48 protein-coding genes, 1 tRNA gene and 2 pseudogenes (2 of these 51 running past the window's edge) are annotated in these 57,314 nt (G+C 71.1%); 33 read left to right on the plus strand and 18 right to left on the minus strand.

Annotated elements, in window-relative coordinates; translation table 11 throughout:
• Positions 1–86, plus strand: partial view of a TadE family type IV pilus minor pilin gene (locus PT931_RS06040; RefSeq protein WP_456244681.1) — the end only. 292 nt of this gene lie to the left of the window's left edge; the window shows 86 of its 378 coding nt (coding positions 293–378); the start codon falls outside the window, past its left edge; its stop codon occupies positions 84–86.
• Between the two features lie 41 nt (positions 87–127).
• Positions 128–619 (plus strand): annotated as a pseudogene (locus tag PT931_RS06045) (Rv3654c family TadE-like protein); the annotation flags it as partial.
• 56 nt (positions 620–675) lie between these two features.
• Here PT931_RS06045 and PT931_RS06050 read toward each other — a convergent pair.
• On the minus strand, positions 676–3,333 hold the full coding sequence (locus PT931_RS06050; protein ID WP_456244682.1) for a DEAD/DEAH box helicase: 2,658 nt from the start codon (positions 3,331–3,333) through the stop codon (positions 676–678).
• 41 nt (positions 3,334–3,374) lie between these two features.
• On the opposite strand from PT931_RS06050, the gene PT931_RS06055 reads away from it, so the two are divergent.
• The 7 genes from PT931_RS06055 to PT931_RS06085 all read left to right on the plus strand — a co-directional run bounded on the left by PT931_RS06055 (position 3,375) and on the right by PT931_RS06085 (position 10,873).
• Positions 3,375–3,716 (plus strand): STAS domain-containing protein, encoded by a 342-nt coding sequence (locus PT931_RS06055; RefSeq protein ID WP_363725016.1) that lies wholly within the window; start codon positions 3,375–3,377, stop codon positions 3,714–3,716.
• Between the two features lie 5 nt (positions 3,717–3,721).
• Positions 3,722–4,126 (plus strand): ATP-binding protein, encoded by a 405-nt coding sequence (locus tag PT931_RS06060; protein ID WP_456244683.1) that lies wholly within the window; start codon positions 3,722–3,724, stop codon positions 4,124–4,126.
• A 135-nt stretch (positions 4,127–4,261) separates the two neighbouring features.
• Positions 4,262–5,839: a carboxylesterase/lipase family protein gene (locus PT931_RS06065; RefSeq protein ID WP_456244684.1), complete on the plus strand. Its 1,578-nt coding sequence runs from the start codon at positions 4,262–4,264 to the stop codon at positions 5,837–5,839.
• A 273-nt stretch (positions 5,840–6,112) separates the two neighbouring features.
• Entirely contained in the window at positions 6,113–6,529 is a 417-nt protein-coding gene (locus PT931_RS06070) for an MmpS family transport accessory protein (protein ID WP_456244685.1), read from the plus strand.
• A 65-nt stretch (positions 6,530–6,594) separates the two neighbouring features.
• Positions 6,595–7,089 (plus strand): YfbM family protein, encoded by a 495-nt coding sequence (locus PT931_RS06075; RefSeq protein ID WP_456244686.1) that lies wholly within the window; start codon positions 6,595–6,597, stop codon positions 7,087–7,089.
• A gap of 513 nt (positions 7,090–7,602) precedes the next feature.
• Complete coding sequence (locus PT931_RS06080; protein ID WP_456244687.1) at positions 7,603–9,996, plus strand: sodium-translocating pyrophosphatase; 2,394 nt, start codon at positions 7,603–7,605, stop codon at positions 9,994–9,996.
• Positions 9,997–10,231: 235 nt separating this feature from the next.
• On the plus strand, positions 10,232–10,873 hold the full coding sequence (locus PT931_RS06085) for a class I SAM-dependent methyltransferase (protein WP_456244688.1): 642 nt from the start codon (positions 10,232–10,234) through the stop codon (positions 10,871–10,873).
• A 43-nt stretch (positions 10,874–10,916) separates the two neighbouring features.
• Here PT931_RS06085 and PT931_RS06090 read toward each other — a convergent pair whose 3' ends face one another.
• Complete coding sequence (locus PT931_RS06090; protein ID WP_456244689.1) at positions 10,917–11,462, minus strand: hypothetical protein; 546 nt, start codon at positions 11,460–11,462, stop codon at positions 10,917–10,919.
• Positions 11,463–11,518: 56 nt separating this feature from the next.
• Here PT931_RS06090 and PT931_RS06095 point away from each other — a divergent pair, with 56 nt between their 5' ends.
• Together PT931_RS06095 and topA are read left to right on the plus strand one after the other, a co-directional pair.
• Entirely contained in the window at positions 11,519–12,097 is a 579-nt protein-coding gene (locus PT931_RS06095; protein WP_456244690.1) for a hypothetical protein, read from the plus strand.
• 164 nt (positions 12,098–12,261) lie between these two features.
• Positions 12,262–15,108: a type I DNA topoisomerase gene (gene topA, locus PT931_RS06100; RefSeq protein ID WP_456244691.1), complete on the plus strand. Its 2,847-nt coding sequence runs from the start codon at positions 12,262–12,264 to the stop codon at positions 15,106–15,108.
• 99 nt (positions 15,109–15,207) lie between these two features.
• Here the strand turns inward: topA and PT931_RS06105 are convergent, their stop codons facing one another.
• Positions 15,208–16,482 (minus strand): D-arabinono-1,4-lactone oxidase, encoded by a 1,275-nt coding sequence (locus PT931_RS06105; protein ID WP_456244692.1) that lies wholly within the window; start codon positions 16,480–16,482, stop codon positions 15,208–15,210.
• A 202-nt stretch (positions 16,483–16,684) separates the two neighbouring features.
• Between PT931_RS06105 and PT931_RS06110 the strand changes: the two genes are divergently transcribed.
• On the plus strand, positions 16,685–17,221 hold the full coding sequence (locus tag PT931_RS06110; RefSeq protein ID WP_456244735.1) for a TetR/AcrR family transcriptional regulator: 537 nt from the start codon (positions 16,685–16,687) through the stop codon (positions 17,219–17,221).
• 93 nt (positions 17,222–17,314) lie between these two features.
• On the opposite strand, the gene PT931_RS06115 is transcribed toward PT931_RS06110, so the two are convergent.
• From PT931_RS06115 to PT931_RS06125, 3 genes are all read right to left on the minus strand, one after another.
• The gene (locus PT931_RS06115; protein ID WP_456244693.1) at positions 17,315–17,977 is read right to left on the minus strand and encodes a hypothetical protein; all 663 of its coding nucleotides are present in this window, start codon (positions 17,975–17,977) and stop codon (positions 17,315–17,317) included.
• A gap of 26 nt (positions 17,978–18,003) precedes the next feature.
• Positions 18,004–19,182: a trypsin-like serine protease gene (locus PT931_RS06120; RefSeq protein WP_456244694.1), complete on the minus strand. Its 1,179-nt coding sequence runs from the start codon at positions 19,180–19,182 to the stop codon at positions 18,004–18,006.
• Between the two features lie 284 nt (positions 19,183–19,466).
• Complete coding sequence (locus tag PT931_RS06125; protein ID WP_456244695.1) at positions 19,467–20,642, minus strand: helix-turn-helix domain-containing protein; 1,176 nt, start codon at positions 20,640–20,642, stop codon at positions 19,467–19,469.
• Positions 20,643–20,939: 297 nt separating this feature from the next.
• Between PT931_RS06125 and PT931_RS06130 the strand changes: the two genes are divergently transcribed.
• Positions 20,940–21,227, plus strand: a complete 288-nt coding sequence (locus tag PT931_RS06130; RefSeq protein WP_456244696.1) for a hypothetical protein — start codon at positions 20,940–20,942, stop codon at positions 21,225–21,227.
• Positions 21,224–21,394 carry a hypothetical protein gene (locus PT931_RS06135; protein WP_456244697.1) on the plus strand — a complete coding sequence of 57 codons (171 nt, stop codon included), beginning with the start codon at positions 21,224–21,226 and terminating at the stop codon, positions 21,392–21,394. Before PT931_RS06130 ends, PT931_RS06135 begins: the two co-directional genes overlap by 4 nt.
• Before the next feature lie 41 nt (positions 21,395–21,435).
• Here PT931_RS06135 and PT931_RS06140 read toward each other — a convergent pair whose 3' ends face one another.
• Entirely contained in the window at positions 21,436–21,999 is a 564-nt protein-coding gene (locus tag PT931_RS06140) for an RICIN domain-containing protein (protein ID WP_456244698.1), read from the minus strand.
• Between the two features lie 110 nt (positions 22,000–22,109).
• On the opposite strand from PT931_RS06140, the gene PT931_RS06145 reads away from it, so the two are divergent.
• Positions 22,110–25,190 carry a tetratricopeptide repeat protein gene (locus PT931_RS06145; protein WP_456244699.1) on the plus strand — a complete coding sequence of 1,027 codons (3,081 nt, stop codon included), beginning with the start codon at positions 22,110–22,112 and terminating at the stop codon, positions 25,188–25,190.
• Here PT931_RS06145 and PT931_RS06150 read toward each other — a convergent pair.
• Positions 25,187–26,359 (minus strand): amino acid deaminase/aldolase, encoded by a 1,173-nt coding sequence (locus PT931_RS06150; RefSeq protein ID WP_363725045.1) that lies wholly within the window; start codon positions 26,357–26,359, stop codon positions 25,187–25,189. The genes PT931_RS06145 and PT931_RS06150 overlap by 4 nt on opposite strands.
• Before the next feature lie 153 nt (positions 26,360–26,512).
• Between PT931_RS06150 and tmk the strand changes: the two genes are divergently transcribed.
• Complete coding sequence (gene tmk / locus PT931_RS06155) at positions 26,513–28,489, plus strand: dTMP kinase (RefSeq protein WP_456244736.1); 1,977 nt, start codon at positions 26,513–26,515, stop codon at positions 28,487–28,489.
• The gene (locus PT931_RS06160; RefSeq protein ID WP_456244700.1) at positions 28,482–29,669 is read left to right on the plus strand and encodes a DNA polymerase III subunit delta'; all 1,188 of its coding nucleotides are present in this window, start codon (positions 28,482–28,484) and stop codon (positions 29,667–29,669) included. Before tmk ends, PT931_RS06160 begins: the two co-directional genes overlap by 8 nt.
• Positions 29,670–29,760: 91 nt before the next feature.
• Here the strand turns inward: PT931_RS06160 and PT931_RS06165 are convergent, their stop codons facing one another.
• Both PT931_RS06165 and PT931_RS06170 read right to left on the minus strand, forming a co-directional pair.
• Complete coding sequence (locus PT931_RS06165) at positions 29,761–30,255, minus strand: MFS transporter (protein ID WP_456244701.1); 495 nt, start codon at positions 30,253–30,255, stop codon at positions 29,761–29,763.
• Positions 30,256–30,373: 118 nt separating this feature from the next.
• Positions 30,374–31,090 (minus strand): annotated as a pseudogene (locus PT931_RS06170) (MFS transporter); the annotation flags it as partial.
• A gap of 38 nt (positions 31,091–31,128) precedes the next feature.
• On the opposite strand from PT931_RS06170, the gene PT931_RS06175 reads away from it, so the two are divergent.
• The gene (locus tag PT931_RS06175) at positions 31,129–31,734 is read left to right on the plus strand and encodes a CGNR zinc finger domain-containing protein (RefSeq protein WP_456244702.1); all 606 of its coding nucleotides are present in this window, start codon (positions 31,129–31,131) and stop codon (positions 31,732–31,734) included.
• A gap of 57 nt (positions 31,735–31,791) precedes the next feature.
• Here PT931_RS06175 and PT931_RS06180 read toward each other — a convergent pair whose 3' ends face one another.
• Together PT931_RS06180 and PT931_RS06185 are read right to left on the minus strand one after the other, a co-directional pair.
• Entirely contained in the window at positions 31,792–33,357 is a 1,566-nt protein-coding gene (locus PT931_RS06180; RefSeq protein ID WP_456244703.1) for an MDR family MFS transporter, read from the minus strand.
• Positions 33,358–33,359: 2 nt separating this feature from the next.
• Positions 33,360–33,815, minus strand: a complete 456-nt coding sequence (locus tag PT931_RS06185; protein ID WP_456244704.1) for a MarR family winged helix-turn-helix transcriptional regulator — start codon at positions 33,813–33,815, stop codon at positions 33,360–33,362.
• A gap of 146 nt (positions 33,816–33,961) precedes the next feature.
• Here PT931_RS06185 and PT931_RS06190 point away from each other — a divergent pair, with 146 nt between their 5' ends.
• Positions 33,962–35,287: an MFS transporter gene (locus PT931_RS06190; RefSeq protein ID WP_456244705.1), complete on the plus strand. Its 1,326-nt coding sequence runs from the start codon at positions 33,962–33,964 to the stop codon at positions 35,285–35,287.
• A gap of 137 nt (positions 35,288–35,424) precedes the next feature.
• Entirely contained in the window at positions 35,425–36,249 is an 825-nt protein-coding gene (locus tag PT931_RS06195; protein WP_456244706.1) for a PSP1 domain-containing protein, read from the plus strand.
• An 84-nt stretch (positions 36,250–36,333) separates the two neighbouring features.
• Here the strand turns inward: PT931_RS06195 and PT931_RS06200 are convergent, their stop codons facing one another.
• Both PT931_RS06200 and PT931_RS06205 read right to left on the minus strand, forming a co-directional pair.
• Positions 36,334–38,406 carry a hypothetical protein gene (locus PT931_RS06200; protein ID WP_456244707.1) on the minus strand — a complete coding sequence of 691 codons (2,073 nt, stop codon included), beginning with the start codon at positions 38,404–38,406 and terminating at the stop codon, positions 36,334–36,336.
• Positions 38,407–38,579: 173 nt separating this feature from the next.
• Positions 38,580–40,289, minus strand: a complete 1,710-nt coding sequence (locus tag PT931_RS06205; protein WP_456244708.1) for a metallophosphoesterase family protein — start codon at positions 40,287–40,289, stop codon at positions 38,580–38,582.
• A 175-nt stretch (positions 40,290–40,464) separates the two neighbouring features.
• Between PT931_RS06205 and PT931_RS06210 the strand changes: the two genes are divergently transcribed.
• The 3 genes from PT931_RS06210 (at position 40,465) to PT931_RS06220 (ending at position 41,989) form a co-directional block, all read left to right on the plus strand.
• Positions 40,465–40,541 (plus strand) — tRNA-Thr (locus PT931_RS06210).
• A gap of 133 nt (positions 40,542–40,674) precedes the next feature.
• On the plus strand, positions 40,675–41,298 hold the full coding sequence (locus PT931_RS06215) for a class I SAM-dependent methyltransferase (RefSeq protein WP_456244709.1): 624 nt from the start codon (positions 40,675–40,677) through the stop codon (positions 41,296–41,298).
• Between the two features lie 244 nt (positions 41,299–41,542).
• Positions 41,543–41,989, plus strand: coding sequence for a hypothetical protein (locus tag PT931_RS06220; RefSeq protein WP_456244710.1), 447 nt, complete (start codon positions 41,543–41,545; stop codon positions 41,987–41,989).
• A 103-nt stretch (positions 41,990–42,092) separates the two neighbouring features.
• On the opposite strand, the gene PT931_RS06225 is transcribed toward PT931_RS06220, so the two are convergent.
• From PT931_RS06225 to PT931_RS06240, 4 genes are all read right to left on the minus strand, one after another.
• Complete coding sequence (locus PT931_RS06225) at positions 42,093–42,494, minus strand: hypothetical protein (RefSeq protein WP_456244711.1); 402 nt, start codon at positions 42,492–42,494, stop codon at positions 42,093–42,095.
• 526 nt (positions 42,495–43,020) lie between these two features.
• Positions 43,021–44,268, minus strand: coding sequence for a helix-turn-helix domain-containing protein (locus PT931_RS06230; protein ID WP_456244712.1), 1,248 nt, complete (start codon positions 44,266–44,268; stop codon positions 43,021–43,023).
• Positions 44,269–44,593: 325 nt separating this feature from the next.
• Positions 44,594–44,797 carry a hypothetical protein gene (locus PT931_RS06235; protein WP_363725077.1) on the minus strand — a complete coding sequence of 68 codons (204 nt, stop codon included), beginning with the start codon at positions 44,795–44,797 and terminating at the stop codon, positions 44,594–44,596.
• 219 nt (positions 44,798–45,016) lie between these two features.
• Positions 45,017–48,061, minus strand: a complete 3,045-nt coding sequence (locus tag PT931_RS06240; protein ID WP_456244713.1) for an AfsR/SARP family transcriptional regulator — start codon at positions 48,059–48,061, stop codon at positions 45,017–45,019.
• Positions 48,062–48,518: 457 nt separating this feature from the next.
• On the opposite strand from PT931_RS06240, the gene PT931_RS06245 reads away from it, so the two are divergent.
• From PT931_RS06245 to PT931_RS06290, 10 genes are all read left to right on the plus strand, one after another.
• The gene (locus PT931_RS06245) at positions 48,519–48,797 is read left to right on the plus strand and encodes a hypothetical protein (protein ID WP_456244714.1); all 279 of its coding nucleotides are present in this window, start codon (positions 48,519–48,521) and stop codon (positions 48,795–48,797) included.
• Between the two features lie 81 nt (positions 48,798–48,878).
• A complete protein-coding gene (locus PT931_RS06250; protein ID WP_456244715.1) occupies positions 48,879–50,135 on the plus strand; it encodes an aspartate kinase in 1,257 nt (418 codons plus the stop codon).
• A gap of 12 nt (positions 50,136–50,147) precedes the next feature.
• Positions 50,148–50,975 carry a 2-amino-3,7-dideoxy-D-threo-hept-6-ulosonate synthase gene (locus PT931_RS06255; protein WP_456244716.1) on the plus strand — a complete coding sequence of 276 codons (828 nt, stop codon included), beginning with the start codon at positions 50,148–50,150 and terminating at the stop codon, positions 50,973–50,975.
• A gap of 28 nt (positions 50,976–51,003) precedes the next feature.
• Positions 51,004–52,131 (plus strand): 3-dehydroquinate synthase II family protein, encoded by a 1,128-nt coding sequence (locus PT931_RS06260; protein WP_456244717.1) that lies wholly within the window; start codon positions 51,004–51,006, stop codon positions 52,129–52,131.
• Between the two features lie 2 nt (positions 52,132–52,133).
• Positions 52,134–52,889 carry an amidohydrolase family protein gene (locus PT931_RS06265; protein WP_456244718.1) on the plus strand — a complete coding sequence of 252 codons (756 nt, stop codon included), beginning with the start codon at positions 52,134–52,136 and terminating at the stop codon, positions 52,887–52,889.
• Complete coding sequence (locus PT931_RS06270; protein WP_456244719.1) at positions 52,886–54,175, plus strand: phenylacetate--CoA ligase family protein; 1,290 nt, start codon at positions 52,886–52,888, stop codon at positions 54,173–54,175. The genes PT931_RS06265 and PT931_RS06270 overlap by 4 nt, the downstream gene beginning before the upstream one ends.
• 11 nt (positions 54,176–54,186) lie before the next feature.
• A complete protein-coding gene (locus PT931_RS06275; protein WP_456244720.1) occupies positions 54,187–55,353 on the plus strand; it encodes an FAD-dependent monooxygenase in 1,167 nt (388 codons plus the stop codon).
• Positions 55,353–56,135, plus strand: a complete 783-nt coding sequence (locus PT931_RS06280) for a 2,3-dihydro-2,3-dihydroxybenzoate dehydrogenase (protein ID WP_456244721.1) — start codon at positions 55,353–55,355, stop codon at positions 56,133–56,135. The genes PT931_RS06275 and PT931_RS06280 overlap by 1 nt, the downstream gene beginning before the upstream one ends.
• 26 nt (positions 56,136–56,161) lie before the next feature.
• Positions 56,162–56,815: an isochorismatase family protein gene (locus PT931_RS06285; RefSeq protein WP_456244722.1), complete on the plus strand. Its 654-nt coding sequence runs from the start codon at positions 56,162–56,164 to the stop codon at positions 56,813–56,815.
• A protein-coding gene (locus PT931_RS06290) for a 3-deoxy-7-phosphoheptulonate synthase (protein WP_456244723.1) crosses the window boundary here: on the plus strand, positions 56,812–57,314 show its start. 661 nt of this gene lie beyond the right edge of the window; 503 of the gene's 1,164 nt are visible here — the first part of the coding sequence; its start codon is at positions 56,812–56,814; its stop codon lies beyond the right edge, outside the window. Before PT931_RS06285 ends, PT931_RS06290 begins: the two co-directional genes overlap by 4 nt.

Consider the following 57,314-nt stretch of genomic DNA (forward strand, 5'->3'; position numbering starts at 1 on the left):
TGGTGCGGCCCCTGGGGCTGCGGCTGCCAGGGGTCACTGTGAGCGCGGACGCGGTCGCCGCCCGGGAGCCGGGCGAGGCCCGATGACGCCCCGGGACCGCGGGGGTGCCGAGGGTCCGCGAAGCGCGATGACTGGCCCGGTCCGCGTGGGCTGCGGGGAGCGCCCCGAGCCACGCGGCCGCGATGGTCGCACGGGTCTCCGTGGTGCGGTGACCGCCCCGATCCGGCGGCGGGCTGGCGTGCACATTCCGGGCCGGCCGGCACACGTAGGGACCGTGCTTCGTGCGCGGTTCGGCGGAGGCGCTCGGGAACGCGGGTCCGCCTCCATGATCATGCTGGGGATCGGGCTGCTGCTCGCGGTGCTCGGCGGCCTGGGGGCCGTCGTCGGCGCGGCGGTGGTGGCCCGGCACCGGGCGGGCGTGGCGGCGGATCTCGGGGCGCTGGCCGGGGCGCAGCGGGCCGTCGAGGGTCCGGACGCGGCCTGTGCGGCGGCCGGGGCGATCGTCGCCGCCAACAACGCGCGGCTGGTCGGCTGCCGCCTGGACGACCTGGACCTGACGGTGACCACCGAGGTCACCCCGGCACTGGTCGTGCGCCACGGACCGGCCCGCGCCACCGCCCGGGCCGGTCCGCTCCGCGACGACGCGGACCCGTCCGCCGACAGTGTCGGGGCAGGTCAGGTGACGGTGGCGAGGGCGGACAGGACGGTGTCGAGTACCCGGAGAGCGCCCGGTTTGGAGAGCGGGTCGTTGCCGTTGCCGCACTTCGGGGACTGGACGCACGACGGGCACCCCGCCGGGCACTCGCAGGCCGCGATCGCCTTGCGGGTGGCGGTCAGCCAGTCGGTGGCCGCCGCGAACGCCCGCTCGGCGAAGCCCGCCCCGCCCTGGTGGCCGTCGTAGACGAACACGGTGGGCAGGTCCGTGTCCTGGTGGCGGGCCGTGGACAGGCCGCCGATGTCCCAGCGGTCGCAGGTCGCGATCAGGGGCAGCAGGCCGATCGCGGCGTGCTCGGCGGCGTGCAGGGCGCCGGGCAGGTCCGCCGGTTCGATGCCGGCAGGGGGATCGCCCGTGATCGTGTACCAGACGGCCACGGTCCTCAGCTGCCGCTCCGGCAGGTCCAGGGGCCGCTCGTCGATCACCTCGCCGCTGCTCAGCCGCCGGCGCTGGTACGCGACGACCTGGCTGGTCACGTCCACCTCGCCGAGGCTGAGCCGCACGGGGCCGGCGTCGATCGTGGCGTGCGTCTCCAGGATGCGCAGCTCGGTGACGTCGCGGGCGTGGGTGCTCCAGTCGGGCTCCTCGGCGCGGACGAGGGCCGCCCCGTCCTCCAGGTCCAGTTCGTCGACGACGTAGGAGGAGCCCTGGTGCAGGTACACGGCGCCGGGGTGCACCTGGGTGTGGGCCGAACCGGCGTCGACCGTGCCGAGGAGGCGGCCGGTTCCCGTCTCGATCACGGCCACCGGTTCGCCGCCCGTGCCGCGGAGGTCGACGGTCGGGCGGCGGTGACCGGTCCAGTACCAGCCGGTGGGGCGGCGGCGCAGCAGGCTGTCGCAGAACTCCTCGCTCGCCCCGAACAAGGGGAGGTCGTCCATGGTCAGGGGCAGCTCGGCGGCGGCGCAGCACAGGTGCGGCCCGAGGACGTACGGGTTGCCCGGGTCCAGCACGGTCGCCTCTACCGGCCGGCGGAACAGGGCGTCCGGGTGGTGCACGAGGTACGTGTCCAGCGGGTCGTCGCGGGCCACCATCACGCACAGCGCCTCCTGGCCCGAGCGCCCAGCCCGGCCGGCCTGCTGCCAGAGGGAGGCGAGCGTTCCCGGGTACCCGGTGAGCAGCACCGCGTCGAGGCCCGCGATGTCGACGCCGAGTTCGAGGGCGTTGGTGGCGGCGAGTCCGACGAGTTCACCGGAGCGGAGGGCCTTCTCCAGGGCGCGCCGCTCCTCGCGCAGGTACCCGGCCCGGTAGGCGGCCACCTGGTCGGTGAGGAAGTCGAGTTCGGCGTCGCGGAGGCCGCGCTTGGCCATGGTGGCGACCAGCTCGGCGCCGCGCCGGGACCGGACGAACGCGAGGGTGCGGACCCCGGCGGCGACCAGGTCGGCGAGGAGGGCGGCGGTCTCCCGGAGCGCGGTCTTGCGGATCGGGGCGCCGTGTTCGCCGATCGCGGGGCTCTCGTCCGTGGGGGAGGGGTCGTCGGTGTGCTCGGGGGGCTCGACGGACCACAGCTCCTCGGGATGCCCCTCCTCCGGCCCGGCCCCGGGCTCGGGGCGCCCGTCCGGCCACTGCTCGGCGTCCTCCGCCGGGACCCGGGGCGACACCGTGACAGCCTTCGTCACGATCCCCGCCCGGCCTCCCCCCAGAGCGACCGCCGCGTGCCCGGCCACATCCTCTCCGGCCCCGGCCGAGCCGTGCCCGACGTCGGCACGCCCGTCGGCGCCAGCCCCACCCCCGCCGCCGGCCCCGGCCTCAGCCCCGATCACCGACCCCAGAGCAGCTCCCGCCCCGGGCACATCACCCGGCCGGTCCGGGCTCGCGCTCTCCCACGGATCCCTCCGCCGCCGACTCAACACCGGCAACAACGGCGGCTCCCACAGCGCGAACGTCACCCCCGCCCGTGGCGAGGCGTCATCCGTCACCGCGATCACCGGCAACCCGGTGAGTCGGGAAGCCGACGCGGCCGGGTCGCTGACCGTGGCCGAGGCCAGTACGAAGACCGGCTCGGTGCCGTGCCGGGCGCACAGCCGCCGCAGCCGCCGGAGCACGTGCGCGACGTGCGAGCCGAACACGCCCCGGTACGTGTGGCACTCGTCGACCACCACGTACTGGAGCCGGCGCAGGAACCCCGCCCACCGGGCGTGCTGGGGCAGCATCCCGTGGTGCAGCATGTCCGGGTTGGTGAGCAGGAGCCGCCCGTGCCGGCGGAGCCAGTCGCGTTCGGCGCGCGGGGTGTCCCCGTCGTACACGGCCGCGGACACGTCGAAGCCGGTCAGGGAGCGCAGCTGGTCGGCGGCGAGGGCCTTGGTGGGGGACAGGTACAGCGCCGTGGCGTTCGTGGTGAGCAGCCGGGAGAGGACGGGCAGCTGGTACGCGAGGCTCTTGCCGGAGGCCGTGCCCGTGGCGATCACCACGTGCCTGCCCTCCCAGGCGGCGGTCGCGGCTTCGGCCTGGTGCGCCCAGGGCCGCTCGATCCCCCGGGCGGAGAGGGCCGAAAGCACCTCGTCGGGGACGAAATCGGGCCACTGAGCTGGGCGGCCGACCCGGGCGGGCACCCGTTCGACGTGGGTGACGAGGCCGGTGCGTCCGCGCACCAGGCGGGCCAATACGTCAATCGCCGTCACTCATGCACTCTGACACATCCAGAAGATGGTTAGATTCACCCATGGAGCTGTCGCTCGAAACCGAGGCTGTCGAGGACCGCACGCTGTTGCGGGTCGGCGGGGAGATCGACGTGTACACCGCCCCGAGCCTGCGGGAGCGGCTGGTCGAGCTCGCCGACGGCGGGGCCCGGCACATCGTCGTGGACCTGGAGATGGTGGAGTTTCTGGACTCGACCGGGCTCGGCGTGCTGGTGGGGGGCCTGAAACGGGCCCGGGCCAGCGACGGGACGTTCGTGCTCGTCTGTGACCAGCCCCGACTGCTCAAGATCTTTCGGATCACCGGGCTCGAGCGGGTCTTCGAGCTCTATCCATCGGTGACCGACGCGCTGGCTGGAGCGCGGTAACCGGGATGCCGACGGTTCGGCTGCGTTTCTCACCGTCGCCGGCGCACGTGCGTACGGCGCGCCTCGTTGCGGTCGCCTGCGGGCGTCGCGCGGGTGTCGCCGTGGACCGCCTGGAGGAGCTGAAGCTCGCGGTGGGCGAGGCGTGTGCCCGCGCGGTCGCCCGGCACCGGCGGGGCGGTCTCAGCGACATGGTCCTGTTGGAGCTGGTGGACGACGCCGGGTTCGAGGTCCGGGTCCTGGACTACGCGCCGGCCGACCCGGGCAATCCGGACGACCCGGAGGAGACGGTGGTCGCCGAGGCGGGTGTCGCGCTGCTCGCGGAGTCGGCCGACGTCCTGAAGGTCACCCCGGGCGCCGACGGCATCGGCAGCACCATCTCGCTCTGGTGGCCCACCGCGACCCACCGCTGAACCCCTTCGACGGGTACTGGCGCCCCGCACGACCCTCTCCATCCGGTACCCCTCTGACGGTGTCCGAAAGCCCCTGACCAGGTCGGTCAGCGTTCGGTGCCCGGCCGGTCAGCGCGGCCCAGCACCCTCTGCGGTATGAGAAAAACGACCGCAGCCCTCGCCGCGACCGCCACCCTCGCGGCCCTCCTCACCCTCGCCGCCCCCGCCTCCGCCGCCCCGGCCCAGCCCGCGACGGCCCCCGGGAGCACCGCGACCGCCGCCGACGTGGTCCGGACCAGATCGGGCCCGGTACGCGGCACGGTCACCCCCACGACCCGCACCTTCCAGAACATCCCGTTCGCCGCCCCGCCCACCGGCGACGCCCGCTACCGCCCGCCCGGCCCGGTCACCCCCTGGCGCGACACCCGCGACGCCACCCGCCCCGGCGCCGCCTGCGCCCAGCCCGCCGGCCTCCCGGTCGGCCGGCCGAGCGCCGAGGAGGACTGCCTGGTCCTGAACGTGACCACCCCGCGCACGGACCGGCGCGACCTGCCGGTGATCGTCTGGCTGCACGGCGGCGGCCTGGTCTACGGCGTCGGCGACGTGTACGACGCGGCGCGGCTCGCCCGGCAGGGGCAGGCCGTCGTCGTCACCGTGAACTACCGGCTCGGCGTGTTCGGCCTCCTGGCCCACCCGGCGCTCGGCCCGGACTCCGGCAACCTGGCGCTGGCCGACCAGCAGGCCGCGCTGCGCTGGGTACGCGACAACGCCCGGTCGTTCGGCGGCGACCCGGGGAACGTGACGGTGTCCGGGGAGTCCGGCGGCGGGTTCAGCGTGTGCGCGCACCTGGCGTCGCCGGCCTCGGCCGGGCTGTTCCACCGGGCGATCCTGCAGAGCGCGCCGTGCACCGGTTGGGGCAGCCGGCCCCGGGCGGAGTCCGAGCGGCTCGGGCTGGACCTGGCCGCGCGGATGGGTTGCCCCGATCCTGCCGTCGCCGCCGCCTGTCTGCGGGGCACCGACGCCGCCGCGATGATGGCGGCCACCCCGATGGTCACCGAGATGCAGTACGAGACCGGGGGCGCGCTGTTGCCGGTCAGCCCCGGGGAGGCGTTCGCGTCGGGCCGGTTCAACCGGGTGCCGGTGCTGTTCGGGATCAACCATGACGAGGAGCGGCTGATGGTGGCCGGCCAGGAGTTCTTCATGGGGCGCCCGCTGACCCGGGAGGAGTACGAGGCCCGGGTCCGGGCGATGTTCGGGGAGCGGGCCGGGCGGGTGCTCGCGGAGTACCCGGTCGGGGACCGGTCGCCCGGGCTCACCCTGGCCACCGTGCAGACCGACCACACGTGGGCGCGGCCGGCGGTGGACACGCTGCGGCTGCTGGCCCGGCGTACCCCGACGTTCGGCTACGAGCTGGCCGAGCAGCGCACCCCGGCCATGGTCGGGTTCCCGGAGATGAGTTTCCCGCTGGGCGCCCCGCACACCGGTGACCTGCCGTACCTGTTCGACATGCCCTTCATGGCCCGCCCCGACGCCGAACAGTCCCGCCTGGCCACCGAGATGATCGGGTACTGGACCCGCTTCGCCCGCACCGGCGACCCGAACGGCGGCGGCGCGCCGTGCTGGCCGGCCCAGACTCCGGGGCGGCCGTTCACGATGTCGCTGGACGTGGCCGGCAGTCACGGCACGGACCTCGCGGCGAACCACCGCTACGCCTTCTGGTCGCAGCTCGCCTGACCGCCGAGCCCGACCGCCGAGCCTGGCCGCCAAGCCCGACCGCCGAGCTCGACCGCCGAGCCGACCGTCCGACGGGGCGCCGCATCCACACCGGGTGCGGCGCCCCTGCGCGTCCCGGCGCCCACCGCGTCCCGACGCCCGCCCGCGGCCCACGTCGCGCCCTCGTGCCCCGAACCGCCGGGTGCCCGTCACGGTGCCGCCCCGGCTCGGCCGTTCGGCCCGTTCCCCGTGCCGGGAATGGTGATCACCGATGGCGGATGACACTCTGTTCCGGTGACGACTCCCGCCGCCCCGCCCCCGCCCGCCGCGCGCCCCGCCCGGGCCAGGTTGCCGAAGCCCGTGCTGGTCGGGCTCGCCGTGGTCGGGGCGGTGGCCCTGTTCGTCGGCTCGGCCGCGCTGGTCTACACGCTGAACGGCGGCGGAGCGGGCGGGCACGAGATCCGCTTCGAGATCACGTCGACCGGGACGGACCCGGCCACGGTCAACTGGTCCGGCAACGCCGACGCGGAGATCCTCACGAACGAGTCCCTGCCGTGGTCGAAGACGGTGACCCTGCGGGAGGGCATCGTCGGGGTGACGGCGTCCGCGCCGGCAGGGGTCCTCACCTGCCGGTTGCTGGTCGACGGCAAGCAGGTGGACAGGAACGAGGCGGACCTGGTCGTCAACTGCTCGACCACCGTGTCCAGGTAGGACGGCGGGGCCGCGACGGGCGGCCGACACCCCGCGATGTCGTACCGGCTGGCTAGCCTGCGCCGATGGGCATCAACGGGCAGTACCTCCGACTCACCCCCGACGAGCTGGCGGAGCTCCTGGCCATGGAGGGCGGGGCGGCGGTCGACCTGGCGTACGAGATCGCCGACCGCGAACCCGAGGACGCGCTCCCGGCGGAGGCCCGGTACCTGACCACCCACAAGGCGTGGCACGCCCTCGAGTTCTTCCTGAGGCGGGTCGACTTCCCCGTCGACATCGTCTACGGCGAGACGTCGTTCACCGAGGTCGACTGGGGCTACGGCCCGGCCCGCTACCTGAGCCCCGAACGGGTCCGCGAGGCGGTGGCGGCCATGGCCCGCACGGACTGGGCCGCGCTCGACGACGTCCGGGCCGCCGATCTGGCCGCCGCGGAGATCTACCCGGCGATCTGGGACAGCCAGGAGGCGGTCGCGTGGGTCCAGGGTTGGTTCGCGCCACTGGTGCCGTACTTCGGGGCGGCGGCGGAGGACGGGGACGCGGTCGTGATCTGGCTGTCCTGACCGGCCGGGCCCGGGCCCTACCGGCGGCTCGGAAGGAACAGGCAGAACCGACAAACGCGCCGCTCACAGACTTGTGGGCTATGTGCGGACAAGTACGCCCGGGGCGGCCCGAGGGTGCCGGGGCGGCGCAGCCGTACCCAAAGGATGATCCTGATCTGTCGATCTTTGGTGGCGCAAATCACTACGCGGCTTTTGGCGCCTCGCCCTGTCCCGGGTCAGACCAAGGGTGACCTGCGCAGACCACTCACAACTTCGACTCCGACCAAGATCCCTAGCATAGAGACGAAAGTCTTTCAAAAAGAGGTGGAGGCAGATGTGACTACGCCCACGATCTCGGGCTAGAGTACGCGGGTCGTGTCACAGCGTTCCCGAGCTGTGACACGTCGGCGTCGACCCGCCAGGGCCGACGGGGATCGCTACTCCACATGTGGAGCACGCCGCCCTCGGCGGGCCACGGAGCGGCCCGACCGCTTCCTGAAGCCGTTAGCTGGGCGCTCGTTATCAGGAGGACGGATGTCCGCAGTACCTCTCGCCGTCGGCGGGAACGGGGCGGCCCTGACTGGTTCGAACACCACCTACGTGATCATCGCCGCTGCCATCGCGCTCCTCGCGCTCGGCTTCGCGGCGGGTCTCGTCAAGGCGGTTCTCGCCACCGACAAGGGCACCCAGAAGATGCAAGACATCGCCGGGGCCGTACAGGAGGGCGCCAGCGCCTACCTGAACCGCCAGTTCAAGGCGTTGGCAGTACTCGTGGTCATCGCGGTGGGCCTGCTGTGGCTGCTGCCGGCGGATGGCGGAAACTCGATCCGGTTCGGCCGTTCGGCGTTCTTCATCGTCGGCGCGCTGTTCAGCGGCTTCATCGGCTGGGCCGGCATGTCGCTGGCCACCCGCGCGAACCTGCGGGTCGCCGCCGCCGCCCGGATCAGTGAGGGCGGCCGCGAGACCGCCATGCAGATCGCGTTCCGGACCGGTGGCGTCGTCGGCTTCCTCACCGTCGGCCTCGGCCTGTTCGGTGCGGCGCTGGTCGTGCTGCTGTACAAGGGCGACGCGCCCACCGTGCTGGAGGGCTTCGGCTTCGGCGCCGCGCTGCTCGCGATGTTCATGCGGGTCGGCGGCGGCATCTTCACGAAGGCCGCCGACGTCGGCGCCGACCTGGTCGGCAAGATCGAGAAGGGCATCCCGGAGGACGACCCGCGCAACGCCGCGACCATCGCGGACAACGTGGGCGACAACGTGGGTGACTGCGCCGGTATGGCCGCGGACCTGTTCGAGTCGTACGCGGTGACCCTCGTCGCCGCCCTGATCCTCGGCAGCGCGACCTTCGGCAGCGAGGGCCTCGTGTTCCCGCTGATCGTGCCGGCCCTCGGTGTGCTCACCGCCATCATCGGCGTGTTCATCACCCGGCTCCGCAAGAGCGACAAGAGCGGCATGACCGCGATCAACCGCGCGTTCTACATCTCGGCCGCGATCGCCGCGGTCCTGTGTGGCGTGGCCTCGTACGCGTACCTGCCGGCCACGTTCGCGGAGCTCGACACCACGGACAAGGCGATCCTCGCGCACGGCGGCGACCCGCGGCTGTTCGCGATCGGCGCCGTCGTCATCGGCATCGTGCTCGCGGCGATCATCCAGGCCCTCACCGGGTACTTCACGGAGACCTCCCGCAAGCCCGTCCGCGACATCGGCAAGTCGGCCCTGACCGGCCCGGCGACCGTCGTGCTCGCCGGCATCTCCGTCGGCCTCGAGTCGGCCGTCTACACCGCCCTGGTGATCGGCGCGGCCGTGTTCGGCGCGTACCTGCTCGGCGGTGGCGTGCTGCTGCTGTCGCTGTTCGCGGTGGCGCTGGCCGGTTGCGGTCTGCTCACCACGGTCGGCGTCATCGTGGCCATGGACACCTTCGGCCCGATCTCCGACAACGCGCAGGGCATCGCCGAGATGTCCGGTGACATCGACGAGAAGGGTGCCCGCACCCTGACCGACCTGGACGCGGTGGGCAACACCACCAAGGCCATCACCAAGGGCATCGCGATCGCCACGGCGGTCCTCGCGGCGACCGCCCTGTTCGGCGCGTTCACGGCGATCATGCGCACCGCGCTGGAGAAGAACGGCGCGGACGTACTCCTCAAGGCGCTCGGCGAGACCGACACCAACATCCCGGTGTCCAAGCTGATCGACGAGTACATCCTCAAGGTTCTCAACGTGTCCGACCCGCGCAACCTCGTCGGCCTGATCGTCGGCGCGGCGGTCGTGTTCCTCTTCTCGGGGCTCGCGATCAACGCGGTGTCGCGCTCGGCGATGGCCGTGGTGTTCGAGGTGCGTCGCCAGTTCCGCGACTTCCCCGGCATCATGGACGGCACCCAGCGTCCGGAGTACGGCAAGGTCGTGGACATCTGCACCCGGGACGCGCAGCGCGAGCTGATCACCCCGGGTCTGCTGGCCGTGATGGCCCCCGTGGCAGTGGGCTTCGGGCTGGGCGTGGGCGCGCTGGGCGCGTACCTGGCCGGCGCGATCGCCACCGGCACCCTGATGGCCGTGTTCCTCGCCAACTCCGGTGGCGCGTGGGACAACGCGAAGAAGATGGTCGAGGACGGCGCGTACGGCGGCAAGGGCTCGCCGGCGCACGAGGCGACCATCATCGGCGACACCGTCGGTGACCCGTTCAAGGACACCGCCGGCCCGGCCATCAACCCGCTGATCAAGGTCATGAACCTGGTCGCGCTGCTCATCGCCCCGGCGGTCGTGCTGCTCAGCCTCGGCGCCGACATGAACAACGGCGTCCGGATCGGGATCGCGGTCGCGGCCGCCGCCATCATCTTCGTCGCGGTGCTGATCAACAAGCGTCGCCCGAGCGCGATCGACGCGGCCGAGGAGACGAACGGCAGCGAGGCGCAGGAGAAGGTGAACGCGTAACACCGGTTCGATCGAGGGGGCCCGGCGCGTTCGGCGCCGGGCCCCTTTGCCTCGCGCACGGAAACACCGCCCGGAGGCCGACGGAAGCCTCCCGGGCAGGCTCGAAAAGAGCCAGATCCCTTTCCGGGTACCGGAAGAGCGGCGTCGGCGGGTGTCGGGTCTCTGCCACAGGCGCTGACGAGAGCCGGACGTTTCCGGGCACCCCTCGGGGCCCGGCCCCCGATAACCTGATCGGGTGACTGCGCCCAGCTATGACAAGGTCGCCGCCCGCTACCTCGACGAGATCGGTGACGAACTCGTCGGCAAACCGCTCGACCGGGGACTCCTCCTCGCCCTCCTCGAACTCGCCGGCCCCGGCCCGGTCGCCGACCTCGGCGCGGGCCCCGGGCACGTCGCGGACTTCCTGCGCGGCCACGGGGCCGACGTGTTCGGCCTGGACCTCTCGCAGGGCATGTGCGCCGCGGGCGCCGGGCGGTACGGGCTGCCGATGGTCGCCGGCGACCTCACCCGGCTCCCGCTCCGGTCGGGCTCCCTGAGCGCGCTGACGGCCCTGTACACCGTCATCCACCTCTACGCCGAGGACCGGGCCCGCGCGTACGGGGAGTTCGCGCGGGTGCTGCGCCCGGGCGGGTACGCGCTGGTGTCGTTCCACGTGTCCGACGCGGAGCACCTGGCCGGCGAGGCGCTGACGATGGACTCCTGGTGGGGCGAGAGCGTCGACCTGACGTTCCGGTTCCTGGACCCGACGGCCGAGCAGGGCAGCATGTCCCGGGCGGGGCTGGAGATCGTCAGCACGGTCGAGCGCGGCCCGCTCGACCCGGCCGAGCACCAGAGCAACCGGGCCTACCTGCTGGCCCGGAGGCCCTTCACGGCGTGACTCGCCAGGGGACCCGTCACGGCGTGACCGGCCCGGCGGCCCGTCACGGCGTGGACTGGCAGTTCTTCGCCGTCGTGAACGCCTTCTTCAGCTCCGGCGAGTCCAGCTTGGCCGGATCGGCGGAGTCCGGCTGGTACTCCTGCTTGAGGGTCTCCATCGCCGTGGTCACCCCGTCGTAGAACGGCTTGTCCACGTCCGTCGGCAGCCCCTCTATGGTCCGCCGGGCCTTCCCGTAGGCGTCCCGGGCGGCGGCGATGGCCTTGACCAGCTGGTCGGAGAACTGCGAGCCCTTGTCCACGTCGGGCACCCCCGCCCCGGACACGGTGATCCGGGCGGTCTCCGAGGCGCTCTCCGCCCCGCCGAGCAGCCCCAGGAGGCTCTGCTGGGCCTCGTGCGGGCTCTTGGCGGTCGCCATGCTGTCCTGGGCGTTCTTGGTGAGCTGGCCGACCTTGACCTGCCAGGTGCGGACGGACACGCACACCGAGTCGGCCCACCGCTCGGGGGCGACGGGGGACTCGCAGCCGGCGAGGAGCCCGCACCCGGCCAGCAGGAGGACGAGGGTCAGAGCTGCGCGGCTGCGTGAGGCCATGCCGGACAGTCTAGGAGCATGTCCCGGGAGCACCGAACAGTCGTACGATGCACTCGATGAATCAGCTGTCCCTCTTCGCCGCGGAGTCGACCGACCGGAGTCCTCTGGACCTGGCCGGTCTGCTGGCGGGCCCGGGTCAGCTGGTCCGGATGGGCGGCACGGCCCGGGTGTCGGTGGTGGTGGCCGACGAGTGGCGCGCCCTGGCCCTGGCGGGGGAGTACGCGGCCCGGGGCCTGGGCGGCGACCGCACCACGACCGCCGAGGAGCACATCTCGGTCCGGACGGTCTACTCCAAGGAGCTGGCCCCGCTGGGCAGCTGGCTGCGGGGCGCGGTGAAGATGCCCCCGGCCGACCTGGAGCTCGACGGGCACAAGTTGCGGCTCTGGGTGATCGCGGCGGGCTGTCCGGGGGACAACCGGAGCTACCACCTGCCGCTGGCCGCCACGGACGAGCGGTCCTGGCGCGCGGTGGGGTCGGCGATCGCCCGGGCGGGGCTCCCGGCGGAGCTGGTCGGGCCCCGGGCGGGCGGCCCGGCGTACCGGATCGTGGGGCGGCGGAGGATGAGCCGGCTGGCCGAGCTGGTGGGGCCGGCTCCGCGCGGGGCGCCGGCGGAGGAGTGGCCGGAGCGGCGCTGAGTACCCCGAAAAATTTTGAAATTACGGTCATATGAGCAGGTTCGAGGGCGAATGAGGGGCCAAATCGCCACCTGCGCAACTGGCCGTTCGGTCGGCGCGTTACGTTTAACTATTGATCGCCGCCTTAAGAAGGCTTGCCTACTGCACTAGGGGACTGGAGTACCGTGCCTCGTTCCACAAGCACCCGCCTGGTCATCGTCGAGTCCGCGGCGAAGGTCAAGATCATCGCGGGCTACCTCGGCTCGGGCTACGTCGTGGAGTCGAGTCTGGGACACGTCCGGGACCTGCCGCGCGGGACGAAGGACCTCCCCGAGGAGTACAAGAAGCAGCCCTGGGCGTATCTGGGCGTCAACGTCGACGACAACTTCACCCCGGTCTACGTGATCAGCGCGGACCGCAAGAAGCAGATCACCAAGCTGAAAGCCCTGATCAAGGACGCCGACGAGCTCTACCTCGCCACAGACGGCGACCGTGAGGGCGAGGCCATCGCCTGGCACCTGATCGAGACGCTCAAGCCCAAGATCCCCGTCCGGCGGATGGTCTTCAACGAGATCACCAAGCCGGCGATCCTCGCAGCGGTGGAGAACCTCCGCGACCTGGACAAGGACCTGGTCGACGCCCAGGAGGCGCGCCGGATCCTCGACCGCCTCTACGGGTACGACGTCTCGGCCGTCCTCTGGAAGAAGGTCCAGCGCGGCCTCTCCGCCGGCCGGGTCCAGTCGATCGCGACCCGGATCGTGGTGGAGCGCGAGCGGCAGCGGATGGCCTTCCACGCCGCCACCTACTGGGACATCCTGGCGGCGCTGGTCGGCGGCAAGGAGAAGGGCGCCTTCACGGCCACCCTCAACGCCCTCGACGGCGTGAAGACGGCGACCGGCAAGGACTTCGACCCGGCGACCGGCCAGGTCCGGGTCGGCACCCAGGTCGTGCACCTCGACGAGCAGGGCGCCCGGGGTCTGGCGGCGCGGCTCGAGGGCCGTGACTTCGTCGTGGACCGGGTCGAGGAGAAGCCGTACCGGCGGAAGCCGTACGCGCCGTTCATCACCTCCACCCTGCAGCAGGAGGCGTCGCGGAAGCTGCGCTACTCCTCGCAGCAGACGATGCGGGTGGCCCAGCGGCTGTACGAGAACGGTTACATCACCTACATGCGTACCGACTCGACGAACCTGTCGCAGACGGCGCTCAACGCGGCCCGCCAGCAGGTCCGCGAGCTGTACGGTGACCGGTTCGTGCCCCCGCAGCCCCGGTTGTACACGAAGAAGGCCAAGAACGCCCAGGAGGCCCACGAGGCCATCCGGCCGGCCGGTGACGCGTTCCGCACCCCGGGCGACGTGGCCAAGGAGATGCCGGTCGACGAGCTGAAGCTCTACGAGCTGATCTGGCGGCGCACGATCGCGTCCCAGATGACCGACGCGATCGGCAACTCGACCTCGGTCCGGATCAAGGCGAGCACGACGAGCGGCGAGGTCTGCGACTTCACCGCGTCCGGCAAGACGATCACGGACCCGGGCTTCCTCAAGGCGTACGTCGAGTCCACCGACGACGAGAACGAGGAGTCCGAGGACGCGGAGAGCCGGCTGCCGGTGCTCGTCAAGGGCGACCAGCTGCGGGCCGACGCGCTGACCCCGACCGGGCACACCACCCAGCCGCCGTCGCGCTACACGGAGGCCTCGCTGATCAAGGCGATGGAGGAGCTGGGCGTCGGCCGCCCGTCGACGTACACCCCGACGATCCAGACGATCCAGGACCGGGAGTACGTCTTCAAGAAGGGCCAGGCCCTCATCCCGTCCTTCACGGCGTTCGCGGTGATCCAGCTCCTGGAGCAGTACTACCCGCGCCTGGTGGACTACAACTTCACGGCCTCGATGGAGGACGAGCTCGACCAGATCGCCGGGGGCGAGTCCGCGTCCGTCGACTTCCTCCGCGGGTTCTACTTCGGCGGCGAGGACGGCCCCGAGGGTTCGGTGGCCCGCTCCGGCGGCCTGCAGAAGATGGTCACGGAGAACCTGACCGAGATCGACGCGCGCGCCGTCAACTCCATCCCGCTGTTCGACGACGTGGTCGTCCGGGTCGGCCGCTACGGTCCGTACCTGCAGAAGGGCGAGGACGCCGAGGCCCGCGCGGCCATCCCGGAGGGGGTGGCCCCCGACGAGCTGACCCGGGAGAAGGTCGAGGAGCTGTTCATCGGCGGTAACGGTGAGCGCGACCTCGGGCCGCACCCGGAGACCGGCGAGCCGATCCTGGTGAAGACGGGCCGCTACGGTCCGTACATCTCCAGTGGGGAGAAGTCGGCGTCGCTGTTCAAGACGCAGTCCCCGGAGACGGTCACCTTCGAGGAGGCGGTGCAGCTCCTGACGCTGCCGCGCGTGGTCGGCAAGGACCCGGAGGGCGAGGAGATCGTCGCCACCTCGGGTCGCTACGGGCCGTACATCAAGCGCGGCACGGACTCGCGGTCGATCGAGACCGAGGAGCAGATCTTCACGATCACCCTGGACGAGGCGCTGGCGATCCTGGCCCAGCCGAAGATGCGGGCCGCCCGGGGTGCCGCCAAGCCGCCGCTGCGCGAGATGGGTCCGGACCCGGTCACCCAGAACCCGCTGGTCATCAAGGACGGCCGGTTCGGGCCGTACGTCACGGACGGCGAGTACAACGCGTCGCTGCGCCGGGGTGACACGGTCGAGGAGCTGACGATCGAGAAGGCGTCGGAGATGCTCGCCGAGAAGCGGGCGGCCGGCCCGGCCAAGAAGAAGGCCACCAAGAAGGCGGCTACCAAGAAGGCCGACGCCCCGACGGCGAAGAAGGCGGCGGCGGCCAAGAAGACGACGGCGGCGAAGAAGACCACCGCCGCGAAGAAGGCCCCCGCGCCGAGTAAGAAGCCCGCCGCTGGCGCGGCGGCGAAGGCCGCGGCCCCGGTCAAGGAGCTGACCGAGACGCAGAAGGCCAACCTGGCGGTGAAGGCCGCGATGGCCGCCGCGAAGAAGGCCGCGAAGGCTGCGGCTTCGGCCGAGTAGACCCTTCGGGGAGGTGCCGCCGCCCGCGCCGGACGGCGGCACCTTTCCGAGGCCTCGCCGGGCGCCTCCCGAACCCCGGGCCCCGGATGCCTCCCGAACCTAGATCCCGAACACCTTCTCCGTGTACGCGTTCGCGAACCGCCGCCCCGGGTCCAGCTCCTCGCGCAGCCCCAGGAACTCGTCGAACCGGGGATAGGCCGGCCGCAGGTCCTCGGCGGTCCGGTAGTTCATCTTCCCCCAGTGCGGCCGCCCCCCGAGGTCCAGCGCCATCCGCTCGAACTCCCGGAAGTACTCCTCGTACGGCATCCCCAGGTACTGGTGGATCGCGATGTAGCACGAGTCGCGGCCATAGGACGGGGACAGCCACAGCTCGTCGGCCGCCGCGCACCGCACCTCGACCGGGAACACGATGTTGTAGGGCAGCCCCGCGATCACCCGTTGGAGCCCGGCGAACGCCTCCCGGAGCACGGCGCGCGGGAAGCTGTACTCCATCTCCACGAACCGCACCCGGCGCGGCGAGCAGAACACCGCGTGCGAGGCCCCGGTGAACTCGCGCGCGGACAGCACCCGCGCCGACAGCCGGGTGATCCGGGGTACGAGCCGGGGCGCGGCCCGCCCGACCCGGCACAGCCCGTCGAACGCGGTGTTGGACAGGAAGTCGTCCTCCAGCCAGCTGCGGAACCCGCCGAGCGGCCGGTCGTCGCGCTCGACCCGGTTGTTGGCCTTGGTGAGCGCGCGGTCGGTGTACGGGAACCAGTAGAACTCGAAGTGGTCGTTGGCGCCGAACAGGTCCTCGTACCCGGCGAGGACGTCGTTCAGGGGCACCGGGCCCTCGGTGGCGTGCAGGACGAACGCCGGGCAGCAGCGCAGCGTGACCTCGGTGAGCACCCCGAGCGCGCCGACCCCGACGACGGCCCCGTCGAACCCGGGTTCGCCCTTCGTGAACCTGCGGACCTCCCCGGTGCCGGTGACCAGCTCCAGGGCCTCCACGAACGTGGCCAGGCCGCCGAGTCGGGAACCCGTCCCGTGCGTACCCGTCGAAATGGCCCCCGCGATCGTCTGGGCGTCGATATCGCCCAGGTTGGGCAGGGCCAGGCCGTGGGAGGCCAGCAGGGGGTTGAGCACGTGCAGCGGCATGCCCGCACCCACGGTGACCAGGTCGTTCTCGACCCGGACCAGGTCGGCGAACCCGTCGAGGGACAGCCGGAGTCCCTTCGTGACCGCCGCCGCGCTGAAGGAGTGCCCGGAGCCGAGCGCCTTTATCGGACCATCGAAGGCCTTGATGGCATCGATAAGCTCGTCCCGAGAGCCCGGGGCAACCGCCCTTGCCGCGGTCTCGCGCTGGTTGCCGGCCCAGTTCCGCCATTCCTGCATGTGACGTGAGTACTCTTCATGTCTGCCCCGCGTCAAGGGGCCGGAGGGGGACGGCTCCAGTTCGTTGGGACGAATCGGGCATGATGTGCAGACGGTTAGTGTACGGACACGGAGGCACTAGGACATGGCGGTTAATCAGGTCCGAAGCGGGCCACTGCGCCGACTGCCGGTGCAGGAGCGGAGCGCCGCGCGCGTCGAGCGGATGCTGGACGCCTGCGCCGCCCTGGTCGACGAGCTCGGTTACGAGGACCTCACCACCACCCTCGTCGCGGAGCGCGCGGAGGTCGCGATCGGCTCGGTCTACCAGTTCTTCCCGGACAAGCGGGCCCTGGTCCAGGCGCTCACGGAACGCAACCTCGGGGAGTACCTGCGCCGGATCGGCGAGCGATTCGCCGCCGACACGGTCGTGCACTGGTGGGACGGCGTGGACGCGGTCATCGAGGAGTACATCGCCCTGCGCCGCGACCTGCCCGGGTTCCGCACCCTGCACTTCGGCGACGTGGTCGACGTGCACCTGCTCGACCCGGAGCTGGACAACAACGCGGCCATCGCGGCGCGGCTCGGCGGGCTGCTCGCGGACCGGTTCGGGGTGAACCCGCCGGAGCTCCAGTTGGCGGTGGCCGTCGAGACCGGCGACGCGCTGATCAAGTTGGCGTTCCGGCGCGACCCGAACGGGGATCCCGAGGTGCTGGCCGAGGGCAAGGCGATGATCCGCGAGTACCTGGCGAAGCACGTGTAGCTCCTCGGCACGCCTGCTCGTGAGCGCCACGGGCGGGCGAGCCGCGGCCGGGTTCGAGGCCCTCGGGGAACGCGGCCGCGGGTCCGGCGAGGGTTACGGCATCGCGGCGGTCGCACCAGTGACCGTGCAGGGTGGGCCGCTGAGGTCTGCGGTGCGCTGCGGTCCGACGCATACCGATCCGGTGGGGTACAACCCGTCGAGGTCGGACCCCCGCACGCTGAACGGGTGGCGCACGGTGTCGCCCCGGTAGTAGCTGCCGTGGTGGGTCACCTCGATGACGCGCCCGTCGGGGTACTGGAACAGGAAGCGGTGTGCCGGGCTGCCGCCGGTGAGCGTGAGTCCGTCGCGGTGGCCCCTGCCGAAGTACTCGCCGGAGGTGCGGGGGCTGATCATCCGGCGGAGCAGCGCCGAGGCGGTGGCGACGGCCGCAGGCTGGGTCGTGTCGGTCATGGTGGCCAGGGGCTGGTCCCCGGGGTACATGCAGACGACCAGGCGGACGGCACTCCACTCGACGAGTTTGTCGGTACCGCCCTCGTCGTCGCCGCCGCGCCAGGCGGGGCTGGCCAGCGGGCACGTGGGGCGCGCGAGAGTGCTCACGTCGAACGGGACGGACGGCGGCGGGGTGTCGGACGGGTCGGCAGGGTAGGCCACGTGCGGCGCACTCCGCCAGGGTCTGGCCCCGCTGGCCATGGCGACACCCCCGGCGGCGACGATGAGAACGCCGGCAGCGGCGATGATCCAGCGGAGCCGAACCATGGTGGTGCCTCCTGACGTGTCGGGCGCTATGCGCTGGTCACGACGCCGGACAGGCCGAGGTCGACGGCGGCGGTGTAGTAGTCCTGGAACACCAGCGTCGAGCCGCCGCTGTCCCCACTGCCCCCGGTGATGGTGCCGATGACCCGGACGCGGTTGCCGTCGAGCCAGAAGACCGGCCCTCCGGAGTCGCCACGAACTGCCGCGACGCCTCCGGTCGTCCTGGTGGCGACGATCAGGTCGGTGATCCAGTAGTTGTAGTCCCCGTCGGAGTCCGGGCTGGCAGAGGTGACGTAGATCTGTGCGGCGAACTGGTTGCCGACCTGAATCGAGCAGTGCACGCCGGACGCCGCACCGGAGTCGCAGACCCACTGCCCGGGCCTGGCGTAGTCCCAGCCGGACACGGATTTACCCCAGTCCGAGGTCGTGCCGCCGTCGTAGACGCGCCCGCCGTAGCTCTGCCCGTCGAGCGACACGAGGATCACATCGTGACCCCAGTTCTCGGGGCCCGGCGTCCAGCCCATGTAGCCGCCGATGTAGTTGTACACGTTGTCGGGGGCGGTGGCACAGTGCCCGGCGGTGAGCATGTAGCGCGTGCCGTTGCGCCACACGGCGAACCCGGTGGTACAGCCGTAGGTGCCCTTGACGTTGTGAACGGACATGTATGACCCGCCCCACCACGGGGCGTTGTCGTAGCGCCGGTTGCGCTGCAACTCGATGCGCTCGGGCGCTTCCAGTGTGATCGGCACCCCGCCGAGGGTCGCCAGGGGCAGGGTACGGATCCCCGGATTGTCACTGCGGATCGTGAGCCCGGTGCCTTCGCCACTCCACAGGATCTGCTCGGGGGCGCGGGTCGCGGTTGACGCGAGGTGCTTGTGGACGGCGAGCGCGGCGGCCTTCTGCTCGGCTCTGGACCAGGCCGCCGGTGACACATGGACCTTGGTGCGCTTGCGCGCCTCGGTCACGGCGTCGGCGACGGGCTGCGGAAGGGTGCCTTTCCAGTACAGGGTCAGTCCGCCCCGGGGCCCGTAGGCGAGGGAGGTGTACCCGGCGGTGTCGCTCACGTCGATGGCGCGTTGGAGCTCATCGGCGATCGGGGCGTCGGTGCGTTGGGCGAGCATCGCGGCGTAGGTGTCGGCCGACATGCCGTAGGGCACGGGGTCGGCGGCCTGCGCCGGGGTGGAGATCAGCAGTGCCGAGACGATCACGGCCAGGGTGGCGGCGGCTTGACGGTGTGCGGCGGTTCTCCCTGGGGTTGGCAAAGCGTTCCTTTCCTGATCAAGTAGGGAACTTACGCCCACCGTCACCGTATCGACGAGGCGGCGACGCTGCCAGAGTCGAGGCGGACACCGGACACCTACAGGAACGCCTTCCCTCCCCGCGATAGGTGGGGAACACGTCCAACCCGAGTACCTGGCGAAGTACGTCCAGCTCCGTCCGGGTAGGCGCGAGCCCCGGACAACTTCGGATGCCCGGGGCTCTGGCGTGCGGCTCAGCCTGGCAGGTCCAGGCCGAGCCCGTTGGCCATCCGAGTGAGCGGCCCGGCCACCGCGCGCCGCCGTGCCCGCTGAACGAGCACGGCCACGCCCTCACGGGCAGAGGGGTGCACCCGGAAATGCTGGGGTGCGGAGCGCTCGGCCCGATCAAGCGCCGCCACCGCGTCAGCCTCGCGCCCGCTTGCCTTGATCAGCGAGCGCCCGAGATCCATGTAATACCAGCACTGCCGATTGGGTGCGGTGACAATGTCCGCCCTGGTCTGCTCGGCCAACTGACTCGCCATGTCGGGATCTTCGAACTCGGCGGCGAGCGACATTCCCCAGAAGTTGACGTTGGTCGGACCGAACCACAACCGGGCGAATCCGGAGTCCGTCGGCTCGCCGAGCGCCGCAGCTTCCCGGCCGGCTTCGGTCAGATACGACATCGCGTCACCATGCTTCAACGCCACGGCGGAGCTGTAGGCCGCCATGAGGAGAAGTAGTCCATAGGCCTGTCTGACATTCGGGTCAGCCGTGTGGCGCTGAAGGTCGTTCGCGGCGGCTGCCGCAAGCCGGCCGACCAGTTCGGCACTCTCATGTGGGTAGGACTGGTAGAGGTTGAACAGGCCCAGTCCACGCCACGCCGGATCTTCGAGTTCTCGCGCGTAGGTCCAGCCTGCCTGCCCGGCCAACAGGGCGAGGTCGGCGTAGCCGGTGTACTTGAGCAGGAAGCGGGAGACGAAGAGGGTCTCCACCATTGCGGTGCCGCCGTGCCCGGCGAGATCCAGAAGAAGCTGCGGCAGGATCGGAGCGAGGGCTGCATACTTGCACTGCTCCCGTAGCTGGTTGGCCAATGTCGCTTCAGCCGCCAACACATTCAGCGGCCGGCTGGGTTCGCGACGTTCGCCGGCCGAGATCTCCACCAGTGCCGCCCGAATCGCGGGAACGTGCATCGCCGCAGCGGCTTTGCTCGGGTCCGTGGGGTCACCAGGCTCACCCAGGAGTTCGGCCACCGTGATGCCGAGTGCTCCCGCGAGGGCGATCTGGGTCGACCGGCGGTCCAGCGGCCGGTCTCCGCGTTCAATCTGACTCAGGTATGGCTGCGAGAGGCCAGCGCGATCAGCAAGGACCTGCTGACTGAGCCCGCCCCGGCGGCGTCGCCAATATCGAAGCCGTTCTCCCAGGGTCTCCATGCGATCGAGCCTAAGTCGGCTACCCAGGGTCGGCAATTGCTCACAGCAATAAGGGGCGACGGTGCCGATCGTTAATCTTCAGCGGCTCTGACGCTCCACAGCGGAGGGAGGTGATCAATATGCGCGACTTCTTGAGGGTTCTCGCCGACGTGCTCGACACGCAACCGAACGGCGATCCTGTCGACCCGCTCGACGGCGAGGCGCCGGAGGCGGAATAACCACGGTAGTGAAGGCAAGGGGGCCGGAAGCTTCTGACGGCTATTGTCCGGCCCCCTCTGACCCCGGAGGGCTACACCCATGCTCGAACTTTCCGACGACCAGCGCAACCTCTTGTCCATGTGCGTGGTCGGCCTGGTCGCCGAATACGGACCCGGCGACCTCGACGCGCTGATCTTCCGCGACCCGCACGGTCGCTTCGGCATCAGCGAAGGCCCGCACGCCCCGGCCGGCTGCGAACCCGTCATCACCCGCGCTGCCGTCGACCGGCTCATGGTGACCCACGTCTTCGTACCCCACGACTTCGAAAGCCCTTCGACCTTGGCGATGTTCGTCGAATACGTCTGCCAGACCGTGGACCTCCCGTGACCGGCCCGACCCGCGAACTCCCGATCCTCGGGTCGCCCCGGCACCGACCACCGTCCCGAGGGCTGGCGGAAGCCGCCGTCGAGGGCGCGTGCCTGCTCGCCGTGGCCGTTTTCGTCGGGTGCCTGCTCACCTACGCCGTGGCCCCCGCCTTCGGCTGGCAGTCCTAGGCACGGCGGAGGGGCGGGCCTCACCGGCCCGCCCCGGACGGTCAGTGCTCGCGGGTGGCCGTCAGGCAGGTGGTGCAGCTCGACTCGCGGAAGTGCTCCTTCCAGACCTGCTGGGTGCTCGCGCTGTTGCAGGTGAGCTGGTAGAGCGCCGTACCCGAGTTGGAGTGGTTGAGGCACTTGCCGCTGTTCACGTTCTTGATCATGTAGTTGGTGGTGCCGTTCGGGTTGGCGCTGTGGTACTGCACCTTCCACTGCTGGTTCGCCCCGCCCGAGCACGCCCACTGCTGGACCGTGCCGCCGTCGGCGGTGGACCAGTTCGCGAGGTCGAGGCACTTGCCGCTGTGCTGGGCCACGATCTGCACGCCCGCACCGGAGGACTGGAACGTGAACTGCTGGTTGCCCGAGCCGCTGGAGTTGGGGACCTTGCAGCCGAACTCCTGCACGATCGCGCCGTTGCCGGTCGAGCGGTCCTTGACGTCGATACACAGGCCGGTGGCCTTGTTCGAGTACTGCAACCACCAGACGTCGGCCTGCGCGGCGGACGGGGCCAGCGTGACGAACGCGACCGCGGCGGCGGCGAGCGTCATGAGAATGCGCTTCAACATGAGACCTCATTTCCTGGGTACTGGGCGGAGCTGGGTTGCATAGTTGCCCCACTCGGCACACAGCCGCGCACACACGTGCGTGTGCATGCCGACGGCGACGGGAGACCACAGTGGAGCTGCGTGTCCTCGGGGTGCTGGAGATCCGGGAGGGGCGCGCGACGACCGCGCCCCGGCGGCGGCTGACCAGGGTGCTGCTCGGCATGCTCGCGTTGCGCGCCAACCTCCCGCTGTCCACCGACGCGATCGTGGAGGCGCTGTGGGACGGGGGGCCGCCGCGTTCCGCCCGGGCGAACCTGCGCTCCTATGTGGCCGAACTCCGCCGGCTGCTGCCCGGCGCCGAGCCCGCCGATCCCCGGGTGGAGGCCGTGCGCGGCGGGTACCTGCTGCGGGTCGGCACCCTCGGCCTGGACGTCCTGCGCTTCGAGGCCCTGGCCGCCGAGGGCCGCCAACACCTGGCCGACGGCGGGTACGGGTCGGCCGCCGACCGGCTCGGCCGCGCCTCGGCCCTGTGGCGGGGTCCGGTGCTGGCCGGGCTGGAGGTGCCCGGGGCGGTGGCCGCCGAGGCCCGGCTGCTGGAGGACCGCCGGCTCGACGTCACCGAGGACGCGATCGACGCCCGGCTCGCGCTCGCCCAGCACGCCGACCTGGCCTGCCAGCTGCCGACCCTGATCGCGGGCAACGAGCTGCGCGAACGCCGGTGGGGCCAACTGATGCTCGCGCTGTACCGGTGCGGCCGGCAGGCGGAGGCGCTGGAGACCTACCAGCGGCTGTACCGGCTGCTGGCCGAGGAGCTGGGGGTCGAGCCGGGGCCGGCCAGCCAGGAGCTGCACTGCCGGATCCTGCGCTCGGATCCGGAGCTGTCCCTGGGGGCGGCCGGCCCGGGGCCCGGCCGCCCCTGGCAACTCCCACCCGCCCCGGCGGTCTTCACCGGTCGCGCCCCGGAACTGGCGCAGCTCGACACCGCCATGCGCCCGACCCCCACCCCGCGCGCCCCGATCACCCTCACGGTCCTCAGCGGCACCGCCGGCGTCGGCAAGACAGCCCTCGCCCTGCACTGGGCGCACCGGGCCCGCGAACAGTTCCCCGACGGCTGCCTGTACGTGGACCTGCGCGGCTACGGACCCGACCAGCCCCGCCACCCGGACGACGTGCTGGTCGAGTTCCTCCAGGCCCTCGGCGCGGAGTCCGCCCGCGACCTGACCGGCGCGTACCGCACGGTGCTCGCGGGCCGCCGGCTGCTCGTCGTCCTCGACAACGCGTACTCCGCCGACCAGGTCCGGCCCCTGCTGCCGGGCGACTCGTGCGGGGTGCTCGTCACCAGCCGCGACGCGCTCGCCGGCCTGGTGGCCCGCGACGGCGCGACCCGGGTCGACGTGGACCTGCTCCCGGCCTCCGACGCCGTGGACCTGCTGCGCGCCCTGATCGGCGGCCGGGCCGAGTCCGAGCCCGGGACCGCCGAGACGCTCGCGCACCGGTGCGCCCGGCTGCCCCTCGCGCTGCGGATCGCCGCCGAGCTGGTGGCCGACTCCCCGGCGACCACCCTGACCGAGCTGGCCGGGGAACTCACCGACGTGCAGCACCGGCTCGACGTGCTCGACGCGGGCGGGGACTCCCGGACCGCCGTCCGGGCGGTGCTGTCCTGGTCCGACCGGCACCTGTCCGCCGGGGCGGCCCGGGCGTTCCGGCTGCTGGGGCTGCACCCCGGCAGACACTTCGACCGGTACGCGCTCGGCGCGCTCGCCGACGCCCCGCCCCGGGCCCTGCTCGGCGGCCTGCTGCGCGCGCACCTCGTCCACGAGGTGTCCCCGGGCCGGTACGCGTCCCACGACCTGCTGCGCGGGTACGCCCACGAACTGGCCGCCGGGCTCGACGAGCGGCACGCGGCGGTGGCCCGGCTGCTCGACCAGCAGGCGTACACGGCGTCGGTGGCGATGGACCTGGTGTACCCGTACGAGGCGCACCGCCGCCCGAAGGCGTTCGAGCCGACCGTGCCCACCGAGGCGTTCGAGGGGCCCGACGCCGCCCGGGCCTGGCTCGACGCGGAACTCGGCAACCTGCTCGCGGCCGTCCGGCTCGCGGCTGCGGGCCCCTGGTCCGGGCACCTGGCGACCCTGTCCGGCACCCTGCACCGGCACCTGTACACCCGGGGCCGGTACGCCGACATGCTCGACGTGCACGGCCTGGCCCTCGACGCGGCCCGGGCGGCGGCCGACCCGCGCGCGGAGGCGGCGGCCCTACACGACCGGGGGATCGCGCTGGTCCGCCTGGGCCGGCACGACGAGGCGGGCGAGGACCTGACCCGCGCGCTGGCCGTCCGGGTGGAGACCGGCGACCGGGCCGGAGAGGGCGCGACGAGACACGGCCTGGGCATGCTCGCCAACCAGCTGTCCCGCCCGGAGGAGGCGCTCGACCAGTTCCGCCGGGCCCTCGCCCTCGGCAGGGAACTGGGGGACCGGGTCACCGAGGGCGCGGTACTCGGCAACATCGGCCTCGTGCACGAGTGGCTGGGCGAGTGGCCGGCGGCGCTGGACTGCTACGACCGGGCGCTGGCGATCCACCGCGCCACCGGCTTCCGGACCGGCGAGGGCGACACCCTGAACAACCTCGCGATCGTGCACCGGCAGGCCGGCCGGATCCCGGAGGCCGTCGAGCACCTGGAACGGGCCCTGGCGGTGTACCGGGGGACCGGCGACCGGGGCGGGGTCGGCGTGGCGCTGAACAACCTCGGGCTGGCCGCGACGAACCGGGGCGAGTGGGCGACCGCCCGCCGGCTCCTCGACGAGGCCCTAGCCGTGCACCGCGACCTGGGCAGCCGGGTCGCCGAGCTGGAGACCCTCAACATCCTGGGCCTGCTCGACCACCGGGAGGGCCGCCGGGACGACGCGGTGGCCCGGTTCCGGGGCACCGTGGCCCTCGCCGTGGACCTCGGGTCACCCGGCGGCCTGATGAACGCCCACCACGGGCTCGGCCTGGCCCTGGAGGCGGTGGGCCGGCACCCGGCGGCCCTGGTGCACCACGAGGCCGCCGTGGAGCTCGCCAGGGGCTGCGGGGCGCGTTCCTCGGAGGCGGACGCGCTGGCGGGCGCGGCCCGGTGCGCCCCGGACCCGGCGGAGGCGGCCCGGTTCCGCGCGGCGGCCGACGCCCTCTACGCGGCGCTGGGCGTCCCGGCCGGGTCGGTGGTCACCGCCTAGAGGAACGCCTTCCCCTCGCCCCGGTAGGTGGGGAACACGTCCACCACCCGGTCCCCCTCCACCACGTGCAGCTCGTTGACGTGCTCGCACAGCTCCCCGGCTTTCGCGTGCCGGAACCAGACCCGGTCCCCGACCCGCAGCGCGTCGGCCCCGGGCCCGTGCAGCGGGGTCTGCACCTCACCGGCCCCCTCGGAGCCACTCAGGGCAAGACCTTTCGGCAGGTACGGGCTGGGCAGGCGGCTGCCGTGCGCCGGTCCCGAGGCGATCCAGCCGCCGCCGAGCACGGTCGCGATGCCCGGGGCGGGGCGGCGGACCACGGACAGCGCGAAGAGGGCGGCCGGGCGGGGCTGCCAGGCGGAGTACCCGTCGAAGAGGGTCGGGCCGAACAGGCCGCTGCCGGCGGTCAGCTCGGTGACGGCGTCCTCGGCCGTGGTCAGGTGCAGGCTGCCGGTGCCGCCGCCGTTGACGAACTCCAGCTCCGCGTGCCGGCGCACCGCCGCGACGGCCGCCGCGCGGCGCTCGGCCAGTTCGGCGACGGACCGGCGCTGGATGAACCGGATCACCCGGCTGTAGGCGCGCCGGCCCGGCTGGGCGTCGCCGAGCCCGGCGATCTGTGCCTCGTACGCCATGATGCCGACCAGGGTGAAGCCCCGGCGCGCGGCGATCCGCCCGGCGAACTCCCCGAGCGCGGCCGCGCTGTGCAGGGGCGAGCGCCGGACCCCGATGTGCGCCCCGAACGGCCGCCAGGACGCGTCGAGTTCCAGACAGAGTCGGAAGTCGGGCCGTGCGCCCGGTGCCACGACGGCGTCGATCAGGTCAAGCTGTGCGGGGTCGTCGACCATCAGCGTGATCTTGTCGGCGTGTTTGACCAGGTCGGCGAGCCCGCCCCGGTCGGCCGTCGGGTACGCGACCAGGATGTCGTCGCTGGTGCCCGTCTCGGCGAGCCAGAGCGCCTCGGCGAGCGTGAAGGCCATGACCCCCGCGTACCCGGGGAGGGCCAGGGCTCGTTGGATGAGGGGCCGACAGCGCACCGACTTGCTGGCGACCCGGATCGGTTTGCCGCCCGCCCGCTGGAGCATGGCGGCGGCGTTGGCGTCGAAGGCGGCGGAGTCGACCACCGCGAACGGCGGGTCGAGATCGGTGGTCGCTAGGTCATAGCGCGCAGGCATGGCCCAGCTTAACGCGAAACTCGCTCACATTGATGGTGCCACCGAGTCCGACGGCCAACAGTTATACAGTGATCGGCAGTATCAGGCGTTCGAGTTGGGGGATTCGTCATCAGCGCGCAGGTCGATCTGTCCAGCGGAGCGGACGTTCGCGCGATTCTGCGAATCCGGCCGTTCCGTCGTCTCTGGCTCGTCCTCAGCCTCTCCTCGTTCGGGGACTGGCTCGGGCTCATGGCCACCGCCATCTTCGCCACCGCCCAGGTCAGCTCCTCGGCGGCCAAGGGCGCGGCCTTCGGCGGCGTGATCGCCATCCGGCTGCTCCCGGCCCTCGTGCTCGGCCCGATCGCGGGCGTGTTCGCGGACCGCTTCGACCGCCGGTACACGATGGTGGTCTGCGATGTTCTGCGGTTCGTCCTGTTCGCCTCGATCCCGTTGGTCGGCACGCTCGCCGACAACGCCGCGGTCGCGATCAGCTGGGCCGCGATCGCCACGTTCCTGATCGAGTCGGTCGGCATGATCTGGGCCCCCGCCAAGGAGGCGGCCGTGCCCAACCTGCTGCCCAAGGGCAAGCTCGAACGGGCCAACCAGCTCAGCCTCGTCATGACCTACGGCGTCGCCCCGGTGTCCGCCGCGCTCACGATCATCGTGGTGTCATCGCTGCTCAAGGCCCAGACGAACACCTGGGCCTCCCCTTCGAACATCGCGCTGTACTTCAACGCGCTCACCTTCCTCGCCGCCGCCGTGACCGTGTTCTTCGGGATCAAGGAGATCAGCGGCCGCAGCGCCCGGCAGGCCAAGGGCGAGGGTGTGCTCACCCAGTTCCTCGACGGCTGGCGGTACGTGGGCCGCACCCCGCTCGTCCGGGGCCTCGTCTTCGGCATGCTCGGCGCGTTCGCCGGCGCGGGCGTGGTCATCGGCGCCGGCCCGTTCTACGCCGAGTCCCTGGGCGGCGGCGACGCCTCGTTCGGCATGCTGTTCGGCTCGCTGTTCATCGGCCTGGCCGTCGGGATCGCCCTCGGCCCCCGGATCATCGGCACCCTGTCCCGCAAGCGCTGGTTCGGCGCGAGCATCGTGATGGCCAGCTGCGCCGTCTTCCTGCTCGCCATCTCCCCGCACCTCACCGTGGCCGTGTTCGGCGCGCTGCTCGTCGGCTCCGGGGCCGGCATGGCCTTCCTCGCCGGCACCACGATGCTCGGCACCGAGATCGGCGACGAGGTCCGGGGCCGGGTCTTCGGCTTCATCTGGACCGCCGTCCGGGTCGTGCTCATGCTCAGCATCTCCCTGTCGGCCACCCTGGTCGGCTTCGGCGGCACCCGGCTCATCTTCGGCGTGCACATCTCCTTCACCCGGATCCTGCTCGCCGCCGCCGGCATCGTCGGCGCGCTCGCCGGCGTGATGGCCTTCCGCCAGATGGACGACCGGCGCGGGGTGCCCGTCCTCGGCGACATCTGGGGCGCGGTCACCCGCCGCCCGCTCAGCATCGGCGAACCCGATCCCGGCAAGGGCCTGTTCATCGTGTTCGAGGGCGGCGAGGGGGTCGGCAAGTCCACCCAGGTCGTCAAGCTCGCCGCCTGGCTGCGCCTCCGGGGCTCCGAACCCGTCGTCACCCGCGAGCCCGGGGCTACCGACATCGGCATGCGGATCCGGGGCCTGGTCCTCGACGGCAAGGACGACATCTCGCCGCGCGCCGAGGCCCTGCTGTACGCGGCCGACCGGGCCCAGCACGTCTCCGAGGTGCTCCGGCCCGCGCTCACCGAGGGCAAGGTCGTGATCAGCGACCGGTACGTGGACTCCTCGCTCGCGTACCAGGGCGCCGGCCGCACCATGGCCACCGACGAGATCAGCTGGCTGTCCACCTGGGCGACCGGGGCGCTCAAGCCCGACCTGACCATCCTGATCGACCTCGACCCGGCGGTCGGGCTGACCCGGGCCAAGGCGCGCAGCGGGGCCGACCGGATCGAGTCGGAGTCCCTGGCGTTCCACGAGCGGGTCCGGTACGCGTTCCTCGACCTCGCCGGGGCCGACGCGGCCAACTACCTGGTCATCGACGGCACCATGGACCCGGAGAAGATCGCGCTGGAGATCCGGGACCGGGTGGACACGCTCCTGGTCCGGGAAGCGGCCCATGTCTGACGTCTGGGCCGACCTGGCCGGGCAGGACGACGCCATCGTCACCCTGCGCCGCGCCGCGCTCGCCGCCGACGCCATCGTGCGCGGCGAGCAGGTGCCGGCCGGCGCGATGACCCACGCCTGGCTGTTCACCGGCCCGCCCGGCTCCGGCCGGTCCGTGGCCGCCCGCGCGTTCGCCGCCGCGCTCCAGTGCCCCGACGGCGGCTGCGGCACCTGCCCGGCCTGCCACACCGTGCTGGGCGGCACCCACGCCGACGTGCGGTTCGTGGTCCCCGAGGGCCTGTCGATCGCGGTCAGCGAGATGCGCGCCCTCGTGCTGCGCGCCGCCAGCTCCCCGACCGGTGGCCGCTGGCAGGTGCTCCTCGTCGAGGACGCCGACCGGCTCACCGAGGCCGCCGGCAACGCGCTGCTCAAGGCGATCGAGGAACCTCCACCCCGGACGGTCTTCCTGCTGTGTACGCCGTCCACGCACCCCGACGACATCTCCGTGACGATCCGCTCCCGGTGCCGGGTGGTCGCCCTGGGCACCCCGAACATCGAGTCCATCGCCCGGGTGCTCGTCGAACGCGACGGCATCGCCCCCGCCGACGCCCAGTGGGCCGCCGCGGCCGCCCAGGGCCACGTGGGCCGGGCCCGCAGGCTCGCCCGGGACCCGGAGGCCCGAGCCCGCCGCGAGCAGGTTCTCGGCCTGCCGCGCAAGCTCACCAACATCAGCGCGGCCTTCGACGCGGCCGCGATCCTGATCACCGCGTCCGAGGCCGAGGCCGCCGCGTCCGTCGCCGAGCTGTCGGTGAAGGAGAAGGCCGAGCTGGAGACGGCGCTGGGCGCGGGGGGTACGGGCAAGGGGTCCGGTGGGGCGGTCCGCGGCTCGGCCGGCATCCTCAAGGATCTCGAGCGCCGGCAGAAGTCCCGGGCCACCCGGGCCCAGCGGGACGCGCTCGACCGGGCGCTGATGGACCTCGCCGGCCTGTACCGCGACGTGCTCGCCCTGACGCTGAAGTCCCCGGCCCGGCCGATCCACGCGGACCGGGCGGAGATGGCGCGGGCCGCCGCCGAACGGTGGACGCCGGAGTCGACGCTGCGCCGGCTGGAGGCGGTGCTCGCGTGCCGGGAGGCGATCGACGCGAACGTCAAACCCCGGATCGCCGTCGAGTCGATGATGCTGTCCCTCTGGCAGGGCTGAGAGCCGGCCACCGGGTGGTCGGGTCGGCCGGCACCTCGTAGTCAAAAAATCGCCGTTGACCTGGCTCTTCGTCGTGGCGGCGCCACCCGGCTCAGGGGCGGGCCCGGACCTCCCGCTGTGGTTTACCGGCCGTCTCGGCGTCGCGGAGGGCCCGGGTGGTGACCCGGGAGGCGAGCGGGAGCGCGGCGAGCACGAGCCCGGCGGCCGCGACGGTGAAGGTTCCACGGATCCCCAGGCCGCGCCCGAGCAGGCCCCCGGCCAGGGCGCCGAACGGGACGACGCCCAGCACGACCAGGCGGTACGCGGCCGTGACCCGGCCGAGGAGTTCGTCGGGGACCGCCGCCTGGCGCAGGGTGCTGACGACGATCTGGTTCATCGCGGTGGCCACGGCGGCGCAGAACATGCCGGCCAGGGCGAGGGGCGTGTCGTGGCCCAGGCCGAGGAGGGCGTAGCTGGCGGCAGGGGCGAGGGCTGCGAGCCAGGTGGTGGGGCCGCCGCCGATCCGGGGTACGACGTGCTCGGCGAGCAGCGAGCCGGCGATCGCACCGGCGGCTGGGACGGCGATGAACAGGCCGTAGCCGGACATGGGCACCTGGTACGGGCCGGTTCAGGCCGTAGCCGGACATGGGCACCTGGTACGGGCCGGTGATCAGCAGGACGAGCAGTCCGCCGGTGGCCGCGCCGAAGAAGTTGATCGCCGCCGAGATGAACGCGACCCGGCGCAGCAGGTCGTGCCGCCAGAAGTGGGCCCAGCCGGAGCGGATGTCCCGGGTGACGCTGGTGCGGCGCTCCCGCTCCCCGCCGGTGGGGCGGAGCGCGGGCAGCAGCAGGGCCGCCGCGCCGGCGAGGGCGAACGCGGCCGCGCCGGTGTAGAAGGCCGCCGACGCCGCCAGCGCGAACAACGCGGCCCCGGCGGGCGGGCCGACGAACGTGTTGATGACGGACTGGGTGGCGAACAGCCGGCCGTTGGCGCGTTCGAGCCGCTCCCGGGGCAGGAGGCGGGGCGGAATGGTCAGGGCGGCGTTGTCGACCAGCGTCTCGGCGCACCCGGCCAGGAAGACCGCGGCGTAGAGCAGGGCGACGTGCCGCCAACCGTTCGCCAGGGCCACCGCGAGCAGCGCGAACCCGGCCGCGCGCAGCCAGTTGCCGGCGGTGAGGATCCGGCGCCGGTCCATCCGGTCGGCGAGCGCGCCGGCGGGGAGGGTCGCGACCAGCCAGGGCAGGAACTGCACCACCGTCATCCCCGCCACCGCGAGCGGGTCACGGGTCAGGGTGGCGACGAGCAGCGGCGCGGCGGCCTGGAGCAGCCCGTCGGCGAGGTTCGAGGACGCCTGGGACGCCCACAGCGCCGCGAACGCTCCGCGTGGGGCACGCATCCGGCCCCCTTTCTCATGGGTGATCGGCCGATAGCACATGAGCATGCCATGGGGTCACCTCACATGCAATAATTCATTCACCCATGAGAGGGGTACTCGTGAAGTTCGGCCACATCGCGGGCGACCGCATGCTCGACCTGGTGAACACCGTCGACTGGCGCCTGGGCGGGGACGACCGCGCGGAGAACCTGGGGACCTACTCCGACGTCCTCGACTGGTGCGTCGAGTCCGACCTGGTCGGCGCGGACGAGGCCGAGGTCCTGCGCGACCTCGCCGGCCGGGACGACGCCGGTGCCGAGCGGGAACGGCTCCAGGTCCTGGCGGCGCGCGAGTGGGTCTACGCGGCGCTCTTCGAGGACGACCCCGGGGCCGCCGCGCACCTCGCGGACCTGTACCGGGGGGCGATCGCGGCGGCCGACCTGGTCCGCACCGGCGACCGCTGGGCGTGGCGGGACCGGGAGGCCGACCTCCGCCTGCCCCGCGACCGGATCGTCCGCGGGCTGGTGGACCTCACCCGGCGCGAGGACCTCGACCGGCTGCACCAGTGCGAGGACGTCAAGTGCGGCTGGGTGTACCTGGACACGTCGCCGAGGCGGAACCGGCGCTGGTGCGACACGAAGGACTGCGGCGACCGGAACCGGGCCCGCGCCTACTACGCCCGGCAGAAGGCGAAGGCCGGCCCGGCCTGAGACAGCGAACCGCCCCCGCACCACCGTTGCGGTGATGTGGGGGCGGTTGGCGTGCTGCTACAGCGCGTTCGACTCCGCCAGGGCCTCCGCGGCCTCCGGGGTCGGCGCGCCCTTGAGCGTCTTGTCTGGCAGGAACAGCGAGACCACCACGGCCACCAGGGACACCGCCGCCGCGATCCAGAAGACCGTGTGCAGCGAGTTCACGAAGGAGTCCTGGATCGCGGTCTTGATCACGCCGGGCAGCTTCGCGATCTCCTGCGGCGAGGTCAGCAGGCTGGCGAAGTCCTTCGGCAGCGCGGCCCGCTGCTCCGCCGGCAGCTGGGCCACGGCCTTCGGCATCAGCTCGGCCATCCAGTCGGTGAGCTTCGTGGACAGCACCGCGCCGAGGATCGCCACCCCGAACGAGCCGCCCAGCGACCGGGAGAACGTCGAGGTGGAGGTCGCCACGCCCAGGTCCTTGGGGGCCACGGCGTTCTGCACCGCCAGGACCAGCGGCTGCATGCACAGGCCGAGCCCGATGCCGACGATCGCCATGTAGATCGCGGTCTGCCACAGCGGGGTGTTGACCTGGAGCTGGGTGAACAGGCCCAGCCCGGCGGTCATCGTGACCGTGCCGCCGACGACGAACCACTTGTACTTGCCGATCTTGCTGATCGCCTGACCCGCCACGATCGAGGTGAGGATGATGCCGGCCATCATGGGCAGCATCTGGAGCCCCGACTCGGTGGGGGTGTAGCCCTTGACGATCTGCAGGTACATCGGGATGTAGATGATGCCGCCGAACATGCCGACGCCGAGGACGAACGCGGCCAGGTTGGAGATCGAGAACGTCATCGTCCTGAACAGGCGCAACGGCAGGATCGGCTCACTGGCCCGGGTCTCTGCGTACAGGAACGCGGCGGCGAGTGCGGTCCCCGCGGCGAACAGGCCGATGATCGTCGCCGAGCCCCACGCGTACTCCTTGCCGCCCCAGGACGTGGCGAGCAGCAGCGCGACCACGCTGGCGACGAGCAGCCCCGCACCCAGGTAGTCGATCTTGTGGTCCTGGCGCTTGAACGGCACCCTGCGCAGCAGCCGGTCGATCATGAACAGGGCGAGCAGGCCGATCGGCAGGTTGATGTAGAAGATCCACCGCCAGTTGTGGTCGGCGAAGTAGCCGCCCAGCAGCGGGCCCGCGACGCTGGACAGGCCGAACACCGCGCCGAACAGGCCCTGGTAGCGGCCGCGCTCCCGGGGCGGGACGACGTCCGAGATGATCGTGAAGGCCAGCGTCATCAGGCCGCCGGCGCCCAGACCCTGGATCCCGCGGAACAGGATCAACTGGATCATGTTCTGGGACAGGCCGGCGAGCAGCGAACCGATCAGGAACGTGACGATCGCGAACAGCAGCAGCGGGCGGCGGCCGTACAGGTCGGAGATCTTGCCGTACAGCGGGGTCGAGGCGGTCGACGCCAGCAGGTACGCGGTCACCACCCACGAATAGTGGTTCAGTCCGCCGAGCTGGCCGACGATGGTGGGCAACGCCGTGCCGACGATCATCTGGTCGAGCGCCGCGAGCAGCATGCCGAGCATGAGCCCGGACATCAGCGTCCAGATCTGTTTCGGGCTGAGTTGTACGTTCACTGTCACTGTTCCTCCACGGCGCAACGCGCGGCCATCGCTTGGTTCAACTGCGTGAACAGCCGGGCGAACTCGGCCCGTTCGGTCTCGTTCCAGTCGCTGAGCATCGAGGAGATCTCGCCCCGCCACCTGTTCCGGTTGTGCTCCAGCACCGCGTGGCCCTGCTCGCTGACCCGGACCAGGCTGGCCCGACCGTCGGCAGGGTCGGCGTCCCGCTCGATCATCCCGGCGGCCTCCAACGCGGCGACCTGGCGGCTGATCGTCGACAGGTTGAGCTGCGCGAGACCCGCCAGGGCGGTGAGCCGGAGCGGGCCGTCGGTGTCGATCATGCCGAGCAGGATGTACGCGGGCCGTTCCAGTCCGTCGTCCTGCGGCTTGATCAACTGGAAGAGGGCCTGGGACCTGCGGAAGAACAGTCCGATCTGACCGAGGATCTCGTCAGAGGGATTGGGGGGCTTCATGCAACTCCTCCGCGCACGCCGAAACACTTGCTCCCCGAAAGCATCCATCATGCGGAACGCCCGTGTCCCGAAACCCCTTCATCTTGTGACCAGTCGCACCCGGAAATCGGTCGACCGGTCCGTGACCGGGGAGAATGCTGGGGCCCGTGAGTATCAGACGCTGGGTCCCGGACCTGAGCCCCCTCCGCGACTTCCGCGACTTCCGGCTCGTGTTCAGCGCCCGGAGCGTGACCTTCCTCGGCGCGATGATCACGCACGTGACGGTCCCGTACCAGCTGTACGAGATCACCCACGACGTGTTCGCCGTCGGGCTGATGGGGCTGTGTGAGCTGGTACCCCTCCTGTTCATGGCCTTCGTGGGCGGCGCGCTCGCCGACTACGTCGACCGGCGCAAACTCGTCCTCTACAGCGAGCTGGCCTTCGCCGTCCTGGTCGGCGTCCTGCTGCTCAACTCGCTGTCCGGCGCACCCCAGCTCTGGGTGCTCTACGTGTTCGCCGGGCTCACAGCGGGCGTCGCCGGCATCCAGCGCCCCGCCCTCGACTCGATCATCCCCCGGCTGGTCACCCCCGAGAAGCTGCCCGCCGCGATCTCCCTGAAGTCCACCGCGACGACGGCCGCGATGCTCGCCGGGCCGGCCGTCGCGGGCCTGCTGATCGCGTCGGTCCCCATCCCCTGGGTGTACGCGGTCGACCTCGCCACCTACGCGTTCTCCCTGGTCTGCCTGCTCCTGGTGCGTGCGGTCGCCCCGCCCGAGGCCGCCGAACGTCCGAGCCTGCGCACCGTGGTGACCGGCCTGCGGTACGCGCGGAGCCGCCAGGAGCTGATGGGCACGTACCTGATCGACATGAACGCCATGTTCTTCGGCATGCCCACCGCCCTCTTCCCGGCCCTGGCCCTCAAACTCGGCGGCCCCGGCGTCCTCGGCCTGCTCTACTCTGCCCCCGCCCTGGGCGCGCTCGTCGCCTCCCTGACCTCCCGCTGGGCCGAACGGATCCACCGGCACGGCCTCGCGGTCGCGCTCGCGGCGGCCGGCTGGGGGCTGGCGATCATCGGCTTCGGGCTGTCCGAGGCGCTCTGGCTGGCCCTGTTGTTCCTGGCCCTGGCCGGCTGGGCCGACATGGTCTCCGGCCTGTTCCGGAGCACCATGTGGGGCCAGACCATCCCCGACCGGCTGCGCGGACGGCTCGCCGGCATCGAGGTGATCTCGTACTCCTCGGGGCCCACCCTCGGGCAGGTCGAGTCCGGGATCGCGGCGAAGCTGGTCGGGGTGACCGGCTCGGTGGTGACCGGCGGGGTGCTGTGCGTCGTCGGCACGGTCGCGATCTCCGCGCTGCTGCCGCGGTTCATCTCCTACGACAACCGGGAGGGGATCGCGGTGCGCGAGGCGGAGGAGGCGGCGCTGCTGCTGGAGGCCGGCTCGCTGCCGCTGGACGCGGACAAGCCTGCGGCGCCGGTACCCGAATCACAGTGAGATCCGTGTACACGACGCCGCAGGCCCCTGCACCCCCCGCAGGTCTTCGAACCATCTCGGTTCTGCAATATTTTTAGCATTTCGGGCAAACCTGGGGGGCAAAACGGGAGTTTTTCCTCCCCGATAGAGTTTTCCGCATGGGCATGCTGTGCGCCGTCAGCTTCAACCGGTACGGACGGCTCTATTACCTCGACCCCGGCGACCTCACCCCCCAGGTCGGGGACAAGGTTCTCGTCCCCACCGACGACGGCGCGGCGGTCGCCGAGTGCGTCTGGGCGGCCCAGTGGGTCACCGAGGAGACCGACGGATTCCCCAAGCTGGTCGGGCTGGCCGGCGAGGAGGACCTGACCCGCGACGCGTACATCCGCAAGCGCAAGGCCGAGGCCAAGGTCGCCGCCAAGAAGCTGATCCGGGCCCACGACCTGCCCATGAAGATCGTCGGCGTCGACCACGTCCCCGGCGGCGACGTCGACCGCAGCACCGTCTACTTCACCGCCCCGCAGCGCGTCGACTTCCGCGGCCTGGTCCGCGACCTCGGCGCCACCCTCAAGTGCCGGGTCGAACTGCGCCAGCTCTCCGCCCGCGACTCCGCCCGGATCCAGGGCGGCATCGGCTCCTGCGGCCGCGACCTGTGCTGCGCCACGTTCCTCACCGACTTCGAGCCGGTCACCATCAGGATGGCCAAGGACCAGGACCTGCCGCTGAACCCGCTGCGGATCTCGGGGGCGTGCGGCCGGCTGATGTGCTGCCTGAAGTACGAGCACCCGCTGTACCAGCAGTTCCAGGCCACCGCGCCCGCCGTCGGGTCCCGGGTGACCACCGATGACGGGGACGGCCGGGTGGTCGCGCACAACGTGCCGAGCGACTCGGTGGTGGTGCGGATGGACTCGGACGGGTCGCGGGCGTCGTGTAGCCGGGCTTCGGTGTGTGGGCCGCGGCGGGCCTACGAGAGCCTCGACTAGATCCGGCGGCTTCGGGCGGTGCCCGAACGAAACAGCCGGGGAAGCCCCTGGTTCGGGGCTCCCCCGGCTGGCGGGACGTATGCGCTATCCGGCGGCGAGCACCGGCGGCAGCCTGTCGGCGGACTGGGCCGGGGACACCCGCCCCGGTACGGCCGACCGCGACCGCACGCCTGCCCGGTCGTCAGCGGCGAGGGCCTTGTACCAGGGGATCTCGAAGGTCCCGTTCACGTCTACGAGCAGGTGCGACCGCCCGACGTGGTGGTACACGTTGAACCTGTTTCCCACGCCGATCTCGGTGATCGTGGCGACCGCGACGGTCTGTCCGGCGGCCGGGTTGAGGTTGCTGGCGGTCGGCCGCGGCGGGTTGCCGTTGAAAGCCGGCCACAGGGTCAGGAACGTCGACTCGGTCGAGCCCACCGCCGTGACGTTCGCCGACAGGGCGATGGTGTCGTCACCGGCGACCGAGGGCGGCGCCTGGATCGTCGTGGTCGACAGCGGGCCGAGCTGCCCCGCGCCGAGACCGTCGCGGGTGTCGGTGATCCGGACCGGCTGCACCGGGTTGAACCGCAGACCCTGCTCCAGGTTCCCGTCCACGTAGATGCCGACGATGTCGACGATCATGTGGGTGTCGGAGCCCAGGTGGTTGTAGATCGTCACCGACTTGTCCTGCGAGCACGTCGGGCTGGCCGTGCACCAGGTCGCCGGCACGATCGCCATGTTCGGCACGGTGCGGTGCGGCGCGAAGTTCAGCGTGGACGTCTGCGGACGCCCTGAGGCGCCGGACCAGGCGGTGAAGAAGCCCGGGCCGGTCGGGTCGACGGCCGTGATGCTCAACGCCAGGGCGGTGATGTGCTCCGTCAGGCCGGTGTAGGCGACCGGGACGGTGACCTGGTAGCCGCCCGGCACCGGGCGCCGGAAGTCCTCCCGCGAGTCCAGCAGCCGCTCGACCTTCACCGGGATGTACTCACTGCCCAGGCCCTTGGTGTTGAGCACCTCGTTGGACCCGGCGTAGTAGCCGACCACGTCGACCAGGACGTGCGCCTGGCCCTCGTGCTGGTAGAGGGAGATCTGCCCGTCGGCGCCGACCGGCACGGTGACGGAGTTGGCCCCGGTCCAGCCGGCAGCGAAGTTCAGGCTGGAGACCAGGGGCCGCGCGATGCCCTTCGGATACACCGTGATGTAGCTCGGCGCCGACGGATCCACGACCGTGAGGTTCGCGACCACCGCCGACACCCCGCCGGCCGGCAGGCCCGCCCGGCCCGTGACCTGCAGGTTGTGCACCGAGTACGGCCCGTACGTGCCACCGCCGTTGCGGGTGTCCAGGATCCGGGTCGGGCTCACCGCGTAGTAGGTGCCCCTGGCCGGCACGAAACCCTCACCCTGCAGGCCGACCACGATCCGCCCGCCAGGGGCGTCGTTCGTCAGCTCGACAGCGGCGACGGCAGGCCCCTTGGCCTTCGGCTTGAACGCGACCTCGACGAAGCAGGTCTGGCCGTACCCGAGGTCACGGCCCTTGCAGTCGTCGGCCGTGATCCGGAAACTCGCCTCCTGCGCCCCGGTCACCGCCGACGCGCCGAAGTGGGTCGCCTGCGGGCCCTGACCGGTCACGGTGATCCGCTGAGCCTCCGCGACCTGGCCGATCTCGACACTGCCCGAGGTCAGGTTGCTGGTGGGGGTCGACGTCAACCGGTAGCCGACGGTCGAGTTCCACCGCACCTCGCCCGCCATGCCGTTGCAGTCGAAGGTGTACGACGCCGCGAAGGCGCTGATCGCGTCGTTCGGGCCATCGAACTTGACCTCGTGGACGGTCAGCGTGCCGGCGTTGTCCTGTCCACAGCCGTAGTGGTTGAGTAAGACGTCCATGCTGGCCAGGGTGTCGTCGCCGATCCGGCGGGTCTCGTAGGTCCCGACGTGGAACGTCTGACCGGTCGGCGGTGTGAGGTAGACGGACGTCCCGCTGACGGTGGCGGACTGCACCGTCACGCTGCGCCCCGCGGTGACGGTGATGTCACTGTTCGCGAAGGCGTTGCGGCCGGCGTGGTCGATACTCAGGAAGTTGTACGGAGCCGTGGGCGGCGCGGCGAGCGCCGGACCGGCCGTGAGCAGCATGCCGGCACTGATCCCAGCGACGGCGATGATTGTGCGTAGAGTACGCAAGAAATTCCCCGTGATAAATAGAACTGCAAGATTCGCAGCACGTTAGCGGGATCCGGGAGCGCCGAGCAACCCCTTACCAGGTACAAGGCGCTGGCCTTTGGTCTCGGATCCAGGGTCCCGCCACGGCGGACAAATCTGCGGAGAGTCCGCCCGCCGGTTCCCCGCTGACGGCCTCAGGACAGGACGATCGGTGACTCGATCAGGTGGGGGACCAGGGGATCCGTGGGGGCGAGGAGGCTGGGGCCGGGGCCCGTGTTCGCCTGCCAGCTGCGGCCCGAGCGCTCCAGGCCGATCGGGTAGATCGTCAACGAGCCGTCCTTCGCGAACCGCATCCGCAGGAACGACTTCGAGTCGATGATGCCCTGCCCCGCGAACAGCTCGTTGCGGTTCACGCCCCACCGGTCGGCGACCAGCAGATACAGCGCCACGATCTGCACACCCAACACCGAGACCACCGGTAGGTACAGCAGCGTGGACGCCGAGGCCCAGGGCGGTTCGAGGTGTACGAACGGCAGCCGGTTCCAGACATACATCCCGGCGACCGCCAGCCCCAGATGCGCCAGCCCGTGCGCGAACCCCGCGAACCAGTGCCGTTTCCGGATCACCCGGGCCTCCAACGTGGAGAACCCGACCGTCGCCGCGAAAGCGACCGCCACCATCCCCACCACCGGCAACGTCAGGATCCGGGGCCGCGAGGACACGAACGCGAGGAGTACCAGCGTGTGCAGCAGCCCGATCAGCAGCGCGAACGTCGGGTTCTGCCACGGCATCCGCCAGAACACGCCCCAGCCGTAGCGCTTCGAGTCCGCCTGGCTCGGGTACGTCGCCCGCAACGGGTGCACCGCCGCCCCCGCGACCACCGGCACCGCGATGCCCTTCGGCAACCCGTGCGTCCCCGCCAGGTACGCCCCGCCGCCGCCACACGTGATGAACCCGTCCCCGTACCGCGCGTAGTGGTGCGCGTCCCCGGACAGGTGCAGCTTCACCGTGACGTCGTGCTCCCCGATGATCTTCTTGATGAAGTACTTGATCGTGTCGTACTCGCTCGGCTTCTCCTCCGTGTACACCCACGACGGCGCCGGCGACGCGATGATCACCTTGTCGCCCGGCTTCAGCTCCTTCGCCGCCGCCCGGAAATAGTCCATCTGCGGCTCGTCGAGATACGCGTCGAACTGCTCGTCGATCGCGTACAGCCACCAGCCGTGCGGCAGCTTCAGCGCGAAATAGCTCCGGCTCTGCGGACTGCGCCAACCGCCGAAGTGTCTCCCCTTGCCGAAGAGGCGGAGGAAGGCGGTCAGGCCGTCGTACCAGTCGTGGTTGCCCGGGAGGGCGTAGAGGGCCGGGGCGCGGAGGTCGGCGCCGTCGTCGTCGGAGTCGGGGAAGGCTGTGGTGTAGGGGCCCTCGCAGCGTTCGCGGTAGGCGATGGCGGAGCCTACGGGGTAGACCTGGTCGCCGCCCATGACGAGGACCTGGCCTCGGGGGAGGAACAACGGGTCCGGGGGCTCGGCTCCGGTGGCTCCGGGCGGCGCGGCGGACATCGTGCCGGGCTGGGGCACTGCCCCGGGGCCGGGCATGGCCATGGAGTCGGTGCCCAGCACGCTCGGCCCGGGGCGCGGCGGCGCGGGATGCAGCCCGGGCTGGGCGAGCAGATACGCGACCGAGTACGTCGAGTTGAACCCGTCGCCGACATCCGCGACATAGTCCAGCCACAGCTCGTCGCTGTCATGCCGGAACGTCGGCTGCTCGAACATCGCCTGCAGCTCACGTTTGTCCAGGTACGCCCCGAAACGTTGCGCGAGCATCACGCGCAGGGCCGTCCCCGCCAGTTGTCCCGGCGCGAACCAGGCGACGGGCTTCTTCCGGATTGGTTCCGTGGTGTCCATCGCTGAGCACCTTAGCGACTCCGATCTTGTGTCGGATAGATGCCTGTCATGGACCTGTCAGAGCGAATGTCCGCTGGTGGGGGTGGTGGTGTGGGGTGGTCCGGGGGTGGTTCGCGGGAACGAGGCGGTTCGCGTATGCTGGTCCGGCGTGAGTGCCCGCACTCGCGTGTTGTGTGCCGCCTTAGCTCAGCTGGCCAGAGCAACGCACTCGTAATGCGTAGGTCTCGGGTTCGAATCCCGAAGGCGGCTCCAGCTCAGGACCCTGATCATCGATCAGGGTCCTTTTGCGTGGCGGCCAGGCTCGACGGCTGGACTCGTTCTACGCGGAATATCGGCCTCTACTTCGGGCACCACGGCAGGCTTCATGATCGATTAGAGTCGCTGGGTGCATTCCATCACCCATCGCGTTCAGTCGATCTATGACCGCGTCGCCGGGGAGTACGCCGCAGTCAGGGCCGTCGCGCCGCCGCCGATCGCGGCGATGATGGACGACGTCGCCGCAGCCGGCGGAGCCGACGGCCTGCTGCTCGACCACGGTTGCGGCGCCGGCCGGGACCTGGCCGCCTGGCATGCCCGAGGCGCTCGCGCGGTCGGGGTGGACATCTCGGCGGGGATGCTGGCTCAGGCCGCACGGCGTTCGGCGGGGTCGCTCCTGTGTGCGGACCTGCTCCATCTGCCGTTCACTGCCGAGACCTTCACCGCGGTGTGGTCGGTGGCCGTCATGCAGCATCTGCCCAGAACCCTGATCGAGCCCGCGCTGGTGGAGGTCGCGCGGGTCCTGCTGCCCGGCGGTGTCCTCGCGTTGGTTGTCTGCGCAGGCGCAGGCGAAGGCTGGGAGACCGACGGCGACCACACTCAGTTCATTGCCCGGTACGCGCCAGAGGAGGTCGCGACTCTGTTGGAACGCTGCGGCTTCCGCCTCAGCTGGCAGGCCCTCGGTCGCGGTGGCTGGCTGCGGCAGCTGGCGATACGACATGACGCCGACCCAGGCGCCGCCCAAAGAACATGAGCCTTGAGGTGATGACATGGCCCCTCGCTGGGTGTCTAAGGCGAGGACGCTTCGGGTGTACTCGGCCTTGCGGACAGCGGTTGGCCAGGAAGAAGGCAACCGGCACGTTCGGTCTTCCGGTGTCAGAAAGGCGCCCGAAGGCGGCGCCGAAGGTTGTCGCTCCGTAGCGTTGTCCGCTCTGCGGTCGAACGGGGGTTGACTGCCACGAATCATTCGAGGGAGTTCGTTGGTGTCAACTGGGGTCATGGCGACTGTGCTTCCGCTCATCGGAGTTGCGCTCGGTTCAGCAGGCACTCTGGTCGGTCAGTTCCTGGCTACGCGTGAGACCAAGAAGCAGGCCCGGGCCAACGCTGCCGCAGCGCTTCGGGCTGAACGCAAGGAAGCGATTCTGGCTTTCCTCGACATCGTCCAGCGGGTGGAACGCGTCGCTGAGCGTCGGTATCAGAACGACAATAGATTCGTGGAAGGCTCGCCGGATCTCACACATGAGATGTGGTATCGACAGAAATGCATCGATATCGTGGGTAGTCGTGAGCTTCGAGGCCCAGCCTATGAGTTGGCGGATCGTCTGATGAAGGCCACCTACGGCAAGATGCCCAAAGGCGTCGAAGTGTGGCCCTACATCGGGGAAAAGAGAGACCCGTTTCTCAAGGCGGCTAGGACCGAGTTGGGTGTATCCAACCTCGCCTGACGGGTTATGGCTCTGAAGCGCGAGGCAGATCCAGAGAGGCGGCTTCACCCGAGGTCCGCGACCGACCATCAACGTCGCCGGGTGAAGCCACCGGTTGCCGAACTTAGCCGGGGTGTAGCTCCCAGCGGTCGATCTCACCGTCGTAGTCGGTCAGGACGAGCGAGTGCCGCAGTATGTAGGCGCGGCCGTGGAGGAGGGTCACCCCGCCGCCGCCGTCCTCGGTGGGCATGTGGCCGGTGATGTGTCCGTGCCGGTCGACGAGGTGGTGCAGGGTCGTCGCCAGCTCCGCCGGCCCGGTTACCCGCCAGACCGCGCCCTGGGATTCGAGCCGGTAGTTCTGGCCCGGGATGAGCCACGCCGCGATGGGCGACGGGTCGTCTGCCCGGGCGAGGCACACCCCGATCAGCGCACACCTCCCGAGGGCGTGTCGGTCCTGGCCGGTGGTGTCGAGGATCCCGAGCGGTGCCGGCAGAATCTCGCCCGGCGTGCTGTGGGAGTGGGACATGACGTTCCTTTCGTGGGAGCCCGAGGGCCGCCGGCTGGAAACGACGGCCCTCGGGTGACTGACCCGGCCGGGCGACGGGTGACCGCCACGCCACCCGGCCGGGGGTCTACGGCCGTTCGGGGGAGTGGTGAGACCAGATCTGGCCGTGCACCACACAGGTGACCTCGTCAAAAGGGCGGCGTCGCCAGCGGAGTCAACCGGTCCGGATCCACCGGGACGTCGGTCGGCAGGTCATCGGAATGTGCCGAGGGGCAGTGGACGCCAACCGCGGGTATACGGCGGCGGAAACTCGCCAGGCAGTGCGAGTCGAGCGGAACGGTGCACAGTGGGCCTCCTCCAGGCTGGTATGGAGGGGCGCGGCGATACCCGCCGCGCCGACGGCCCGACCTCCTCGGAGCGGGCCGCCGAGACACCTACGGCGAGCGACGGGTGTCCCGCCCAACAGCCGTAGGTGTTTCCGCAGTCACGCTAAGACGCGACGAACGGGATCCCGGGTACACCAAGTGCCGAGGTACGCCATGTACCCCTAATCGAGGACGATTGCGACCTTGCCGGCGAGGGCCACGGCGGACGCGCGCAGGTACGCGGGTGCTGTCTCGACGGCCCGGCGGACCATGTCCCTGCCGACCGGGCTGAAGGACACCACCTCGGCGGAGACGTGCGCGGCTTGGCTGAGCAGGTGCAGCACGCCCTCCCGGGAGCCTTCCAGATCCGCGAGGCGGGCGAGTTCCAGCAAGTGGCGGGCGCGGTGCTCAGTGGAGTGGATGGTCGCCGGGTCCAGGGCCTCGGCGTGCCTGGTCGCCGACGTGGTGTCGCCGAGTTCGACCGCGCACATCACGCCGTACACCTCGGTGCGGACCGTGCCGACCTTCGTCCACGGGTGCGCGTAGCCCTTCGGGAGCATCGTCGTGACGATCCGGTGCGCCTTGCCCCATTCGGCCCAGGCGGCCTGGTCGCCGGCCCTGGCCCGGGTCAACGCCCCGCACAGGTGCAGATCGGCCAACATCGCGACGGACTCGGTATGCGACGCGACGTGCCCTGGGGCGTCGCTGCGCGGACCAGCCTCGACCAGGGGCTGGATCAGGTCGAGGGCTTCGCGGAGTCGGGCGACCGCCTCGTCGGAGCGGCCGGTGGCCCGAAGGAGGTGCGCCGAGTACCAGACCGAGCCGGCGATGGTCACCGGATCGTCCGTCTCGAGTGCGGCTGACATTGCCCGGTCGGCCGAGAGCCATACGAGTTCCCGGTCGCCGTGCCAGGCCAGGTACGCCTGGGCCTGGTGGTAGGCCTGCGCGAGCAGTGTGAGGACCTGTCGGCGTTCCTGGCCGGCGTGCAGGCGGGCCGCGAGTTGGAGTTGCTCCAACAGGTCCGGCAGGATCTCGCCGACCTCGGTCCGCTGGGACTGGGAGGTGTGCCAGAGGTTCCACGCCGCGTCGACCATCGCGCGCAGGTACTCCACGGACTGGGGTTCGCCGGAGATGGTGAGGGACCAGTTCGTCAGCGCGCGTCGCACGGCCGGGATGCTCGGGTGGGTCAGGCGCCCGGTCATCGGCAGGTGGCCGACCTGGGGGCCGAGGAGTTCCGCGAGGTCGTCGATGCGCAGGGCGGGAGCGAGCTTCTGCGCCGCGCTGAGAGTCAGCGACCGTTTGCCGTTCTCGATGAACTTGACGGTCGTCACCGACAGGCCGGACTGGGCGGCGAGATCCGACTGGGACAGTCCGCGGGCCTTGCGGTGGGCGCGGACCCGGTCGCCGGGGCTGATCGATGACGATGACATGGCGGCCTCCCATGGGTACACGTGTACCCCATGCTACGCGCGCAGCCCTGTTCGACAAAGGACAGACCGCGTCCGCGACGACGAGCGTGTGTTCGGAGCCTTACCGGATCGAAGGCTTTTCATTCATCCCATGAACCCCCCTCCCGGGTTATTGTCATGCGACTGCGAAAGTCCCGACCCCCATTCATCTTGGCTGTGCCGCGTTCGTACCCAATGGAATGAATTGGATTGATCGGTGGGCAAAACAAAAGCGGCCGTAACGGTGACTTCTCACCAGTTACGGACCGCCGCTGCTGTTCTCTTCGAACTCCCCCAGATCCGGAGATCAGCCGGACGGCTGTGTATTCGGGTTGGTCGGGCAACCAGGGAGGCGCGGGTTGTTCTTACAAGCGATCACGTCGGGCTGCGGGAAGCCGTCCGCCTCGACGTTCGCGCTGGTGGAGCGCGGGTTGTGGGTGAGTGCTTCCAGCCCGAGGAGGGCGGTGAGGAAGCCCGCGACGAGCACGATCAGGAACAGGCGCTTACGCATGCCCTGGTCCCCTTTCCAAGAAGGCCATTTACCGACGCCAATGACAATCGCGGGTCGTGATACCAAGCGGGTCCCTTACCGATACTTCCACTGGGTAAGAGCTAGTCAGGTCCGCCGGGGGCGTGCGTGCGGGGGGCTTTCACTTCGAGACTAGGGCGCGATCAAGGCTGGAAACTGTCGCATCCCTGTCTGCACATTGACCGAAAAGGCGATATGCCTTTACGTGGGCCGAACAGTGTCCATGATGGTGTTGAGAGTATCCGGGGCGGGAATTCCCATGGCGTCGTAGTGGTCCGCTGCGGTGCGGGCGTGCAGGGCCGCCTCGTCGGGCCGGTCGAGGTTGCGGCAGGCGAGCGCGAGGCCGTCGAGGGCCTTGGCGATCTCCAGGCGGGCGTCGATCTCGCGGGCCATGTCGAAGGCCTGCTGGTGGCGCTTCAGGGCCTGGACGTGTTCGCCCCGGTCCCGGTGTACCGCGCCGAGGATGTTCTCCACCATGGCGCCGATCGCCGGCCGGCGCAGCGCCCAGAGCAGTTCGAGAGCCTGGCGGCCGCAGTCCTCCGCGCGGTCCAGGGCGCCCTGGCGGCGGTGGAACTCCGCGTAGTGGGCGAGGATGATCGCCCGGCGGCCGGGTGCGCCGATGTCCTTGGCCATCACCATCGTGCGGTCGAGCAGCCGGAAGGCCGTGGGCAGGTCGCCCAGGCCGGCGTGGCCGAGGGCCTCGTTCATCAGGCCGGTGAGTTCGACGATCTGGCTGCCGAGTTCGCGTTCGATGGTGACGCCGCGTTGGGCGGTGGCGATGGCCTCGTCGTTGCGGCCGATGGTGGCCAGCACGTAGCTGAGGCCGATCAGGGCGGAGGCCTCGTCGCGGCGGTCACCGCAGAGCTGGTGGATCTCCAGGGCGCGTTCGTAGCAGCGCATCGCCTCGGTGAACTGGCCGAGTTCGCCGTAGTAGGAGCCCATTCGGTTCAGGCCGGCGCCCTCGCCGGACAGGTCGCCGATCTTCGTGGCGAGGACGTGGCTCTGGCTGGCGTAGTCCACGGCCTCGCGGAGTCGGCCGACGTGCCAGTAGGGCAGGGACAGGTTGAGCAGGCTGCGGCGTTCGGCGTCGTGGTCGCCCAGCCGGCGGGCGGCCTCCACGGCGGTGTGCAGCATGGCCATCTCGTCGTGGATGTGGCCGCGCCAGAGCAGGTAGAAGCTCAGGTCGCGGGGCAGGTGGCATGCGTGCTGGTCCATGCCGAGCCGGTCGGCCCGGCGGACCGCCGCGATCAGGTTGGCCCGTTCGGCGTCGAACCAGGTGAGGCTGGCCGTGAAGTCGCTGACCGCCGGGGCCGTGGCGGGGGGATAGGTCAGGCCCAGCTCGATCTGGGAGCGGCCCGGCTGGAGCAGGTCGGCGGCGCGGTGGGCGGTGTGCAGGTAGTAGTCGAGGAGCCGGTGCACGGCGTGCCGGCGTTCGGTGTCGGACTCCTCGGCCTGGACGGTGATCTGCGCGTACCGCCGGACCAGGTCGTGGAAGGTGTACCGGTCGAGCACCCGTTGGGTGAGCAGGTGCGCGTCGAGCAGGTCCTCCAACTGTGCCTCGACCGCAGCCGCGGGCAGGTCGGCCAGCGCCGCCGCCGCGTACAGGTCGAAGTCGGTGCCCGTGTGCAGGCCGAGCAGCCGGAAGAGCCGCCGGTGGTCGGGGCCGAGGAACCGGTAGGACAGCGAGATGGCCGAGGCCACGCTGCGGTCGCCGATGACGAGCTCGCCGAGTTGGCGGTCCTCGGCGCGCAGTCGTTCGAGGAGGTAGTTGACCGTCCACTGCGGGCGGTTCTGGCAGCGGGCGGCGGCGATCCGCAGGGCGAGGGGCAGCCGGCCGCACACCTCGATCAGGTCGGCGGCGGCGTCGTGTTCGCCCGGGGCCAGGTCGCGGCCGAGCACCCGGGTGAACAGGGCGAGCGACTCGGCCTGGGACAGCACGTCCACGGACAGCGGGGTCGCGCCGTCGAGGCCGGCGAGGCGGGCGCGGCTGGTCACGAGGACCATGCAGCCGGGGGTACCGGGGAGCAGCGGCCGGATCTGCGCGTACTCCGCGGCGTTGTCCAGCACGACGACGAGCCGGCGGCCGGCCACCTGGACCCGCCAGCGCGCGGCCCGGCCCTCCAGGTCGTCGGGCAGCTGGTCGCCGGGGACGCCCATCGCGCGCAGCATCACCTCCAGCGCCTCGCAGGGCTCCAGAGGCTCGCGGCCGGGGGTGAAGCCGTGCAGGTCGATGAAGACCTGGCCGTCCGGGTACTGCTCGGCGGCCCGGTGCGCCACGTGCACGGCGAGCGCGGTCTTGCCGACCCCGGGCATGCCGTCGATGACGAACAGGGACAGCCCCGCCTCGGCGGCCCCGGCGAGCAGCCGGTCGACCTCCTCGCCCCGGCCGGTGAAGTCGGGGACGTCGTACGGCAGGGAGTTGGGGCGGACCACGGGCGGCGCGTCGACGGCGGCGGCGGGGGCCGGTTGTGCGGGCGGGTCGAGGTCGGAGCTGTTGCGGAGGATGCGCTCGTGCAGCTTGACGAGTTCGGTGCCGGGGTCGATGCCCAGCTCCTCGGCGAGCAGGTGCCGGGTCTCCTCGTACAGGTGCAGGGCGTCTGCCTGGCGGCCCGACCGGTACAGCGCGAGCATCAGGTGGCCGCGCAGGGCCTCGCGGAGCGGGTGCTCGCTGAGCAGGGCGCGGAGTTCGCTGACGAGTTCGCGGGCCTCGCCCATCGCGAGCCGCAGGTCCATCAGGTGTTCGGTGGCGGCGAGCCGGCGTTCCTCGAGGACGGCCGCCGCCGACATGATCGCGGCGCTGTCGAGGCCGCTGAGCGCCTTGCCGCGCCACAGGTCGAGCGCGGCCTGGAGCTGGACGACGGTGTTGTGCGGCAGGCCCGCCGCGTCCGCCTCCCGCGCCCGGGTGAGTCGCACCTCGAACAGCCGGAGGTCGAGTTGTTCGACGTCGACGTCGATCCGGTAGCCGGGGCCGTCGGTGGAGATCAGTTCGGAGCCCGTCCCGAGGCGGCGCCGGAGGTCGGCGACCATCTTGCGGACCTGGTGCGAGGCGGTGGGCGGCGGATCGTCCTCCCAGGCGGCCTCGACGAGCCGGGGGAGCGGGACGACCTGGTTGGCGGCCAGCAGGAGCATGCCGAGCACGCGTTCCTGCCGGACCCCGCCGACGGCCAGCCGCGCTCCGTCCGACCACACCTCGAGCGGACCCAAGATCCGGAAGGTGAGGCCAGTCCCCGCGTCGGCCTGTGTCACCTGCCCACTATAGGACCGTGTTACGAGGACTGTGTAACCGAATGAAGCATCGAAATCTATAACGCTCTGCCCAAATCGCTCGGCCGCCCACTTGTCCTTGTTCGCCGGTCAGCTTGTCCTGTCTGGATCATGACTCTTCCGATTCGCCCGTAAAGGTCGGACAGTTTGGGGGGAATCTCGGACCGGACACCGGATTTCGAAACGCATTTCGTGGTACTAGATCCCGCAGTCCCGATTTGTACAGGTGCGGATTTCGACCCGAGCCGGAAACAGAAAACACACCGAACAGTTACCGAAGCGCGCCCGCGGCGAGTGGTAACCATTCGGAATCCATTTAGGAAGCCCGACCCGCACGCTGGCCCGTAACAGGAGCGGTCTCGATGGGGGAGCCGCCCGGGGTGCCGATATTCGGCGAGGGGAAAACAAAGACATGACTGACATTACGCCTGAATGCCAGATGGCTCCGATCATCGACGGGTACGAGAGCGCCGAGTGGGCCGGTCACGGCCTCGTCAGGGTCCCGCTGGAGCCGGTTTCCGGTGCCACGGAGGGATCCGAGGACATGGTGCTCATCTTTCCCGGCGCCAGGGCCAAGGGCCTCAAGTACGTCGTCGCCCGCTCGTGGGCCCCGAAGGACATGGTTCTCGCCGGTGCGGACGAGGCCTGGGAAATGTCCTGGGACACCGAGTGGATGGCCGGTGCCGACGCTGTCGAGGACGCGCGTTTCGTCCTCTAGGGATCGCGCGAACAAGTGATGTAGCGGCCCGCCGGGGACAGCGAGACTTCGATACGACAACGGAAAGGAGTGGTTGTTCCGATGGACATCGTGGTGCAGAAGTTCGGCGGTAGTTCTCTCGCGAGTGTCGAACGGATCTGGCGGGTCGCGAATTACGCGGCGGAAACTCATCGGTCAGGTCGGGCCACTGTCGTCGTGGTGTCGGCACGCGGCGATTCCACCGACGAACTCCTCGCATTGGCGGGCGAGTTCGGCGGCGAGGACTTCTCGGACCGGACCACCCGGGAGATCGACCAGCTCCTCGTCACCGGGGAGGTCGTCTCGTCCGCCCTGACCGCGATGGCGATCGAACGGCTGGGCGTGCCGGCCGTGTCCCTGACCGGGGCGCAGGCCGGCATCGAGGTCGCCGGCAAGTACGGCGGCGGCGTCATCTCCAGCATCGACCCGAAGCGGATCCTCGCCCTGCTGGAGGCCGGCAACGTCGTGGTCGTCAGCGGCTTCCAGGGCACCAACGCCGAGGGCGACATGGTCACCCTCGGCCGGGGCGGCTCGGACACCACGGCCGTCGCGCTGGCCGCGGCGCTCGACGCGAGCCGGTGCCTGATCTACACGGACGTGGACGGCGTGTACACCGCCGACCCGCGGCTCGTGCCCACCGCGCGCCCCATGCCCGAGGTCGACGTCCGGCTGATGGCGGAGATGGCCTTCGCCGGGGCCCGGGTGCTGCACTCCCGCGCGGTGGAGCTCGCCGCCATGCGGGGCATGGAGCTGCAGGTTCTCAGTTCGTTCGCGCCGGGGGCGGGCACCCGGGTCTTTGAGGGGAGCAACGACGCGATGCTGGAGAGCGACGGCGCCGTGGTGGCCGTGACCCACGACTTCGATGTCGCGCGGGTACTGGTCCGGGCGCGCAGGGACCTCGCGGCGGACATCCTGTCGGCCCTGGGCTCGCGGTCGATCCCCGTGGACCTGGTGGCCCGGTCCGGCCCGTCCGAGGACGAGTTCCGGATGGGCTTCACGGCCCGGCTCGGCGACATCCCGGAGGTGCTCGCCGTGCTCGGCGACGCCTTCCCGGAGGACGAGGGCCAGGTCCGGGTCGACCGCGACGTGGCCAAGATCTCGCTGGTCGGCATGGGCCTGCTGAACCGGCCGGAGTACGCGGCCCGGATGATCTCGACGCTCGCCGCCGAGGGCATCTACACCAGCTGGATCTCCACGTCGCAGTTGCGCGTCTCGGCGGTCATCGAGCGCGGACACGGAGCCCACGCGGTGGCCGTACTGCACCGCGAATTCGACCTGGAGACCGCCGCAGTGGTGGCCGACTCGATGACGGCAGCCTGAGGAGGAATGAACATGTTCGCCAATCAATCATTCGGGAGGCAGACCCGACTGGGCAGGTTGTTTCGCCATCCTGGTCAACGTCTACTTGTCGTTCCGCTGGATCACTCCGTCACCGATGGACCCATCGGGTTGGACATCGACGGGCTCGTCGGACAGCTCGCCACGAACGGAGCCGACGCGGTCGTCCTGCACAAGGGCGTCCTGAGGCACGTGAGTCCGCACTGGTTCGCGCACACGGCGCTGATCGTGCACCTGAGCGCGAGTACGGTGCACGCGCCGAACCCGAACTCGAAGTACCTGGTCGCCAGTGTCGAGGAGTCGCTGCGGCTGGGCGCGGACGCGGTCAGTGTGCACGTCAACATCGGCTCGGAGGACGAGCGCGAGCAGATCGCGGACCTGGCGCTGGTCGCCGACGCCTGCGACCGGTGGAACGTGCCCCTGCTGGTGATGATCTACCCGCGCGGCCCGAAGATCACCAACCCGAACGACCCCGCCCTGGTCGCGCACGCGGTCACGGTCGCCGCCGACCTCGGCGCGGACGTCGTCAAGACGCTCTACGTCGGCTCCGAGGCCGAGATGCGCGACGTGGTCCGGGGCGCGTCCGTCCCGGTGATCGTGGCCGGCGGTCCGCGCCGGGACGAGCCTGCGGACGTGCTCGCGTACGTGGCGGAGACGCTGCGCGGCGGGGCCTCGGGCGTGGCGATGGGCCGCAACATCTTCCTGGCCACCGACCCGGGGGCCATGACCCGGCAGCTGGCGGACCTCATCCATGGCGAGATTCCCGGCGAGACCGTGCTGGACGCGCGACACACCGGCCGCATCAGCGTGCTGGCTAGCTGACCGACCCCCGACTCTGAGAGGTTCCGCAATGAAGCTGTGCTGGGTGGACATCCGCTCGACCAACGGCCTGAAGGACGCCATCGTCGCCGAGGCGCTGCACCAGCGCGTCGACGGCATCATCGCCGACGACCTGGCCGACCTGACCAACCTGCCGCCGACCGTGACCCGGGTGCTGTTCCCGAAGAACGCGATCCCCGCCGACCTGGCCGGCGCGGACGTCGTGCTCGTGGACACCGACAAGTTCGGCGACACCGCGACCCTGGCGCTGAAGTTCCCGGGCGTCGAGTTCGGCCGGTACGTGGAGATCGTGGACGCGCCGACCCTGGAGCAGGCGTGCGAGGCGGCCCGGACCGAGACGTGGTCCTACCTGCTGTTCCGCGACCCGACGAAGATCCCGCTGGAGATCGTGCTCGCCGCGGCCGGCGCGGGCAAGGACACCGGCAAGGGCAAGATCATCACCCAGGCGGCGGACGTCGAAGAGGCCGAGATCATCTTCATCGTCCTGGAGCACGGCTCCGACGGCGTGGCGATGGCCCCGAAGAACGTCGGCGACACCACCGCGCTGAAGGCCGCCGCCGAGGAGCGCTCCGCGCCGGTCGAGCTCGTCGAGCTGACCGTGCTGGAGACCGCGCACATCGGGATGGGCGAGCGGGCCTGCGTCGACACCACCTCGTACTTCGGGGAGGACGAGGGCATTCTCGTCGGCTCGCACTCCAAGGGCATGATCCTGTGCGTCAGCGAGACGCACCCGCTGCCGTACATGCCGACCCGGCCGTTCCGGGTGAACGCGGGCGCGATCCACTCGTACACGATGAGCAAGGCCGGCCGGACCAACTACCTCAGCGAGCTGAAGGCCGGCAGCAAGGTCCTCGCGGTGAACACCAAGGGCGAGACCCGGGTGATCACGGTCGGCCGGGTGAAGATCGAGTCCCGGCCGCTGATCTCGATCGACGCGGTGGCCCCCGACGGCCGCGCGGCGAACCTGATCCTCCAGGACGACTGGCACGTGCGGGTGCTCGGCCCCGGCGGCCAGGGCGACGACTACAAGGTGCTCAACAGCACCGAGCTGCGCCCCGGCGACAAGGTGTGGGGGTACCTGCCGACCGAGGACCGGCACGTCGGGTACCCGATCAACGAGTTCTCGCTGGAGAAGTAGGGATGGACCGGCCACCCTTCCTCGACTTCCACACCAGGCTCATGCCGGGCCCCGACGCCGTCGACCGGCAGCTCGCCCTGATGGCCGAACTGGGCATCGACCGGGCGGTCCTCGCGGCGGGCGCGGTCATCGACCCCGACCGGCTGGCGCGGCAGCTGGTGGAGGGTGGCCAGTTCGACTCCGACGCGGACAACGACGCCGTCCTGGCGGCGTGCGCGCGCTCGGCGGGCCGGCTGATCCCGTTCTTCTTCGCCAACCCGCACCGCCCCGCCGAGGTCTACCGCGAGCGGGCCGCCGAGTTCCGCGGCCTGGAACTGTCCCCCGCGGTGCACGGCATCCCGTTCGCGGACGAGCGGATGGTCGACCTCGTCCGGGTGGCGGGCGAGTTCGGCCACCCGGTCTACACGGTCTCGCTCGGCCAGCCCGGGTTCGGCGCGGGCGACCTGGTGGAGCTCGCGAAACGGTTCCCCGACATCACGTTCGTCCTCGGCCACTGTGGATTCCTCGCCGTGGACCTGCACGCGGTCAACCAGATCGCCCCGCAGCACAACATCCTCGCGGAGACCTCGGGGACGTTCAGCTTCATCGTGAAGGCCGCGCTGGCCAGGCTCGGCGCGGACCGGGTGCTGTTCGGTTCCGAGCACCCGCACCAGCACCCGGCTGTGGAGATCACCAAGTACCGGACCCTCGACCTGCCCGAGGAGACCTGGAACAAGGTGGTCCGCCTCAACGCGCTACGAGTTTTGGGAGAGAGATGAGCACGCTACCCCGGATCGGTCAGTGGCGCAGCCTCGACGAGCTGCGCGCGTTGCAGGAGAAGCAGCTCCCGCACACGCTGGCCCAGGCGACCCGCTCGCCGTTCTACCGGGCCCGGTTCGGTGACACGCCGCCGGCGTTCGAGGACCTGGCGTTCACGAGCAAGCAGGACATGCGCGACCAGTACCCGTTCGGGATGCTCGCGGTGGACAAGGCGCTGCTGGCCACGTACCACGAGTCGAGTGGCACGTCCGGGCAGCCGACCCCGTCGTACTACACGGCCGGCGACTGGACCGACCTCGCCGAGCGCTACGCCCGCAAGTGGATCGGGATCAGCGCCGCCGACACCTTCCTGGTCCGCACGCCCTACGCGCTCATGATCACCGGGCACCTCGCGCACGCCGCCGCCCGGCTGCAGGGCGCGACCGTGGTGCCCGGCGACAACCGGTCCCTGGCGATGCCCTACTCGCGGGTCGTCCGGGTGCTGCACGACCTGGAGGTGACCCTCAGCTGGTCGATGCCGACCGAGACGCTGCTCTGGGCCGCCGCCGCGCGCGCCGCCGGGCACCGGCCCGAGACCGACTTCCCCAAGCTGCGGGCGCTGTTCGTCGGCGGCGAGCCCCTCAGTGCCGCCCGGCGGGCCCGGATCAGCGAGATCTGGGGCGTGCCGGTGGTCGAGGAGTACGGCTCCACCGAGACCGGCAGCCTCGCCGGGGAGTGCGAGCACGGCCGGATGCACCTGTGGTCCGACCGCGCGATCTTCGAGGTGTACGACCCGCTGACCGGCACCGTCTCGCCGGACGGCTGCGGCCAGCTCGTCGTCACCCCGCTGTACCGCGAGGCCATGCCCCTCCTGCGCTACAACCTGGAGGACAACGTCGAGGTCTCCTACGCGGAGTGCCCGTGCGGTTGGGTGCTGCCGAGCATCCGGGTCCTCGGCCGGTCGGCGTTCGGCTACCCGGTCGGCGACGGCACCGTCACCCAGGCCCGCCTGGAGGACCTGGTCTTCGAGCTGCCCTCCTCCTACGAGGTCCTCTTCTGGCGGGCCCGCGCCGACCGGGACGTGCTCACGGTCCAGATCGAGGTGCCCGACGCGCACCGGGCCGTCGCCGAGTCCGCCCTCACCGAGGTCATCCGCCGCGAACTGGCCGTCAACTGCCAGGTCACCGGGGTGGCGCCGGGCACCCTGGTCCCGAGCCAGGTGCTCACCGGCATCCACGACGTCGTCAAACCGCGCAGCCTGTTCGGCGCGGACGAGGACTGGGACAAGGCACTCCTCTACTACTGAGTGAGGAAGACATGAGAATCGCCATCGTCGGGGCCGGGCTCGCCGGACTCACCCTGTCCGCGGCACTGCACCGCAACGGCATCGAAGCACACGTGTACGAGCAGGCGCCGGAGCTCGCCGAGGTCGGCGCGGGCATCCAGCTCGCCCCCAACGCGGGCCGCCTGCTGCACCGCCTCGGCCTCGCCGACCGCCTGGACAAGGTGGCCGTGCAGCCGGTGGCGCTGGAGATGCGCCGCTACCACGACAACGCGGTCCTGTTCCGGCACGGCCTGGGCGCGGACTGCGCGGAGCTGTACGGCGCGCCGTACTACACCGTGCACCGCGCGCACCTGCACCAGGCGCTCCTGGACCTGCTGCCGTCGGACTCGGTGACTCTGGACAGCCAGGTCGTCGCGGTGACCGACCGCGAGGGGGACGTGCTGCTGGAGTTCGCCGACGGGCGCTCGACCACCGCCGATCTCGTGGTCGGGGCGGACGGCATCCACTCCCTGCTCAGGGCGCGGATCGTCACCGACCAGCCCCGGTTCTCCGGCCACGCCGCCTACCGGGGCCTGGTACCCGCCGAACGGTTGCCGCACCTGCTGGACGAGCCGAAGGTCCTGCTGTGGTTCGGCCCCGGCCAGCACGTCGTCTGCTATCCGATCGCCGGCGGCCGGACGATCAGCTTCGTGGCCACCGCGCCGGCCGGGGGTTGGCGGGTCGAGTCCTGGCAGGCGTCGGGCTCGGTCGAGGAGCTCGAGGAGGCCTACGCGGGCTGGCACCCCGAGGTGCTCGGTGTGCTGCGGGCGGCCGACAGCGTCCAGAAGTGGGCCCTGCACGACCGGGACCCGCTGCGCCGGTGGCGGGACGGCCGGGTCGTCATGGTCGGCGACGCCGCGCACCCGGTGCTGCCGTTCGGGGCGCAGGGCGCCGCCCAGGGCATCGAGGACGCGGCGGCGCTGGCCCGGTGCCTGACGGACGCGACGCCCACCGGCCTCGACGAGGCCCTCGACCGCTACGAGCGCAACCGGCGGCCCCGGATCGCCGCGGTCCGTGCGTGGGTACAGAGCAACACCCGCAACCACCACTACGACGACGGCGAGCAGCAGCGCCAACGGGACGGCGCGATGGACGCCAACTGGGGGCTGACCAGCCAGGAATGGCTGTACGGATACGACGCGGAAAGGCTGGACGGGTAATGGATTCACTGGGCATCAGTGGCAAGGTCGCCATGGTCACGGGGGCGGCCCAGGGCATCGGCAGGGCCGTCGTCGCGGCGCTGCTGGAGAACGAGGCCTCGGTGGCGGCGGTCGACAACAACGCCGACCAGCTGTCGAGGCTGCTGGAGCAGTCCGGCGCGGGGCACAAGCTCAGCGTCTTCCCGACCGACGTGCGCGACAGCGCGGCCGTCGACGAGACCGTGGCCACGATCGAGCGCGAACTCGGGCCGATCGACATCCTGGTCAACGTCGCGGGCGTGCTGCGGACCGGTCCCGTGGTCGACATGACCGACGAGGACTGGGACGCCGTGTTCTCCGTGAACACCGACGGCGTCTTCTACATCTCCCGGGCCGTGGCGCGCCGGATGCGGACCAACCCGTCGAGCGTCATCGTCACCGTCGCGTCGAACGCGGCCGGGGTGCCCCGGATGAACATGGGCGCGTACTCCGCCTCCAAGGCCGCCTCGACCATGTTCACCAAGTGCCTCGGGCTGGAGCTCGCCGAGTACGGGGTGCGGTGCAACGTGGTCGCGCCCGGGTCCACGTACACCGACATGCAGACGTCCATGTGGGCCGACTCCGACGGCGCGCGGATGGTCATCGAGGGCTCGCCCACCGCCTACAAGATCGGCATTCCGCTGCGCCGGATCGCGGACCCCGCGGACATCGCCGACGCGGTGCTCTTCCTGGTCTCCGACCGGGCCCGGCACATCACCATGCACGACCTCTACGTCGACGGCGGGGCCGCACTCGGGGTCTGACCGCGCGACCCGCAGAAGGGAAGATCATGGGAATTCCGTCCATCGTGCCCTACGCCATGCCGTGCGAGGCCGAGCTACCCGAGAACGTCGCACCCTGGCAGCCCGATCCGCAACGCGTCGTCCTGCTCGTCCACGACATGCAGCGCTACTTCGTGGACTTCCTGCCGGCAGGTTCCGAGCTGGTCAGCCTGCTGGTGAACAACGCCGCCCGGCTGCGGGACGCGGCGGTCGAACAGAACATCCCGATCGTGTACACCGCGCAGCCCGGCGCCATGACCCCCGAACAGCGCGGCCTGCTGCGCGACATCTGGGGCCCCGGGATGAGCGCCGACGCGGACACCCGCCGGATCGTGCCGGAGCTCGCGCCCCGGCCGCAGGACACGGTGCTGACCAAGTGGCGGTACAGCGCGTTCCACCGGTCCCGCCTGGAGACCATTCTCCGGGACAGCGGCCGCGACCAGCTCCTGATCTGCGGGGTCTACGCGCACGTCGGCATCCTCAAGACCGCCCTCGACGCGTTCACCCTGGACATCGAGCCGTTCCTGGTGGCCGACGCCATCGCGGACTTCACCGAGGCGGACCACAAGATGACCCTGGACTACGCCGCGCGGAGGTGCGCGGTGACGTTGAGTACCCGTCGTGTGGTGGAAGCTCTGAGCCCCGTGGGCAGCCTGCGGTGACCGCGGCACTGTCCTGGGACCGGCTGCCCGCCGCGCAGCAACCCGACTGGCGCGACCACCCCGCCTACCCCCGGACCCGGGCGTTCCTCGCCGCCGCCACCCCGCTGGTCACCCCCGAGGAGCTCACCGAGCTGCGCGGGGACCTGGCCAAGGTGGCGGCCGGCGAGGCGCAGGTGCTCCAGATCGGCGACTGCGCCGAGAACTTCTACGAGTGCACGCCGGCCCGGACCAGGACCAAGATCGGGGTACTGGAGGACCTCGGCGACCACCTCGCGAAGCTCACCGGCCAGCCCGTGGTGCGGATCGGCCGGCTCGGCGGCCAGTTCGGCAAACCCCGATCAGAACCCACGGAGGTGTACGAGGGCGTCGAGCTGCCCACCTTCCGGGGCCACCTGGTGAACTCGGAGATCCCGACCCGCGCCGCCCGCCGGCACGACCCGCGCCGCCTCCTGTGGGCGTACGAGGCCAGCGCCGAGGTGACGGGGATGGTCCGCGAGCA

This window comes from Longispora urticae (assembly GCF_053902585.1).

What these genes read in the sequence shown, in the direction of transcription:
- PT931_RS06105 (WP_456244692.1), bottom strand. Translation starts at nt 16,482, where the DNA reads ATGCAGGAATGGCGGAACTGGGCCGGCAACCAGCGCGAGACCGCGGCA.
- PT931_RS06275 (WP_456244720.1), top strand. Translation starts at nt 54,187, where the DNA reads ATGAGAATCGCCATCGTCGGGGCCGGGCTCGCCGGACTCACCCTGTCC.
- PT931_RS06160 (WP_456244700.1), top strand. Translation starts at nt 28,482, where the DNA reads ATGTCTGACGTCTGGGCCGACCTGGCCGGGCAGGACGACGCCATCGTC.
- PT931_RS06130 (WP_456244696.1), top strand. Translation starts at nt 20,940, where the DNA reads ATGCTCGAACTTTCCGACGACCAGCGCAACCTCTTGTCCATGTGCGTG.
- PT931_RS06095 (WP_456244690.1), top strand. Translation starts at nt 11,519, where the DNA reads ATGAATCAGCTGTCCCTCTTCGCCGCGGAGTCGACCGACCGGAGTCCT.
- PT931_RS06065 (WP_456244684.1), top strand. Translation starts at nt 4,262, where the DNA reads ATGAGAAAAACGACCGCAGCCCTCGCCGCGACCGCCACCCTCGCGGCC.
- PT931_RS06165 (WP_456244701.1), bottom strand. Translation starts at nt 30,255, where the DNA reads ATGTCCGGCTACGGCCTGTTCATCGCCGTCCCAGCCGCCGGTGCGATC.
- PT931_RS06125 (WP_456244695.1), bottom strand. Translation starts at nt 20,642, where the DNA reads ATGGAGACCCTGGGAGAACGGCTTCGATATTGGCGACGCCGCCGGGGC.
- PT931_RS06235 (WP_363725077.1), bottom strand. Translation starts at nt 44,797, where the DNA reads ATGCGTAAGCGCCTGTTCCTGATCGTGCTCGTCGCGGGCTTCCTCACC.
- PT931_RS06060 (WP_456244683.1), top strand. Translation starts at nt 3,722, where the DNA reads ATGCCGACGGTTCGGCTGCGTTTCTCACCGTCGCCGGCGCACGTGCGT.
- PT931_RS06075 (WP_456244686.1), top strand. Translation starts at nt 6,595, where the DNA reads ATGGGCATCAACGGGCAGTACCTCCGACTCACCCCCGACGAGCTGGCG.
- PT931_RS06195 (WP_456244706.1), top strand. Translation starts at nt 35,425, where the DNA reads ATGGGCATGCTGTGCGCCGTCAGCTTCAACCGGTACGGACGGCTCTAT.
- PT931_RS06110 (WP_456244735.1), top strand. Translation starts at nt 16,685, where the DNA reads ATGCTGGACGCCTGCGCCGCCCTGGTCGACGAGCTCGGTTACGAGGAC.
- PT931_RS06260 (WP_456244717.1), top strand. Translation starts at nt 51,004, where the DNA reads ATGAAGCTGTGCTGGGTGGACATCCGCTCGACCAACGGCCTGAAGGAC.
- PT931_RS06280 (WP_456244721.1), top strand. Translation starts at nt 55,353, where the DNA reads ATGGATTCACTGGGCATCAGTGGCAAGGTCGCCATGGTCACGGGGGCG.
- PT931_RS06205 (WP_456244708.1), bottom strand. Translation starts at nt 40,289, where the DNA reads ATGGACACCACGGAACCAATCCGGAAGAAGCCCGTCGCCTGGTTCGCG.
- PT931_RS06185 (WP_456244704.1), bottom strand. Translation starts at nt 33,815, where the DNA reads ATGAAGCCCCCCAATCCCTCTGACGAGATCCTCGGTCAGATCGGACTG.
- PT931_RS06230 (WP_456244712.1), bottom strand. Translation starts at nt 44,268, where the DNA reads ATGTCATCGTCATCGATCAGCCCCGGCGACCGGGTCCGCGCCCACCGC.
- PT931_RS06245 (WP_456244714.1), top strand. Translation starts at nt 48,519, where the DNA reads ATGGCTCCGATCATCGACGGGTACGAGAGCGCCGAGTGGGCCGGTCAC.
- PT931_RS06115 (WP_456244693.1), bottom strand. Translation starts at nt 17,977, where the DNA reads ATGGTTCGGCTCCGCTGGATCATCGCCGCTGCCGGCGTTCTCATCGTC.
- PT931_RS06150 (WP_363725045.1), bottom strand. Translation starts at nt 26,359, where the DNA reads ATGCCTGCGCGCTATGACCTAGCGACCACCGATCTCGACCCGCCGTTC.
- PT931_RS06080 (WP_456244687.1), top strand. Translation starts at nt 7,603, where the DNA reads ATGTCCGCAGTACCTCTCGCCGTCGGCGGGAACGGGGCGGCCCTGACT.
- PT931_RS06265 (WP_456244718.1), top strand. Translation starts at nt 52,134, where the DNA reads ATGGACCGGCCACCCTTCCTCGACTTCCACACCAGGCTCATGCCGGGC.
- PT931_RS06255 (WP_456244716.1), top strand. Translation starts at nt 50,148, where the DNA reads ATGTTCGCCAATCAATCATTCGGGAGGCAGACCCGACTGGGCAGGTTG.
- PT931_RS06140 (WP_456244698.1), bottom strand. Translation starts at nt 21,999, where the DNA reads ATGTTGAAGCGCATTCTCATGACGCTCGCCGCCGCCGCGGTCGCGTTC.
- PT931_RS06270 (WP_456244719.1), top strand. Translation starts at nt 52,886, where the DNA reads ATGAGCACGCTACCCCGGATCGGTCAGTGGCGCAGCCTCGACGAGCTG.
- PT931_RS06175 (WP_456244702.1), top strand. Translation starts at nt 31,129, where the DNA reads ATGAGAGGGGTACTCGTGAAGTTCGGCCACATCGCGGGCGACCGCATG.
- PT931_RS06225 (WP_456244711.1), bottom strand. Translation starts at nt 42,494, where the DNA reads ATGTCCCACTCCCACAGCACGCCGGGCGAGATTCTGCCGGCACCGCTC.
- PT931_RS06250 (WP_456244715.1), top strand. Translation starts at nt 48,879, where the DNA reads ATGGACATCGTGGTGCAGAAGTTCGGCGGTAGTTCTCTCGCGAGTGTC.
- PT931_RS06055 (WP_363725016.1), top strand. Translation starts at nt 3,375, where the DNA reads ATGGAGCTGTCGCTCGAAACCGAGGCTGTCGAGGACCGCACGCTGTTG.
- PT931_RS06090 (WP_456244689.1), bottom strand. Translation starts at nt 11,462, where the DNA reads ATGGCCTCACGCAGCCGCGCAGCTCTGACCCTCGTCCTCCTGCTGGCC.
- PT931_RS06220 (WP_456244710.1), top strand. Translation starts at nt 41,543, where the DNA reads ATGGCGACTGTGCTTCCGCTCATCGGAGTTGCGCTCGGTTCAGCAGGC.
- PT931_RS06285 (WP_456244722.1), top strand. Translation starts at nt 56,162, where the DNA reads ATGGGAATTCCGTCCATCGTGCCCTACGCCATGCCGTGCGAGGCCGAG.